Here is a 44,453-nt window from a genome sequence, read left to right on the forward strand (position 1 = left end):
ACAAGCAAACCAATCAATGGAAAACCACAAAAGCAACTACCAAAGCAGTATATGCGCTTTTGCTACAAGGTAGTGATTGGTTAAGTGTAACCGATGCTGTTGAAGTAGTTTTAGGTAGACAAAAAATGGAGCCTTCAAAATTAGACAATGTTAAAGTTGAAGCTGGAACAGGTTATTACAAAACGTCTTGGACTTCATCTGAAATTATACCAAAAATGGCAGAAGTTACTTTAACTAAAAAAGGAAATGGAATTGCTTGGGGAAGTTTATACTGGCAATATTTTGAAGATTTAGATAAAATATCTTCGGGAGAAACACCACTTAAATTGAAGAAAAAGTTATTCCTTAAAAAAAACACGGATACTGGTGAAGAAATTTCAGAAATCACGAATGAGTCGCATTTAAAAGTGGGAGATTTGGTTCGTGTTCGCATTGAATTACAAAGTGACCGCGCCATGGAGTTTATCCACATGAAAGATATGCGCGCTTCAGGATTAGAACCTGTAAATGTGCTTTCGCAATACAAATGGCAAGACGGTTTGGGATACTATGAAAGTACCAAAGATGCGTCAACCAATTTCTTTTTCGATTATTTACCAAAAGGCGTTTATGTGTTTGAATATGATTTACGCATAAATAATGCCGGTAATATGAGCAATGGCATTACCACCATTCAAAGTATGTATGCTCCAGAATTTGGCAGCCACAGCGAAGGAGTTCGTTTGTTAGTTAAGTAATACAATTACGACTTATACCATGAAAAATTGATTATCTTTCGTGGCATTAACAAAAACATATTTTAAATTATGAATAAAGCATTCACTGTTACTCGCATTATTTTCGGAGTTTTAATCACAATTTTTGGAGCCAACAAATTTTTTAATTTCATGCCTGCACCAGAAGAATTGCCCGAAGATGTTATGAATTATATGATGGCACTTATGACTACAAAAACTTTATATCTTGTAGGTGCTGTTGAAGTCATCGCAGGGTTATCATTTATATTTAATAAATATGGCGCATTAATGGCTATAATTTTAATGAGTGTTTCAATTAACGCTGTACTATTTCATATTTTTTTAGGACCAGCAGACATTATGGGAGCTTTAATATTATTAATTTTAAATATAGTGATGCTGTATGCATATAGAGACAAGTACAAAGACTTACTTGCTGAATAAACTTTTAAAGCGGCTATCTGAAAAATGTAATTCTGTGTCATATTGAGCCTGTCGGAATATTTTAACTAACTGATAATCAATATCAATTTTAACAAGATCAACCTGACAAAGTAAATATAATACACTTTTCAGATAGCCGCTTTTTTTATAATTAACTTTACCTCTAGAGAAAATCACACAAAATTGAAAACCAAATCATTAAATAATTACACCTATACCTTTTTGCTATTATTACTAGCTTTACACATTTCGTGTGCTTCAAAAAAAAATATAGTTATTGAAAATATAAATAAAGACAGCCTCCCAAAACTTGTTTTTTTAAATTACACTATTTCAAGAAATGATAGTGGTGAAAAAAACATTCAATTCATAAATAAAAAAATTACGGACGGAAAGCTGAAAAACAATAATTACATTAAAATAGGTGAAATTGAAGATTTAAAATGCCTTCAATTAGATAAAGATTCCACCGAAATAACATCAGTTACCATAAAAAACCCTTTATCGAAAATTATTGAATTTGTTAACGATTCTCTTATATTTGAAAAGAAAAAAACAGACTTACAGAACGCTCCATTTACTATAAGATTGCAATTGCATAGCCAAACCAAGTTTATAGCTATTAACGAGGTAACCGATTCGCTTCAAAATACAAAGACTTTAATTATTACAAAGTTAGATTAACAATGAAACAACTTTTTTACTTCTTTTTATTTGTTAGTTTCCAATGTGTTTCGGCTCAAGTTTTTGAGAAAGAAACCATTAAAAATTCTGGTGACAATGATAAAAGAATTAATTTAGTTATTTTAAGTGAAGGCTATCAAACAGGCGAATTAGCACAGTTTAAAACCGATGCTACAAACTTTGTAAATGCTATGTTTGGCCAGTCACCTTTTAAAGAATACACAAGTTATTTTAATGTACATATTATAAAAGTGCCTTCCACCCAAAGTGGTGCAGACCACCCTGGAACGGCCACTGATGTTACAGAACCTGCATCTCCAGTTAGGTTTGTTGACACCTATTTTAACGCTACTTTTGATTCATTTGGTTTTCATCGATTACTTTTTTACGAAATTGATGGTAATTATGCGAATAATACAGAAATAAAAATCAATAGTGTTTTAGCTGATAATTTCCCTACCTACGACCAAGCTCTTATTTTGGTAAACTCTACTATTTACGGTGGAAGCGGCGGCGAATTCCCCATGGCTTCAAAAGGCGTTAGCAATGGCGTTAGCTCTACTGAAATCGCTATTCATGAATTGGGACATTCTATGTTCAACTTAAAAGATGAGTACTTTCCGCTTGAAGAAGGTTATTTTGGTGAAGCCATTAATATGACCCAACAAAACAGCCCCAGTTTGGTAAAGTGGAAAAATTGGATGAACACAAATGGCATCAGTACTTACCAATATAACAATTCTGGTTTTGCTGCCAATTGGTACAGACCTCACCAAGGTTGCAAAATGCGCTATTTAAGTTATCCATTTTGCGCAGTTTGTAAAGAAGGTGTGATTGAAAAAATACATACTTTGGTTTCACCAATTGATTCTTACTCACCAATTTCAAATTCAATAACCAGCCCAACGTTTCCTATCCATTTTCATTTGAATTTAATAAAACCAATTCCTAATACCTTAAAAAGTATTTGGACTCTTAACGCTTCAAATTTCACAAATGATGTTGATGATATAAACGTTTTAGAAAGCGATTTAAATACAGGTATAAATACATTAACAGTTGCCGTAAATGATCCTTCTTCATTTTTAAAAGTCGACAATCACGACTCCTTTCATGTTTATACAGTTACTTGGACTATTGATAATTCTGCACTTGGCATTAAAGGCATTACCAGCTACATTGCCAATTATAATATTGCCATGTATCCAAATCCAACCAACACTATTGTAAATTTTAAATTTGAAAGTGATAACAATGCACAGCTAAAAGTTGTTATTTCCAGTTTAGATGGAAAAAAAATAAAAATACTGTCTATCGAAAATCATCACACCAACCAAGTAGATATTAGTAATTTAAGCACTGGTATGTACTTGACCCATTTTTATTCTGGAAACACGCTTATTGCAAGCAAAAAATTAGTTAAAAATTAACTTATTTCTTTGGTGGATATGCAGCTAATACTTTTTCAGTTAGAGCATTAAACAGTTGTTCGCGTTTTTCTGGGGTTGCGTTTGGGTTAAAACTTGATTCAGTCACAGCTTGCCAGAAGAGTTGTTTTTTGTTTTCATCAACAAAATCTATAGCTATTTGTCGGTTTACATTAGCTTGACCAATAGGCAACCCTATAGAAATACCACCACCCATATTACGTCCGCCACCACCTAAGCCAACGCCTACGGTATTACGTTGTACTTCTTGGTATTCGCTACTTTTAATATCTATAAAAAAATCTGGCGTATCTGATAAGACAAAACCTTTAGCTGTCATTTCAGTATCTAAAGCATCCAACAATCGCTTGGTATCTAATTCACTTAAACCAGTTTGCATATCACTATAATAATTATAGGTTTTGTATTTTGAAAAATTAGTTCCTTTTTCAAAATCGTAATTAACACGAATAGGTGCACACGATATTATTAAAAGAAGTAAGATGATGGTTTTAAGAAATTTCATAACTTAAATTTTTATTATAAAGTTAATCAAAAATTATTCCATGGTTTTTCCTTTAACAAAAAATCCAGACAGAAATATTAAACCCGCTTCACAAACCTAAAAACCATATCATTCTGTTTTACATGAAAAAATTTGCAGTTTGAATAATGTACAAACTCAAAAGTTTCGTGGTAATTAAAGTTTTCACTTTCAACCATAAAAATAGCTTCAACATCAACATTCCCAACAGGTGAAATTCTTCTAAAAAGATACTCTAATTTGTTTTCTGTTATGTGCAACTCAAACCACGCTCCTGCCGCAATACCCGGTAACCACTGTGCCTTTTCATGCAAACCATTAACTGGTTTCGGCTCTAAAGTACCCATAAAATTTGGTGTATGACTTTTAAGTTTATCTAAAAAACAACGCACATTTTCACTTTTTTGAGACCCTTCAAATTTTGAAATCACACCTGTTTCGCTCACTTCAAAAGCATGCGTTTCTGTATTTGCCAACAACACATTACCTACCGTACTAGGTGTAAACCATTTGGAGTTTTCGAGATTCTTTTTAATAGTAACATCTGTAACCGATGCAATAAGAGTATCTGTTACAAAACGTGCACAATTACACGCCTCTTTTATAAAAGCTGCATAACGAATAAAATGCTTTTCTTGCATGTTGGTAATATGAGTACGTGCCTTTTTATAGTCGACCTCATTACAAACCGATGCTAGCATTTTACCCTCACCATGTGTTAGTTTTGGGTGAGTTGCTAAAAACTCTAAAATAGTGTTTAAATTGATTATTTTATTGTTTTTTATTTCTGCTACTAAGGGGAAGTACAGCTCATTATCGGTATCACTTCCTCGAACACGCCCTGTGGGTTCGGGTGTGATGTAACGACCAAAATCGTGGTATTCTAAAATACCAGTTTCTTTGTTTACAAGCACCAGAGCCGCATGACCTGCACGTAAATAATTCTTTTTCCCGACACCTAAAAACCTTAAAAATGGCGAAAACCATTCTTTAGACACCATTACAATAGTTTCTGGATAAGCTAAGGTTAAAATTATACCCGTATTATTCATTTATAATTTCGGGAAAATGGAAAGTTTTACTTGTAATGGTTTTATTTTGAAGATTTTGATGATACATTTCAAGCGATTCACTAAATTTTTCAATTTGCGTAATACTGGTTGTTTTTACAAACCCACGATTCATTATAACACCATAATCCTTATTATTAGCACCTGCTGTTTTATGAAACTTCAGGATTGTTTGTGCGTTCAAATCATTTTCAGCCTTAAAATCGTCAAACCATTGTTGGCGTTCTTGCTTCATTTCAGAAGTATATAATGTAGAAGATGACCACATTTTTGGCTCTAAGGGCAGTTCTTTTAGGTGTTTTTCGATGCCATCCCAAACCAATTCGTAAAACTTCAAAACAGTATTCCAATCTACAAGTACCATGGTAAATGGTTCAATTTTATCAAAATCATAGGTTTCAATAGTTGCTAAAATGTTTTCAGAAGTTAAAAAATCTAAAGCAATCACTCCTCTACTTTTCTTGTAATCCTCCTTGCGTTCATGAATAGTAAATGCACCATTCAGCACACAAACCACTCTATTTTTTTCACTTAAACCAATCCATGTCCCACCTGAAAGTTCGTCCATTGGAAATAACAGTTTAGTTTCCTTGTTTATATAAAAATCTGGAGGAAGCGATTTTCTATTAGGAGCCTCGTCTCTATTCGAGGTTAACACAAAATCATGGTCTCCTTTTGGAATAATAGTTACTGTACACATAAAAACTGTAGTCTGAAAACACGTTAGCAACTTACAAAAAATAAATAAACTTTAACGTGCTTTTAATACCCAATCCACCCCATAAATCGTTTGAAAATTCGTAGATTTGTAGCCTATTTACTGATAATTCAACAACAAAAACAAACAAATCATGGGAAAAGGTTTTTTTAATGTGCCAATTGCGGTTAACGAACCTGTAAAAAGTTACGCACCAGGAACCCCTGAACGCGACGCTGTACTGAAGGCTTACAAGGAAATGTATAATAGCACCATTGACGTGCCTTTATATATTAATGGAGAGAATATAACAACCGGAAACACTAAAACCATGTCACCTCCACACGACCACAAACATGTGGTAGGAACCTATCATTTAGCAGAAAAAACACATATAGACAAAGCTATTGCAACCGCTTTAGAAGCGAGAAAAGCATGGTCGTTAATGCCTTGGGAACAACGTGCAGCCATATTTTTAAAAGCTGCTGAACTAGTTGCCGGTCCTTACCGTTACAAAATTAATGCTGCTACCATGATAGCGCAATCAAAAAACATTTTTCAAGCAGAAATTGATGCCGCATGTGAATTAGTAGACTTTTTGCGTTTTAATGTACAGTACATGACAGAAATCTACAGTGAGCAACCAAAAAGCACCAATGACGCTTGGAACAGAGTTGAATACAGACCTTTAGAAGGTTTCACTTATGCTGTAACGCCTTTTAATTTTACTGCCATTGCTGGAAATTTACCTGCATGTATGGCCCTAATGGGTAATGTTGTGGTTTGGAAACCAAGTGACAGCCAAGTGTATTCTGCTAAAGTAATTATGGATATTTTTGAAGAAGCGGGTGTACCGCCAGGTGTTATTAATGTTGTTTTTGGAGACCCCGTTATGATTTCTAAAACTGTATTGTCAAGTCCAGATTTCTCTGGTTTACACTTTACAGGTTCTACCTTCATTTTTAAGGAACTTTGGAAACAAATAGGCAACAACATACACAATTACAAAACCTACCCAAGAATTGTTGGGGAAACTGGTGGAAAAGATTTTATAATGGCTCATAAAAGTGCCGATGCAAAACAAGTAGCTACTGCTATTATAAGAGGTGCTTTTGAGTTTCAAGGTCAAAAATGTAGTGCAGCTTCTAGAGCTTACATCCCAAAAAGTTTATGGAGTAAAGTTAAGACGCTTATTATAGAGGATATAAAATCTTTTAAAATGGGATCGCCAGAAGATATGGGTAATTTTATTACTGCTGTTATTCATGAGGGCTCTTTTGATAAATTGGCTAAGTATATTGATGCTGCAAAAGCGGATAGCGATGTAGAAATTATTGCCGGTGGCAACTACGATAAGAGTAAAGGCTATTTTATAGAACCTACAGTTATTGTAACAACAAATCCAAATTACACCACCATGCATACAGAATTATTTGGTCCTGTAATTACTATTTACATCTACGAAGATGATGCCTATGCAGAAACTTTAAAACTAGTAGATAGTACGAGTGAATATGCGTTAACAGGAGCTATTTTATCAAAAGACAGATATGCTATTACTCAAGCAACAACAGCATTGCAAAATTGCGCTGGAAACTTCTACATTAACGACAAATGTACTGGTGCCGTTGTTGGCCAACAGCCTTTTGGTGGCGCACGTGCCTCTGGAACGAACGATAAAGCAGGAAGCCCTCAAAACTTATTACGTTGGGTATCGCCAAGGTTAATAAAAGAAACCTTTGTAACACCAACAGATTATCGTTACCCATTTTTGGGAGAATAATAGATTCTTTTATTTCATACTATAAAAAATGCTGTCAAATTTGACAGCATTTTTTATAGTATGTTTTAATATTATCAAAAGAGAATCTTTAGTTTATAATAACCTTTTTTGTTACAATTCCCTTTTCTGTATTTAACTTAACTACATAAAGCCCGGTGATAGCTGATACTGGTACAGATACATCTGATTTAGTATTTAATTTCAATGTTTTAATTTCGTTACCAAGAGCATCATATAATACCAAACTTTTTATTTTTATATTATCTGCATTTACAAAGTTCAATTCCGATGATTTTGAATCATAACCAATAAATATTGTATTCACTTCATTATTGGTGGTAGCAATAGCAGAATCTTTAATTTCTGCCTTCATAAATACAAGTTTAAATCTATCATTATAAACACCTGAATCTAAATTAATTTTGAATGGCTCTGCATTAATATTTTTAGTTTCACCAGTTAATTCATCTTTAATAAATAATGAAAGGTTCGACTCCATGTTTTCAATAGTATCAAGCCTAACTTTTACCACACCGCTCTTCTTAACAACTATTCCCAAAGGAAATTCTTGTGACTCATTAAAATCTTTAACTCCTTGAATTACAAACTTATTGTTATTATGAAACCAGTACATATCTTCTACATTCACATCAACCATTAAGGCATCATAACCTAAATCGAAACCATTTGAAGCTTTATTATTGGTCCCCAAAACTAATTGTCTGTGATAACCTAAAGGAGAATCATAAACCAAACGGATGGTTGGTGTGCCTTTTTTTGCTTCATTATTAGAAATTTTACTAGTAGTTTTTCCTTTTGAAGGTTTTAAAAACAATGAGGTAGAACCATTTTCGGTAGCGTAAACACGTTGGCTGTTTTTAAATATAATTGTACCTCCATCTACACTAGAAATCGTTCCGCTATTATCATTTGGGTTTGTTCCTAGTACTGTAGATACAAAAAAGCCTTGGTTTACAGGAATGTATTGCCCCGGTACTTTAGTTCCTATAGCAGCACTTCCCGCATTTGAGGTATTATTAACCCTAGCATCGTTTGAAATTGCTGCTGCACCACCAATTAAATTATAGGTAGCATAGCCTCCAACATACTCTTTTAAATCATGAGAGTTCTCTTCACCAAAATGATCCCAAAAATACAAAGCTCCATTAATAACAGTATTTGCATTGTAGCCTCCTTCGGCAACACTAATGTTATCTAGAATAAACTCATGTGCATCTATTGCTGATGGATATGGATTACCTATTAAACGCTCTACATCACCTGGAGATTTAATTAAATCTAGTGTAATATCTCCGTTATTTGGCAAGCCTTTAAATACATAATTTTGAAGTGTTGATATTGGAACTGCTGCATCACCCCCTGTTCCTTTCATTGTAAATCCCTCTCCTGCAAGTAAAAAAGAGGCTTCATTTATTTTTGTCCAAGCATCATAATTATTTGCAGGTCCGTAAAACTTATATAACCAGTTTGTACTAATAGTTCTTGCAAACCCTGGAGGCGGTATACTACCACTACCATTTGGCGATGTGCTGTATGAAAGATCTTGATATATTCCAGAATTTGTACCATCATTCAAAACACCTGCTATAGAATGATTTGAATTTGTACTTGAAACCCCAGTTCCCCTAGTTGCCGTATCACCTCCAATGGGGCCTACTGAAGACGACCAATAGTTATAATTAAACCCATTAGCTGTACCTTGCTGATCTCTTTCAATATACCCTCCACTATCGGCATCAACAATACTGCCTTCGGTTTGTATTAATTGTGATTCACCTACTAAATCTATAATACCGTCTAGTTCTAAATAATGGGTTATTATTAGTTCCTGACCTGTATTATTTTCTTCAGGCGTAGTAGCTATTGGATCTGCAATTGTTAACGTACCGTCCGTTTGTATTAATCCTAAAAGTGAAATATCCCTATCTCCCGAAGTGATATCGTGTGAAGTTTGAACGATATTCCAATCTACCATAGTAGTACCATCTAAACTTATTGAATTAGGAATTACTTGATCGGTATTATTACTCCAAGTAGTGCCTGTATCCCAATCACCATCAGCAGCTGAAATATACGGCAATGGCGAGGTTTGTGAATCAATTATAGATTTATCTTTATCTAAATATTTTAATCTTAAAAAATTTCTATCATCTGTTAAACCTTCAACTGTTGATCCATAAAAAGAATTAAAATCATAATAGGCCTTTAATTTACTCCAAGAAATTGTAGACACCGCATTACTAGCACTACCCGACGGAATAATTTTACCGCTTACAAGACCTCCTGTAACTTGTTCTATTTCTTGATTCATAAGGTAGTGTATCTGATTATCGGTTAAACCTCGATCCCATATATACACCTCATCTATTTCTCCTAAAAACGGGTTTGAAACAGTATTTTTATCAATATACAACGCTCCAAGAGCAAAATGATTGAAATTTGGAGAAGGTGCATCAACATTTTGTTCTGATTTATCTAAAACACCATCTACATATAAATATATGGTTCCGCTAATGTAAACAAAGGTTATTTGATGCCATTTGCCATCATTCAACAGCATTGTAGATGTGAATCTTGGTGTTACATCATCATCAACCATAACTTCAATTTGGTCACTTGTATTCAACCTAAGTTGCAACTTACTTCCTTTAGACATGATTGTTCTTGGATTTGCACTTGCAGTGTTATTTTTTACCCAAGCTGATATAGTAAAGTCGTTAATATTTAAATTAAGTAAAGACTCACCAACCAAATAGTCTCCCGAAGCTATACTTATTGAATGTTTTTCATAAAATCTAGGAGCTTTACCAAACGTAAAATACTTAGTCCCATCAAAATCATACCAAGTTTTAAGATTTCCGGCACCATCTGCCTTTAAAGGAATAACATCTATAATGTCTGTATTAGAAAAAGCAGAATTATCGGCAACTATTAAAACATATTCCTCATCCGCAGCCAATGTAAAACTACTAAAAGCTGTACTCGGTATTGAGACATATACATTTTCAACATCCCCTCCAGAACCCGATTCAATAGATTCCACAATTTTCCACTTACGATCAATACGTGTTACTGAAGTATTTATTCCTGTTGCAATAGTAATTGAGTTAGTACCAGAACCAGTATAATTTGCATTATTACATCCCCAAACTAAAAAATCACCATTTTCATTAAATTCATTGGGATTAGCACTGTTTGTGCTAAAAACACCATTTAGACCAATAGTAACTTCATTAGTAGTATTTACTGTTTTTGATTGTTTTTGATTTAAATCGGAATCATCATCTCTACCAATTCCCGCAATGTGGTAATTAAAACCTGCATTAGCAGTTATATCCCAGACTGAGGTATTAAATGAATTAATATAATCCTTTTGAGCCTCCGTTGAAGTTCCTAGTGTAATACCATATTTAATAGCTAAGTAAGATTCTATTTTTTGTCTTCCAGCAGCATTTACCCTAGTTCCAAAGGTGAAAATTTCAGCAATTCGCCCATTTAGGCTACCAACAAGATCATAATTTCTACCAATCCAATATTTGCTCCCACCTATATTCGCAAATGAATTAATAACAGGAGATGTTGCTAAAAGGTTAGAATTATATAAAATTTCCTGGCTTGTTGGTGATGTTACGGCATTATTCCTAATATTTATAATACCAACATTAGAATAGGTTGAGCTTATTTCAGCAACGCCATTAAAAGTTCCAGTTCCTGCAACATCTTGATTATAAGACAAGGTTTCATTTGTAAAACCTGATGAGTAATCTCCAAAACCCAATCCAGTAACATCTCCAGCGGTTTCGGAATCTACCCCCGCAAAAATGGTATTTCTAGTAGAAGCATTTGTCATGGTTGCATCTGGAATCATGACAATAAAAATATCTGCACTGTAGAATCCGCTTAAAGGGGTATCACTATTATACATATATTGTTCTGTAGCACCACCATCATTTACAAATTTAACCACCGGATTGAAATTTATATTATCTGTTGCAGTATCTAAATAGGATGGTTCTTTACCAGAAACCGTAGTAGCATTTTTTCCATTCGTACCCACATCAATCCAGTTGATGAGACTAGTGCCAGATGTTGTTATGCCTCTAGTAGATTTTAACCATAACCTAAAATCGGCTGTAATTCCACCAGGACCAGGAATACTATAGTTAAACATTTCGGCACTTACATTAAAAGTATAGGTTGTATTGGCAGAATTTGTAATACTAATGGTTGATGTTTGTGTTCCGGTACCAGCTACTGGCCCTGTAAAAGTAACGGGTAAAATAACATAAGAACCAGAGGCTACACTTGTAGTAAAACCCGAAGGTGTATAATTGGGCAATAACACGTATGGTGGTACAGAAAAATCACTTAACGAGCTAGAAACTGCAGAAATATTAAGTGGACAACCTCCTGTATTTGCTATAATATAATAACGTGTAATACTTGCTCCTTCTTCTACTATTCCAAAATAAGTTCCGTTTGCCGCAGTTGTATTTACCGATCCATTAACAATATCGGCCGAAGGGCTTCCTCCTAACACATTGATTGCTGGGGAACCACCTATTGAAAATGTAAAGGTAAAATTAGGGTCCTGTTTAACGCTTATTGTTATATCTGTATTGGCGCCACAATTACCACTAATATTGGTTATAGTAAAATCAACTTTCTTGGTTTTACCATTACAACTTTGGGTATCTACGTTTGTTGGAATCTTATCTGTAGAAAGTGAAAAATCTGTGGTATTTGTAATAGAAATATCTTCAATCTTTACTTTATCACAATCTGTTCTAGTATTTGTAATCCTAAAAGAAATGGTGTTACCTGATGAAATTGAGACGGTAGAACCACCCGAAACTGTTGAACCTCCTAAAATTTCAACTTGAATATCTTGTGCCCTAATTTGATTATTAAAAAGAAAAAATAAAAACACCAACAAAAGCGTTAGTAAATTTGAGAGAGAGTGAAATTTCATATTTACGAAAGTAAATTAACAATAGCAATGCAAATGGGATGTGATTTATTATTAAAAAACTGTATTTTTCACAAAACATTTAACACAAATTTAATATAAATTCGATGAAATACAACTTTTTATTCACAAAAAGGACACTTTTACACAAAACATATAACTTCACCTTCATTTTAAATATACATTTGAAAAAGCAGTATTCAATATCACATGGAAGGAGTTCTAGATGATACTTTAATTTAAAAATGTAAAAAATATTACTAAATTTAACCTTTAATACTCAAATCTATTACACAATTAAAATGAAAAGAACTGTTATCATCATAATCCTTATAATTTGCCAGAACCAAATTTATGGACAAGCCAATAAACTTTTCAGGAAAGCGACTAAGGCTACGGATTTGAATGAAAAAATAGAGCTTTACACTAAAGTCATAGAGCTTGAGCCAAAAAATCTGGATGCCTATTTTTACAGGGGCATTGCTAAAAACGATCTAGGAGACTATTCAGGGGCTATTGTAGATTATTCTAAAATAATTGTTTTGCAACCCGATGCCGACACTTACTATAATAGAGGAAATTCCCGTTATAGCTTGAAAAATTTTACTGGCGCACTAGATGATTACCAAAATGCCGTTAAACTTGACCCCAACTTTATTGACGCCCTTTACAGTTTAGCCTGTGTAAAATATGATTTAGGCAATTATGAAGACGCCATAAAAGATTTTACATCAGTAATAAAAGCGGTACCTACCCAACCAAAAACCTACTTTTTAAGAGCTGCCGCCTATGTAGCTTTAGAAAAATACCCTTTAGCTCTAAATGATTATTCGCTAGCTATTTTAGCTGATCCAAATAACTCCGACTCATACTACAACCGAGGCGTTTTTTATTTAGACATCAATTATTATGAAAAAGCAAACCTAGATCTTTCAATTGCTTTAAAACTCAATGAAAATAATAGCTATGCCTATTTTTACAGAGGCTCCTCTTTTTTACTTTTAGGAAAATACAATGAAGCTATTTTAGATTATACCACAGCACTTCGATTTGACTCTTTAGATTTTGATGCGCTTCTTGGTTTGGCATTGATTTACTATAAAATGAACGATTTGAACAATGCTAAACTATATTTTCAAAAAGCAAAAGCCATTATTTCTCCTAAAACAAATCCTGAAACCATTGAGCCATTTAAAAACACCTATTGGTTTCAAAACCAATATTACTTTTTTAACGAAAATTTCAACGAACTCTCAAAACTTTAACTATCACCCCCTGTACTTTAAAGGCAAATGCACTACTTTTTTAGTTTCGTAAAAATCTTCAGTGTAATAATCGCTTAAATTGTAAATAGTAGCTGTTTTATAATCTTGTAATTCCTCTGTTAAATCACCTCCTTTTAAATATAGAATTCCATTTTTAAGTTCATGTTTCTGTTCTTTAGCTATTTTGCCTTTAACCCAATGGGTAAAAGTTGGCATAATGGCTACGGCTCGACTTACAATAAAGTCGTAAGTATCGTTTATGTCTTCTACGCGACTATGGGTTGTTTTTACATTGGTTAAACCTAAACCATCAACAACCTCATCAACCACTTTTAACTTTTTAGCAATGCTATCAACCAAATGAAATGAACAGTTTGGAAACAAAATAGCCAAAGGAATACCAGGAAACCCACCACCTGTACCAACATCTAAAATCTTGCTACCATCTTTAAATTCAATTACTTTAGCAATACCTAATGAATGTAAAACGTGGCGCAAATAAAGTTCGTCAATATCCTTACGAGATACCACGTTTATTTTCAAATTCCAGTCTTGATAAAGCGCTTCTAATTGTTTGAATTTACTTATTTGGTCGTCCGTAAGATTTGTAAAGTATTTTAATATCAGATCCATTCATGTTAAATTTTCAACAAAAATATACTTTTTAAGTGCATATTTTTACAAAAAAACGTTATTACTTAAGTTGGTTTATACCTATCTTTGCACCGTATTTAATATAGCCAACTAATTATTTACAGCACATTAAATTAATAGCATGACAAAACAAACCCTTTCATTTTCAAGAACAGACTCTGCAAAGTTCTTTAGAACGCTTAACAAACGCGTTAATGATTACTTTAAAGATAACCACATAAAAAGAACAGGGAACTGGAAATTATGGGCAAAAACAATTGTTATGTTTTCCTTATTTTTAACCCCTTACTTCTTGATTTTATCGGTGGCTTCTATTCCTGGTTGGGCACAACTTTTATTAACCGTAGTAATGGGCATAGGTATGGCTGGTGTTGGTATGAACGTGATGCACGATGGCAACCATGGGTCGTTTTCCAACAAAGAATGGATTAACCGATTAATGGGAAGTAGCATCTATATTCTTGCAGGAAATGTATACAATTGGCAGGTACAACATAATGTATTGCATCATACCTATACTAATATTCATGGGCATGATGAAGACTTAGAAGCAGGACGTATTTTACGTTTTACTGAACATTCTGAATGGAAATGGTACCATAAATTCCAACAATATTATTCGGTTTTACTTTACGGGTTATTAACTATTAATTGGGCAATTACTACCGATTTTCAGCAAATGAGCCGCTACATGAAACGTAAATTATCTTATGGAAAATACCCAAATCCTATATGGAATTGGAGCAAGTTGGTAATTTCTAAAGTTATTTATATTGCCATTTGGATTGTACTACCAATGTTGATTTTAGATATCGCTTGGTGGAAAATTTTAATAGGATTTTTTCTGATGCATTACACCGCAGGTTTAATTTTAAGCGTAGTGTTTCAATTAGCACACGTTATGGAAGATGCTGAAATGCCTTTACCTGAAAAAGATGGCACTATGAAAAACACATGGGCAGTTCATCAACTTAAAACAACCATAAATTTCAGCACAAAAAACAGAATAGTAAATTGGTTTACCGGTGGATTAAACCACCAAGTGGAACACCATATTTTCCCACACATTAGCCATGTTCATTATACTAAAATTTCAAAAATAGTTAAGGAAACCGCTAAAGAATTCAACTTACCTTACAACGAATATAAAACTACCCGTAAAGCTATTATTGCCCATTTCAAACATTTAAAAGAAATGGGAATGAAACCAGCTTTACACGTCTAACAATTATTATTTTTTTAAATGCAATTACTATCCGATAGAATTTTAAACATGGCTCAGTCTGCTACCTTAGCTATGGCTGCAAAAGCAAGAGAGTTAAAAGAAGAAGGCAAAGACATTATTGGGTTAAGTTTGGGCGAACCAGATTTTAACACACCCGACTTTATTAAAGATGCCGCAATTCAAGCAATTAACGACAATTACAATTCGTACTCACCAGTTGATGGATATGGCGATTTAAAACAAGCCATCATCACTAAATTTAAACGTGACAACGGCTTAACTTATACACCAAACCAAATTGTAGTTTCTACAGGTGCAAAACAATCGTTGGCCAACATTGCTGCGGTTATGACCAACAAAGGTGATGAAGTTATTATGCCTTGCCCTTACTGGGTTAGTTATGCCGATTTAGTAAAATTAAACGATGGTATTCCTGTTGAGATCCCTACAACTATAGCTACCGATTTTAAAATGACACCCGCACAGTTAGAAGCTGCTATTACACCAAAAACAAAAATGATTTGGTTTAGTTCGCCTTGTAACCCAAGTGGTTCAATTTATAGTAAAGAAGAGCTAAGAGGGTTGGCAGATGTATTGGTAAAATACCCAAATGTTTATGTCGTTTCTGATGAAATTTACGAACACATCAACTATGTTGGTGGTCATGCTAGTATGGCTCAGTTTGAAGATATGTACGACCGCACGATTACTGTAAATGGCGTATCGAAAGCGTTTGCAATGACGGGATGGCGTATTGGATACATTGGTGCTCCTGAAAAAATTGCTCGTGCATGCAACAAAATGCAAGGGCAAATTACAAGTGGCGCTAACTGTATTGCACAACGTGCTACTATTACAGCGCTTAACGAATCGCCTAGTCGTGTTCAATATATGATTGACGAGTTTAAAGTGCGTCGTGATTTAATTTTAAGCTTATTAAACGAAATTGAAGGTTTTAAAACAAACGTTCCTGAAGGTGCTTTTTATGTGTTCCCGAACATTTCTTATTTCTTTGGAAAAACGCTACGCGGAACAACAATAAACAATGCTTCCGATTTTTCTATGTTTTTATTAGCAGAAGCTTTAGTTGCCACTGTTGATGGTGAAAGTTTTGGAAACCCTGATTGCATTAGAATTTCATACGCTGCTTCACAAGAACAAATTATTGAGGCTATTAAACGTATTAAAGAAGCTGTGAGTTAAAAAAACTTAGCTTCATAACATATAAAAAAAAGACTGCCGAAAAAGCAGTCTTTTTTTTTTTGCTGTACTTAATATATTATTAGTTTACAGCGTCTTCAACTTCATCGGCAACATCATCTACTGAATCTTCAATGCCATCCCCTACTTCTTCAACACCATCTTCAATTTTTTCCCCTGCTGTTTTTTTCTCTCTCTACAGCTGGCAAAAATAGTTCCTGCTGCGACTAATAATAAGAATGTATATGCTAACTTTTTCATCTTTTTCTTTTTAAAGTTAACAATGCTTTTTTAACTGATATTACTTAGCAATATCTTCAAGTCTTTTTACAGTACCCAAAGCTGTTTTGACACTGACTAATTGATTGTATATTATATTATTAACATCAGAATAATTACTGACTTTCTCAAGTTGCTTTTCATACTCGTTTACACTGGCTTCTTCACCTCTAATACATTCTTCTAAAATAGCTTCATCTGTATTAGAGCTTAACGTGGTTTTTACATCAATCCATGCTCTGTGCGCCGATCCTAAAAGCGAACCATCTGTTACAGGTGTTCCATTTAAGTTTCTTATTAAGCCATCTAATTCATTTGCAAACTGACTTCTTTGTTTTGCTTTAACTTTCAGCCAATCCTTTAAAATTTCATCATCGGCTATTTGCATTATTTGTTTGTAACCTGCTTCAGCATCATAATTTTTCTGAAGCAATTCTTGTAATATATTTACTATTTCTTTATTTGCTTTTGTAATTTCCATAATTTTTATTTTTATAATTTAGATTTAAAACTGATACCTAATACCCAAGGCAATATCAAAATCTAAGTCGTTGTTATCATAAACTTCGTCACCAAAACCTATTTCTGGTCTAAAGTCTAACGAAATCAATAAAGGAATATCAAAATTGTATTCTATCCCAATATCACCTGCTGCAAATGCAAACGTATCGTTATAATCATTACCGTTATTATTGTTAAAACTATATGAGCCTATACCGCCACCAACACCAGCGTACCAATTAAAACCGCCATCTATATTCCAAACCCATTGGTGCAACGCTGCCAGCTTAAAACCATCATAATTTTTACCATCTCTCCAACCTAAGTCTAATTCTAACCTACGGTCTGGAGCTAAACGTGCTTGATAGGATATTTCGGTCCCGAAACCATCACTATCACCTAATCGTAACCCTAATGCGTTTTTCGAAATATCTTGTGCATTCATTGATACACTTGCTACTAATACTAGAATACCTGTTATTAAATATGTTTTCATTTTTTTAATTTTTTAAGTTATTTATACACTAATGATTATTTTTTTGCTTCGGCGTTTTCATCCGATTTGGCGCCCATTCTATTAAAGGTATACATAGCTGAAAACTTTAATTTTAAAGCAGCAATTTTTCTATTATCGGCACTTGATAAGCCTTCGTTTTCAACCGTATTTTTTCTGGTATCGATAGCTTCATAAATCAATTTGATTTCATCCCAGTCTTCACGAGAATACGAATCTTTATTTTTATCAACGGTATCAACAAAATTTTGGTAAACATCTAGAATGTTATCTTTATTAATCCATTCGAATTTCATGTCATCACCTGTATAATGGCTTCCTAACAACGACTGGCGCATCATCTTTTTAGAATTTTCTGCTTCCTTTCTTTCATGTTCGGCAATCACTTCTGCTTTAAAGGTTTCGTATTTTAAAGTAGATTCGTCTATTTCCATTTGCAAATCGGCACTTTCTTTAACAGATGCGATTGCATTATTAGTTTCAGCCTTCATTTCTTGATAGTTAGCTTCAATAGCTTCCCAGTTTTCAGCAGCTTTATCAGCAGCTACCTGACTTACAGAATCTATATAAGCTTCATAACTATCTATTTTTTCTTGAGCCATTTCTTTTTGGCTATCGGTGCATGCTACTAGCATGACCGATGCAGCAACTATTCCTAATGTTATTTTTAATGTTTTCATTTTTTTTATTTTTTTAACTTATTCTTCTTTATTTGTATCTGTACTTACTTTTTTCGAAATAAAATTGGTTACAGCATACTGTAAAACATACCCTAAAATTTTCTTTACTAAAGAATTTGATTTACCAACTATTATCTTTTTTGAAAAATAACCTCCTGTAATACTTAGTATGGTTTCAAAAAGATTTGTTTTTACTTCTGGCACCTCTCTAAAATCTTTTACAGCTTGGTTGAATATATTTATAGGTCTAAAATTTTCAGAAGTTTCATAAAATTGAAGTTTTAATTCTTCATATTCCTTCTTTCTTCTTTTTTCAAGAAGCACTATAGCATCATTTAACAATTCTATTTGATTTTTAGGCTTCTTCATCATCGGCTTCTTTAAGGATGTTTGGAATGTTAAAATCTGAATTTTTAGATTTCAATAATTTTGCGATTATTAAGTTGGCTACAGGCATTTTAATGATTTTGTCTTTAAACTTATAAAGCACTAAAGCCAATACCAGATAAAACCCAGACACTATAAAAAACCCTAAATAGTATTCGTCTAACAGGTTGCCTATAAATAAGCTTAGACCTACATTAACAAACAATGTAAACATGGTAACAACTATAACAATAAGCACTATAGAAGTTAAAGACGAAAGCACATCGGCTGTTTTATCAACCGTATTTAAGGCAAATAATTCTGCACTTGTTTCTGTGTACTTTTTAGCCTTTTCATAAAGCATATCTATACTTTTTGCCATGTTTGTGGTGCTATTCATTTTATTATAAGTTTTAAAATTTACAGCTTAGAATTTACTGTATCCTTTACTTCCTTTTTTCCTTTTTCTAGAATTTCTTCCCCTTTATCCACTGCCGATTCATATTTTTTTGAAACGGTATCTAAAAAATTATCAAACTCTTCTTTTAAACTTTCTTTAGCTTTTACAGATTTGTCTTTAATTTTTTTTCTTGTTTTTGATCCTTTATCTGGTGCAAACAATATTCCTAATACGGCTCCTGTAGCAATTCCTGCTAATACGCTTAATACAGTTTTTTTCATAATTTTTAATTTTTTTTTTGATTTATAATTTGCCATCAACCATATGATGGTATTTTGTTATTTTAAGTTTGTATATAAACTACACGCCTTTACCTCCAATTAATCTTAGTAATATGGCTATTATAGCAATTACTAATAAAATATGGATTAATCCTCCAGCACTGTAAACAAAGAACCCTAAAGCCCAACCTATTACAAGTACTACCGCTACTAGATATAATAAACTTCTCATAATATTTAATTTTTAAATTGTTAGTAATTCTATTTAAGTGTTTTATGTGTTTGATATAAATTATAATTCAACTTCACTAATGCTTTAACTGTTAACACCCTAAAATCCAAATCGTTTGTTATGGTAGATAGATATTCTAATTCTGTTATTTCACTTTCCAATAACTCTTTAACCTTATTTAAATACACTTTAGAAAAACTAGTATCATCAATTTTAGACAACTCATTAATTTCTTTTTCATCCAACCTTATTGGTAGCAGTATTAATTTTTTTTCAGCTAATTCATTTAAGCTCCTTCTAATTTCCATGTTATCTTTTTTCAACTTATTTGAAATAGTTTTTATACCATACACACTGCTTTTTTCTAGTGATAAACTACTTAAAGCAATTATAGTTTCGTTTAACATTGATATGTCTGAGAGTACTTTTGCTTCCTCTATATTGGTTTTTACTCTAACGTATACAGCTTCATTATTGTATAGTTTATTTTGGCTTTCTTCTTTTTTAAAATCGCAAAAAGTAAAGCTGACACATACTGTTATAATTAGTGAGAGCACTAAATACTTTTTTATGGTTTTTTTAATTATCACTTGCTGTTCTTTTCTACATTACAAAGATGCAACCCAGACAGGGGTTTTTCGTTACAGCATTTTTAGTGTTTGTTATAGAATTTCAACACATGCCCAACAAAGCCATGTTTTTAGCATAAAAAAGCCCCAAAGTGTTTAACTTTAGAGCTTTTTTTTTGGTGAAACTATTTTGAATTATTAAATTACTTATTCAGGAAGATAAATGGTGAAAGTAGCACCTAATTGAGGTTCGCCATGCGCCATAATAAACCCATCGTGGTTATCTACAATCTTCTTACAAATTGAAAGCCCTACACCCGTTCCTGAATACTCTTGTTTGTTGTGAAGCCTATTGAATAATTCGAATATTTGATCTGCATATTGCTGTTCGAAACCAATACCATTATCTGAAAAGAGAATTTTATGATAATTTCTTTTGGGTACTTTCATCAAATTTTCATCGTCTTTAGAGTTAATTTTTGAATATGCTATTTTAATAATGGGAGCAACATCCTTTTTACTATACTTTAACGAATTGCTTAATAAGTTTAAAAACAATTGGTGTATTTGAAACGGTATTACAGACAGAATTGGCAGCTCATCATTTCTAATTAAAGCTTCCTTGTCTGTAATGGTTTCTGCTACATCTTGTTTTGCATTTTCTAGCAGTTCGTTCAAATTGGTTAAAACAAATTCTTTATCCGGTTTATTGGTTCTAGAAAACTGTAATAAATCATCTATTAACAAGCGCATTCTGGTGGCAGACACATTGATGCGTTCTAGGTATTGAAGTCCAGAACTTGAAAAGTTTTTTGCTTCTTTTTCTTCTAGTCTAGATATAAAGGTTTGTATTTTCCGCAAAGGCTCTTGAAGGTCATGACTGGCTACGTAATTGAACTCTGAAAGTTCTGCATTGTTTTTCTCGAGTTCTAAATTACGTTCTTCAAGTTGTAAATAGTTTTCAATTTCATCTGAAATATCAGTAATATTGCCAATAATTCGTTTATCTCCATCACCATTCACTAGCAGTTTACCATAGCCTTTTATATACCTTACCGTACCATCCCTTTTAATAATTCTGAAATAAATAAAAGGTAAATCTTCTACCTTCATCATTTTATCCATTTCGGTAGCAAACTTTTGTTTATCGTCTGGATGAACAAAAGCTATAAGATTTTCTAAAGTTGGATTAAACCCTCCCGGTTTTTCACCTAAAACCTGATATAAATTATCTGAAAAAACAAAAGTATTTGTATCTAAATGCCATACCCAATTACCGTGCTTCCCAATGGTCTCTAATTGAATAGTGGCTTCTTTAAATATGGACAATTGATTATTAAACAACTTGATGTTTTTAAAATCGTTGCTTATCCTATTATATGAAATTATGATTAGTACCAAGGTGAACAACAATAATAAATACAAGAATAATGGCGTAAATTGCAAATTGCTTTGATACTGTTTTTGGCGCTCTTTAAGTAACTTGTTTTCAAGGGCAATCATCTCATTGATTTTCTGCCTGATAGAATCCATGATAATCTTTTCTTCAAAAAAGTTAGATTTAAATTCCTCTGTTAATGTGAGCCCGTTTTCAACAAAAGCGTTGGTTTGTGTGAAATTTTTAAACAGAGCATCAATATATTTACTTAATGTTTTTAAATTTCCTTCTTGAGCCTCACTATGGCTTGCTATTTCTTTTAATTCGGCAAAAGACTCATTAACCTTTTCTCTAGCTGATAAATAGGGCTCTAAGTGAGACGTATCTTTAGTTAAAATATAATTTCTGTGTCCATTTTCGGCATCTTTTAAGTATGAAATAACCTGTTCTAACTCAACATTAACCTTATAAGTGCTAACAACCTGTTTGGTAGAGTTTGTTAAATTAGAAATATGCCGATATGTAAAACCGCCTATTACAAGAATAAGAAACACGCTAACCAAAAACACGATTCTTAAAAATAAAGCCGATCTTGAAAACACTTGTTTAATCATTACAGCCTCATTAAAAAATTATCTTTGTTTAAACCATTGGTATGGTATTGCCAATTCATAGAAACGACTTCTGATAGTACTTTTTTAAGTTGCTTGAAACTGCTTGGTTTTTTAATATAAATATTGGCACCTAATACAAAGGTTTCTTCAATATCTTCTTCGGATGCTGATGTTGAGTAAATGGCAATAGCAATATCTGCCATGTTACTGTTTGCCTTAATTTCGTTTAAACACTCTATTCCGGATTTTTTTGGCATATTTAAATCTAAAAAAAGCACATTTGGTAAAATAGATGCTTCACTGTTTAAGTAGTCCATAAGTTCTACACCATCGTTAAAGATATTTACTTTGGTGTTCATATTTAGTTCATCAAAAGCATCACTAAAAAACAGTCTGTCATCTTCATCATCGTCAGCAAGGATAATATGTATATAGTCGTTTGGCATAGGGATTTTTATAAATACAAGTTAGTTTTTTTGTTGGGCAATAGTTCTTCTTTTTGAAATAATACGCTGAAAAGCAGAAGGTGTTATACCCGTGTTATTTTTAAATTGCGTGCTTAAATGTGCCACACTGGAATAATTAAGTTTGAAGGCTATTTCGGTTAAACTTAAATCGGTAGTCAATAACAATTGTTTGGTATATTCTATTTTTTGAATGATGATAAAATTTTCAATGGAAGTATAAGTAACCTCTGAAAACAAATTGGAAAGATACCCGTAACTATGCCCTAATTTCTCCGATAAATACACCGAGCTTTTTACGTTTATGGGATCCTCTTCATTAAAAACCATATCTACAATAGCGTCTTTAATTTTCTGAACTAAAATACTTTTTTGGTTTTCTACTATTTCAATGCCATAATCGTTCAGGGCAGTATTTAAAGTTTCATAGGTTTCCGAAGGTACTTTTTCCAACAACTCAACTTCTCCAAAAGCAAGAATTCTGTACTTTATATTGAGTTCACCAAGTTTTGTTTCTAAAACTTTTTTGCAAATGGTATTAAAGTCGAACTTTATAAATAATTTCATAAGGATTTTTAATTATTGTAAAGTTAAGAAAGCATTTTGTTTTAACCTTAATTAATTTTAGACTATACTTATTTAGCTTTCCTTATGCGTTTCCATTTTTTTAAACGAATCCTTGCTTTACTTTGAAGATGCTTATCTATAGGTTCTCCTATAAGAAATCCATAAGCCTCATATCCGGGCGTATTATCGAATAATATTTTTAAGGTGGCCGTAATGGGTAGTGCTAAAACCATACCTGTTATGCCCCAAAGCATGGAAAACAATACCAATGATGTAATAACAACAAAGGCATTAACACTTACTTTAGAACCAGTAATTTTAGGCGTTATAAAATTACCTTCCAAAAATTGAATAAACCCAAAAACAGCAATAACGCCAACAGCATACCACGCAGAATCTTTAGTTGCCAAAGCAAGTATTGCCGGTAATAACGAGCCAATAATAACTCCTATATAAGGAATTAACAGTAAAAGCGCCGCTAAAAACCCAAAGAAAAACGGATTACCTATGCCCAAAAGCAACAAGCCCAAACTATTTAAACAACCAACAATTATAATGACCTTAATTAAGCCCAGTAAATAATTTTGTTGAATGGCATAAATCTTTTTCAAAATGCTATTTATGAACGATTTTGATTTTGACCTGAATACTTTATATAAAAATGTCCTAAAAAAAGAACGGTAATACAGGAAGAAAAATATGTAAATGGGTATTAAAACCAAATCGCCTAGAAAACTGCTAGACTCCGTTAAAATAACACCTATTTTATCTAGATTATCTTTAATAATGTTTTCGGCTTTAAATTCACTTTGTGAAAAAAACCTATTGTTTCCAATATTAAATGTGTGCTCTAATCTGTTAACAGATTTGTGGAACAATTCTCCTAATTTTTGCGAATACAACTCGCTATTATCCATAAAATAGATTAACCGCGAGCTAATTAAAAAAAAGAGTAATGCCGTTAAAAAAAACAAAGTTAGCATAGAAACGAGAGTTGCAAATAACCTATGGCATCTCCATTTTTTTTCAATAAACCTTTGAATAGGAAATATCATAACGCTAAGTATAATAGCGAAAAGGATAGGCACTATAAAAGGCTTTAACACATATAAAATAAAAACCACAGCAATAAGAGACAATAAACTTAATGCACTGTGATTGATGTGTTCTTTTGTGCTCATATATGTATTATAAATATTAAAAAACTGTCTAGAGATTACAAAGTACGATTTCACTAACCAACCAAACAACCATAGTTTGTAACTATTCTAGACAGTATATTTTCTACAAATCAGAAATAATATCATATATTTCATCCTTAGTTTTTCCTAGTTTTTCTTGCAATCTACCTATTAACTCGTCTTGTTTCCCTTCTACTAAAAGCAAATCATCATCTGTTAATGAAGCGTATTTTTGTTTTAATTTTCCTTTTAACTCGTTCCAGTTTCCTTTTATTTCAGTTACGTTCATAATTCAAATTCTATTGTTAAACCTTTTTACCGCCTACAAAACCAATAAGAAGCGCCACAAGTCCCAAACCTATAGTTATATACGCATTGGTGTTGTCTTGTGCTTCAACAAGGTCTAAATCTCCAATACTAATTTGTGTTTCTGGAATTATCATGGTATAAATACCATAACCTAGCAACACAATACCTACTATTACTAAAATTGATTTTACACCCTTGTTCATAGCTCTTTAATTAAATGGTTATAAGAGCACTTTACTCTTTGACACAAAGGTAGAATAGCAGTAAGGGTTGGCTGTTACACAATTTTTATAGATTATTATAGAATTTTAATAAGGTGAGGGGTTTGGTGTATAAAAGCCTATCAAAAAAAACACTGTTCACTGTCCGTTGGAGCTCAGTGAACCAAAACCAGCAACATTTCAACTGTGCTCCAGAGCGACACAGTTTCTAAACTTGTTTCAGAATAAAGGGAACGCCCAATTAATACAAAACTCAAAAAAATAATGAGATTCCTGCCTGCACAGAAATAACAAAAACTATCTATTCCGCCAAAAGAATGGCGTAAATAAAATAAGCACAGTAAAAAGTTCCAAACGACCAATAAGCATTAAAAACGACGACCACCATTGCGCCAACGGTGGCAATGCGGCATAGTTGTTTACAGGTCCGAAACTACCCAATGCAGGACCAATATTGCCCAAACTGGAAGCAGATAACCCTATGGCAGATTCAAAATCTATATGAAACATAGAAAACACCAAAGCGCCTATAATAAACGATAGCATATACAAGATAAAAAACGCCAACACGTTAAACACAATAAACCTATTTATGGCTTTATTGTTATACCTTACAGGTACAATTGCATTAGGGTGAAGTGTGCGTTTAAACTCTAAAAAGCCGTTTTTTATAAGTATTAAATGGCGTACTACTTTGACGCCACCCGAGGTACTACCTGCAGAACCACCAAGAAACATGAGTCCGAAAAAGAAAACCACCAAAAAGGGTGTCCATAAGGTATAATCGGCGCTTATAAAACCGGTTGTAGTAATAACGGTTAATACTTGAAATAAGGCGTGTCTAAAAACACTTTCACTTTTGCCCCAAACCATGGAGTGATTTATGGACGATTTTGATACATCTGCCTGAAAATAAATAACAAGTGCCGCTATAATGGTAAAAACAACCACAAACTTAAAGTAGAGTTTAAACTCTTCGTCCTTTATTATTTTTTGAACTTTGCCTTTAAATGCAAAATAACTTAACACAAAGTTTGAACCTGCCAAAAACATAAACAATATAATGATGTATTGAATAATAGGCTGATCATTCCAATAGGCAACACTAGCATTTTTTGTTGAAAACCCGCCTGTGGACAAGGTTGCCATAGAGTGGTTTATCGCATCGAAAAAAGACATACCTGCCAATTTAAGCAACAGTGTTTCGGCTGCAGTGTAGCCGAAATAAATAAGCCATAATCGTTTGGCTGTATCTGTAATTCTAGGGTGCAATTTATCGCCGCTAGGACCTGGTGCTTCGGCTGCAAAAAGCTGCATCCCACCTATTCCCAGTAATGGTAAAATAGCAATAGCAAGTACAATAATACCCATACCCCCTATCCAGTGTGTGGTACTGCGCCAAAATAATACGCCTTTTGGTATAATTTCAATATCGTTTAAAATTGAAGCTCCTGTAGTGGTATAACCAGACATGGTTTCAAAAAAAGCATTGGTGAAATTTGGGACACTACCTGTTAACACATACGGTAATGTACCAGACAAAGACATGATAATCCAACCAAAGGTTACTACAATGTAGCCTTCGCGCTTATTCATTTCTTTTTTATGGTTAGTAGTAAGAAGCATAGCCACTATACCAATTATAATGGTAAAAATACCAGCAAAAAATATTTGTAGAGCTACACCATCATTATAAAAATAACTTACAAGCGCTGATAACAGCATAAAACCCCCATTAAACAATAGCAGTAAGCCTAAAAAGTGAAAAATGATTTTATAGTTGAGTTTCAATGATATGTTTTTTATTTGCCACTATTGCTATTTAGAATAAAACCTTATTAAATTACCTTAAAATAATAAAACGTTTTTTTTAGTTTGAAAATCATAAAAAATATTCGTGTATTTGTGAATATTCATCCATTTTAAAGAAATAATTTCTCTACCCTTTTTATAGATTGAAGTAAACAGCATACTACAACCTTATCACCTTCTTGAATTTTGAAATTACCAAGAGCAATCATACCAACATCGTTTCTAATAACGCCCCCAATAATTGCAGATCTAGGAAAATCGATAGCTTTAATAGTTTTATTACAAACTGCCGATGTGCCTTTTACCTCAAACTCCAATAACTCTGCATTTAAATTATTAAGCTTCGTCATGGCAACAACTTCACCTCGGCGTATATATCTAAAAATATTATTAGCTGCTAATAACTTTTTATTTACCAATGTATCGATACCTATGGAGTGCGACAGTTCAAAATAATCCATATTTTCAACCAATGCAATGGTTTTTTTAATGCCTTTAGATTTAGCCACTAAACAAGACATGATGTTAGTCTCAGAATTTGCACCAACAGCAATAAAAGCATCCATTTCAGCAATATTTTCTTCTTCCAACAAGTCTACATTGCGCCCGTCACTATTAATAACCAATACCTTTGTTAGTACTTCTGCAATTTCGAATGCTCTATCTCTATTCCCTTCTAAAAGTTTTACATTAAAGCCCTTTTCGCTTAAATCTCTAGCGGTTTTAAAACCAATTTGACTTCCGCCTAAAATCATCACGTTTTTTAAGGCTCTATTTGTTTTCCCGGTAAGTCTGCAAAGCTCATCAGCACCACCCTCCGAGGTTATAAACACCACATTATCACCCCGTTTAAACTTAGTATCCCCACGAGGAATGATAGTATATTGCGTACCAAAACGTTGAATAGCAATAGGTACAAAATGTAATTCAGGAAAAATTTGAGCAGCTTCTTTTACGGTTTTGCCAACAAACGACGCCGACCTAGACAGTGTTAAGCCTGCCATGGTAAGTGCTCCATTTTCAAACTCGTAATTTTCGTTAAATGAAGATTGTTTTAAAGATAGTTCAATCTCAGATGCCGCTAAGGCTTCAGGAGAAATCAACTCATCAATACCAAACTTCGTAAATCCCACCTCTTCTTTGTGGTGTATAAACTCGGTATTAGAAATTCTGGCAATGGTTTTTTTAGCACCCAATTGCTTTGCTAACACACATACTGTAATGTTAGTAGTTTCGCTAGATGTTACGGCTATAAATAAATCGCAAGTATTAACACGCGCTTCCTTTAAAATAGAAATAGACGTGGCATCGCCCCTAATAACTCTAATATCTAAATGGGTATCTGCGTAAGCTAAACTTACTTTGTTTGGGTCTATTAAAGTAATTTCTTGAGATTCGTAAGATAATAATTTAGCCAAATGAAATCCTACTTCACCAGCTCCAGCAATAATTATTTTCATGTGTTTACTTCTATTGTTTTTTCAATGGTCACATGGTACAGCCATATAATAATTTCAATGTGTATCAAAATTTAGTTATGGATGCTTCATCTATATTTATTTTTTAAAACACCATTGAAAAGTACTGCAATATACTATAATTTACAATTTGTACATTAAAATAGCTTTATGTAACCAATAAATCGTGCCAGTTGTAAAAATTAAATGATTTAAAAAAGCTAAAATTATTCTTGCAATACTGCATTTAGGTTTTAATTGATATTTTAAAGTAGAAATAAATTATGTAGGTTTGCCAAAAAAAAACAGAGCATTGTCGAAAATTAAGCCATACAAGAACAGCGATTTAGGAAAAAAAGAACAGGTAACTAAAATGTTTGATACCATTTCTGGAGATTACGATGGGTTAAACCGCGTTATTTCGTTTGGAATAGATATTAAATGGCGAAAAAAAGTAGTTAAACTGGTTAAGGAAAGTAACCCAAACACCATTTTAGATATTGCCACTGGAACAGGCGATTTAGCAATAAATTTAGCCGAAACCAATGCTACTAAAATTATTGGTCTGGACATAAGTAGCGGCATGCTTGAAATTGGTAAAGCAAAAATAAAGAAGAAGGCATTGGAATCTAAAATCGAGATGGTTTTAGGTGATAGTGAAAACATGCCTTTTGACGACAATAGTTTTGATGCTATTACCGTAGCCTTTGGTGTACGTAACTTTGAAACTTTGGAAAATGGGCTAAAAGAAATTTACAGAGTGCTAAAACCCAATGGTACATTTGTTATTTTAGAAACCTCCATGCCTACTAAGTTTCCTTACTTACAAGGTTATAAATTTTACACCAAAAACATTTTACCATTAATTGGAAAATTATTTTCTAAAGATAGAAGTGCTTACAAATACTTATGCGAATCGGCATCTGTTTTTCCTTATGGTGAAGCTCTAAACAATATTTTACGTAAAATTGGGTTTATTAATGTTGAAGATTTTCCGCAAACTTTTGGTGTTGCGACCATTTATAAATCGTCAAAATAAAACTATGAAGTACTTTTTTGCATTAATATCGATTGTATTTATTTTTGAAACATCTAATGCGCAATTATTTAGAAAAGAAAAAGTAACCTATGATGCTAACCAAGGAAGAGGCTCTACCGATAACAACTTATTGCGTTGGGGTTACTTTTTAGGTATTAACAATTACGATTTTAACTTTGATTACAATGAAGATTTACGTGACATTTATGTAAAACGAAGTCCTGGTTTTAGTGTTGGTTTAATAGGGAATTTACGCATTAACGAGTTTCTGGATTTACGTTTAGAACCCGGTTTATTAATTACCACTCGCGAACTTTATTACAGCCAAAGTTATTTTCAGGGTACAACATTTACAGATTCCGATTTAATACGAGAAGTTAAATCTACATACATACATATACCGTTATTATTGAAAGTTTCCACCAAACGTATTAACAACTTCAAACCCTTTATTGTAGGTGGTTTTTCTACAGCTTTAAACTTATCAAGCAATGAAACAAACCCTAACGATAACAGTAACGGGCAGTTTAGGACTACCTCAAACAATCTATTTTACGAACTTGGTTTTGGTATCGATTTTTACTTATACAATTTTAAATTCACACCTTCTATTCGAGGGATTTTTGGAATTAACGACGAACTTGTTCATGATGAAGACCCAAATAGCCCTTGGACAAGCAACATAAACAGCATGAAAACCAGAGGTGTTTTTGTTAATTTTACGTTTCAATAGGTTTTAGGTTGTTAGTTGTTAGAAATATTAATTGTTAATTGTTAATTGTTAATTGTTAATTCTCCTTTTAAACTCACTTAACAAAATAGCTGTGGCGGTAGCTACATTTAAACTTTCGGTAGCTTGTAAATCGCCAAATCTTGGGATGGATATTTTATCTGTAATAATAGCTTCTACTTCTTTTGACACCCCATTGGCTTCATTCCCCATAACCAAAACACCCTTTTCTGGTAATTGTTTTGTGTAAACATTTTCACCTTCCATAAAAGCACCGTAAACCGGTAAATTGGTAGTTTTTAGAAATATAACCAAATCAACATAATTAATAGTTACTCTTGCAATAGAGCCCATAGTGGCTTGAACAACTTTAGGGTTAAAACAATCTACCGTTTCGTTACTACAAACCAAATTTTTCACCCCAAACCAGTCACAAAGTCTAATAATCGTTCCTAAATTTCCTGGGTCTCTAACAGCATCAAGCGCAACCATCAGTCCGTTTGCATCTATAGGTTTTGATGTTGGTATTTTAAAAATTGCCAGTGCCGTATTAGGTGTTGTTAAAAAGCTAATACGCTTTAAATCGGTTTCAGAAATTAAAACTTCATCCCGATAGTTATTGGGATTGGCATCACTATTGAATGTTTCTGTCGTATATAACGCATGAAGTTCTAATTGAGATTGTAACAGTTCCTTTATTGTTTTAACACCTTCAACAACAAAAAAACCGTGTTGCTGTCTGTGTTTTTTTTGTTTTAAACTCGTTATTAGTTTTATCTGGTTTTTAGAGAGCATGACGTTATATTAATTAATATGATTTTTTATAAAGAAATGAAAACACCATTGTTTCAAACACAAATTATTTAAATATTATTTTCACTGAAAATAATGTATTTTTGAGTCCGCAAAGGTCTTTATTTTTCTAAACAAATAGTATATAAACACCCTTAACCTGAATTAATTTTTATTTCATTTGAAATGAGTTATAAAATACTTCACAAAAAAATACGAATTGCAATATTACGAATTGCATCTGACCATTTAAAAAAATAGAAAATAGCAGATGAAACAACCATTTTCAAAAATAACACTTTTAATAGTATTTACAGCACTCATAATATCTTGTGATGCGGTAAAACGAGTTGCCGAAAATGAACATTTACTTACCAGTAACACCGTTTTTATAAACGGTAAAAAAGACAAAACCGAATTAATAAATAATTTGTTGTACCAAGAACCCAATAGCAAAATACCCGTTATTGGCACCCCCTTGCGTTTACATATATATAATTTAGCACGCAATAACAGAGATTCTTTATTTGAAGCTTGGTTAGATAAAAGTCCAAACCGTAGAGAACGTTTAACAAAGCGCTTATCTAAAAAACAGTTAGATAAATTAAAAGAATCTTCAATAGGGTTTAATAATTGGCTACGTAAAACAGGGGAAGCTCCGGCAATTGTTAGCGAAGAAAAGGTCACAAAATCTACAAAAAGGCTGGAAGCTTACTACATAAATAATGGATGGTTTGATGTTGAAACAACTTACAGAATTAACAAAAAAGAAAATAAACGTGCCGATGTAGAATATCATGTTGAAACAGGCACGCCCTTTGTTTTAGATACAATTTCAGAAAAAATAAAGTCAAGCATTATTGATTCTATCTATCAAAAAACAAAAAAGAATACAGTAATTAATCGCAACCAGCAATACAGATCTTCAAACTTTTCAATGGAACGTGAACGTATTTCTAACGAATTACGCAACTCTGGCGTCTATTATTTCAACCAAGATTATATTACTTTTGAAATGGACACCATTGGCACAAACAAAAAAGTGAATATTGAGCTTCAAATTCAAAACAGGGCCATAAGAACACAAGATTCGGTTAAACGTGTGCCATTTAACATTTACAAAATTAAGGATGTCAATATTATAACCGATTATACTTTTGAAAATAAAGATAAAGCTTTTCAAGATTCCATAATCTATAAAGACTACAAAATTTATGGTTACAACAAGATAAAATATCGCGCCAAGGCTTTAACCGATGCCGTTTTTATTACTCCAAATACTATTTTCAAAGACAGCGACCGAACATTGACCTACAGGCACATTAACGAATTACGCACTTTTAAATACCCGAATATTGAGTATATAGAAAACGCAAACCACACCTTAACGGATACCATTAGGCTAACCCCGTTAAAAAAATTCAGTTTAGGTTTTAGTGCCGATGTATCGCAAAGCAACATACAAACAGTAGGTTTTTCATTAAACCCAAGTTTAATGATTAGAAATGTTTTTAGAGGCGCCGAAACTTTAGAATTATCGGCCATTGGCGCTATTGGTGCTTCAAAAGACAAAAACAATATTAACGACCCGTTTTTTGACATTAATGAAATTGGTGCCGATTTAAAACTAACCATTCCACGATTCTTTTTTCCATTTAATACTGAAAAAATTATTCCAAAATATATGTCGCCAAGTACTAGAATAAGTTTGGCAACAACCAGTCAAACCAACATTGGGCTAGATAAGCAAACCTTTTCCGGTATTTTTAATTATAATTGGCAACCTTCAGCCAAAGTAACCGATAGGCTCGACGTTTTTAATATTCAATATGTTAGAAATTTAAATATTGAAAATTATTTTAGAATTTACGACAATTCATTTAGCGTGCTCAATCAAATTGCTAGAGACATTAATTATATTGATGATGATGCTAGTTTAAACATTCCAAATTCTGGAAACCCTGTAAACCAAGCAGATATTTTTATAAATGATGTATTAACTAATAACACCTCTTTAAACCCCAATGATTCTGGATTTAAGTCCGTTTCTGGTATTAATGAGCGCAAACAACGTTTAACAGAAAACAACTTAATAATATCTTCAAGTTTCAGTTTAACAAACGATGAACGCACCAATTTATTTGACGACGATTTCTCCATTTTCCGTTTTAAAGTAGAGCTGGCAGGAAACCTGCTTTCTAGTGTATCTAACCTTGTAGGTCTCAAAAAAAACAACAATAACCGTTATGAATTTTTTAATGTGGCGTATTCACAGTTTGTAAAAACAGAATTCGATTATGTTAAACATTGGAGTTTGGGCAAAAAAAACATACTAGCTGCAAGAAGTTATTTTGGCATTGCCATACCTTACGGAAACTCCAGTAACATTCCTTTTTCTAAAAGTTTTTTTGCTGGAGGCGCCAACGATAATCGTGCTTGGACCGCCTACCGCTTGGGTCCTGGAAGTTCAGAATCCAGCAACGAGTTTAACGAGGCCAACCTTAAGTTAGCCTTAAGCGTTGAACAGCGCTTTAATATTTTTGGAAATTTAAATGGTGCTGTTTTTGTGGATGCCGGTAACATTTGGAACGTACTGGACGATGTTAAAGATGAAAACGCCACATTTTCAAACCTCAGCTCTTTAAAAGATATCGCTGTTGGTTCAGGTTTTGGGTTACGTTATGATTTTAGCTTTTTCATATTCCGTTTTGATTTAGGCTTCAAAACCTACGACCCCTCATACCAAGAACAAAACCGTTGGTTTAACGACTATAATTTTTCTAATGCCGTGTATAACATTGGTATTAACTATCCCTTTTAACATTAAAACATCCCTCGTAAACTATAACGTTTTAGTGCTTATTTACTGGTTTCAAATCATAAAAACACTAAAAATGTTTTAAAAATTGATTACTTTTGAAACTTACAAACTAAAATAAAATTTCAAATAATTATGGGACATAACATAAAACCAGGCGTTGCTACAGGAAAAGAAGTACAAGCCATTTTTAAACTTGCTAAAGAAAAAGGATTTGCTTTACCAGCCGTTAATGTAATTGGTTCGGACACCATTAACGGTGTATTAGAAACTGCAGCAGCACTAAATGCGCCTGTAATTATTCAATTTTCAAACGGTGGCGCACAATTTAATGCTGGAAAAGGTTTAAATAACGACGGTCAAAAAGCCGCAATCGCTGGAGCAATTGCTGGAGCAAAACACGTACATACACTTGCCGAAGCATATGGTGTTCCTGTAATTTTGCATACAGACCACTGTGCAAAAAAACTGTTACCTTGGATAGATGGTTTATTAGATGCTAGTGAAAAGCATTTTGCCGAAACAGGAAAATCACTTTTTAGTTCACATATGATTGATCTTTCGGAAGAACCAATTGAAGAAAACATAGAAATATGTAAAACCTATTTAGAGCGTATGAGCAAAATGGGCATGACTTTAGAAATTGAACTTGGTATTACAGGCGGTGAAGAAGATGGTGTAGATAATAGCGATGTAGATGATTCTAAATTATACACACAACCAGAAGAAGTTGCTTATGCATACGAAGAATTAAGTAAAGTAAGTGATCAATTTACTATTGCTGCAGCTTTTGGAAACGTACACGGTGTTTACAAACCTGGAAACGTAAAATTAACACCAAAAATCTTAAAAAATTCTCAAGACTATATCTCTAAAAAATACGGAGTAGGCCATAACCACATCGATTTTGTATTCCATGGTGGTTCAGGTTCAACCGTTGAAGAAATTCGCGAAGGTATTAGCTACGGTGTCATCAAAATGAATATCGATACCGATTTACAATATGCATTTATGAGTGGTATCCGTGATTATATGGGTAGTAAAAAAGATTACTTAAAAGGACAAATAGGAAGCCCTGATGGTGACGATTCTCCAAACAAAAAACACTACGACCCACGTGTTTGGTTACGTGCGGGTGAAGTTACTTTTGTAGAGCGTTTAAAAAAGGCCTTTGAAGACCTTAACAATGTGAACACTCTATAAAATAGGTTTATTAGATATAAAAAATCCTGCTTCACGCAGGATTTTTTCATTTACATACATGCTTTAGTCCATAAAAACACTTAAAACATGTATAAAAAAAATTCAATTAATAAAAAAAAGAATGGCTATACTCCTAAATTAAAATAAAGCCTTAATTTTGTAGTCAGGCTTTTTGCTTTAACCATTTTAATTTTACACCTAATCGTGTTTATTAAAAAAAGATATTGCAGCAATCCTTAACGAAAACACCGATGTACAAGGTTTTTAAATCTAAAATCGTAAATCTAAAATCGTAAATCACTATGTCTTGGTTTAAAAGAAAAACAAAAGGAATAACTACTACTACAGAGGAAAAAAAAGACACCCCTAGAGGCCTTTGGTACAAATCTCCAACAGGAAAAATTGTCGATACAGAAGAGCTTGAAAAAAACTTTTATGTAAGTCCTGAAGATGGTTACCACGTTAGAATAGGAAGTAAAGAATATTTCGAAATTCTTTTTGATGATAATAAATTTAAAGAGTTAGATCCTAATTTAGAATCTAAAGACCCGTTAAAGTTTATAGATACCAAAAAATATCCAGACCGTTTAAAGTCTGCACAAGAAAAAACCAAATTAAAAGATGCTATTCGCGTTGGTGTTGGTAAATCTAAAGGAAAAGACTTAGTTGTAGCTTGTATGGATTTCGCATTTATTGGTGGCTCTATGGGAAGTGTTGTTGGTGAAAAAATTGCACGAGCAGCAGATTATTCATTAAAACACAATGTACCACTTATGGTAATTTCTAAGTCTGGTGGTGCCCGCATGATGGAAGCTGCACTATCGCTTATGCAACTCGCAAAAACCTCGGTAAAATTAGCACAACTTGCAGATGCTGGCATACCATATATATCATTATGTACCGACCCAACAACTGGTGGTACCACAGCATCGTTTGCTATGTTAGGCGATATTAATATTGCAGAACCAGGCGCTTTAATTGGGTTTGCAGGACCACGTGTAGTAAAAGACACAACTGGTAAAGATTTACCCGATGGTTTTCAAACCTCGGAGTTTTTATTGGAACACGGCTTTTTAGATTTTATTACACTAAGAAAAGATTTGAAAACAAAAGTAAATCAGTATTTAGATTTAATTTTAAATCAGCCTTTAAGAGCTTAGATTTTTAGTATATTATAAAAAGACCTCATAGATTTTAAAATCTATGAGGTCTTTTTATTTAAGAAATTGAAACAGCTAATTTTTAATTTTCTACTAACCTGCTTTTAAAAAAATTGAAAATGTCGTTCCAACATTAACTTCGCTTTTTACTTTTATATGCCCTCCCAATGACTCAACATGATTTTTAGTAATAAAGAGACCAACACCTAAAGCATCTTTATTTCGGTGGAAGGTTTTATACATTTGAAACAACTTATCACCAAATTTATCTAAATCTATCCCTAGGCCATTATCCTCTATGTGGAACACCGCATATTCATCTTGAATTTCACTGGACAGCTTAATAACGGGATCTCTTTTATCAGAACGGTATTTAACGGCATTTGTTAAAAAATTTAAAATAATACTATCCAAATACGCTGGAATAGCTTTAACATTATGATTTTCACTAACCTCATTCTCAATAGTACAATGAATGTTTTTCGCCAATGCACTTACATTATATATACATTGATTCACATAATCATACAAATTAAGTACCTCAATATTACTTTCATCAATTGCCTTTATTTTAGCTACTTCTGTTAAATGTGAAACTGTTTGGCTCAAATTAATTACAGAACCTTTTAAAAGATCAAAATTCTCATCCTCAGTTAGTTCATGCGATTCCTCTTCTAGAAATGCAACTAAAGTCATTAAATTTGAAGCATGGGTTCGTAAATTGTGGGTGATAATTTCTGCAAAACTAGACAATCTGCTATTTTGCTCTTTGGCTACGCCCAACATAAACTCTAAATGATTTTTATCTTTTTTATGTTTTGAAATATCATCAATTTGAGAAATAATGTACAACGGTTCACCTTCAGGGTTTCTAACTATGGAAGCAGATAATTTAGCCCAAACTATACTTCCATTCTTATGAAAATAACGCTTTTCCATTTGATAGTTATCTGCATCACCTTTAAGTAGTGATTTCATACAACTTAAGTTAACATCTAAATCATCTTTGTGGGTAATATCTTTAAACGACATGCTGTACAGTTCGTCTTCAGAATACCCTAAAAAAGCAGTAACACTTTTATTAACCTTTATCCATTGACCATTGATATTCAATATTGCTATGCCACCCATAGCATTATTGAAAATATTCTCAAATAATTTATCCTTTAAAAGACTTAGGTTTTTAGGCATCGTACAAGGGAATAAAGATAAACACCTTTAAATATACCTATTTTTTATGAAATTTTTTACTTTTTCACTCATCCAATTTACAGAAAAAAACACACAATCCAATAAATTAGATAATTTAGTTTGATGAATATATTTATGATAAGGCAAAAAAATCTGTTTTAAGCCGATTTTAAATAAACTGAGAATATTGTTCCCTCATTAACTTTGCTTTTAACCTCTACACGACCTCCTAAAGATTCAATATGGTTTTTTGTTAAAAAAAGACCTATACCTATAGCATCTTTATTTCTGTGAAATGTCTTATACATTTGAAAAAGTCTATCGCCATATTTCTCCAAATCAATTCCCAACCCATTATCTTCTATATGGAATACAACATAATCGTTTTTAATTTCACTGCTTAGCTTAATAACGGCATCTCTGTCATTAGATCTGTATTTCATGGCATTGGTTAAAAAATTTAAAATAATACTATCTAAAAAAGCCGGAATTGCACTAACTTGATGGAAAACATCCACCTGATTTTCTATTGTACAATTTGTGTTTTTCGCTAAAGCACTTACATTGTAAATAGCACTGGTAACATACTCACACAAATTAAGAGACACAACTTTGCCCTCTTCAACCGATTTTATCTTAGCTACTTCTGTAAGATGAGAAACGGTTTCATTTAAATTAGTTATTGATTCTTTTAAAAGCTCAAAATTTTCATCTTTCACCAAGGAATGGGACTCCTCTTCCAAGAACTCAAACAATGTCAATAAATTTGAAGCGTGGGTTCGTAAATTATGGGTTATTATATCGGCAAAACTTGACAGCCTATTATTTTGTTCTTTAGTAACATTAAGCAAAATTTCCAATTGTACCCTATCGCCCTTTTGTTTTGAAATATCAAGAATTTGTGATATAAAATAAAGAGGACCACCTTGCGAGTCTCTTACCAATGATACAGATAATAATGCCCAAACAATACTGCCATTTTTATGAAAATACCGCTTTTCAATCTGATAATTGTCTATTTTACCTAAAATTAGCAACCTCATATTATCCAAATCAATATCCAAGTCATCTTTATGTGTAATATCTTGAAATGAAATTTTATAAAGTTCCTCTTCGGAATAGCCTAAATGCTTAACAACACTATCATTAACTTTTATCCATTCTCCTTTAATTCCTACAATGGCAATACCTCCACAAGTATAATTAAAAATATTTTCAAACAGTTTGTCTTTATGTAAGTTTAGATTTTCTGGCATATATTAAAAGTATTCTATGTTCTCGTTTTAAATGTAGTATTTATTTTTCAAAAAACCACTTTATTTATAAGATAAATATTACCTTAAAAAAGAATTACCACTTGTTGTTATTGAAATTAATTTATTCACTATATTTGCCGCTCGAAAGAAAGGCTTTCGTGTACATAAAAATTATTTACAACAATATTAGCATGTATTTAGATCAAAAAGAAAAAGAAACCATCTTTACAAAACATGGTAAAGATGCGAAAGACACAGGTTCTGCTGAAGGGCAAATTGCTTTATTCACTTACAGAATTAACCATTTAACTGAACACTTAAAAAATAATCGTAAAGATTATAACACAGAGCGTTCGTTAGTAAAATTAGTAGGAAAGCGTCGTGCTTTGCTAGATTACTTAACTAAGAAAGATATCTTAAGATATCGTGCTATAGTAAAAGAATTAGGATTAAGAAAATAAAAAAAAAGAGGCTTTTTAGCCTCTTTTTTGTTTTTGCGTTAGGGATTGAAGCGGCATCCTTTTTAAAACGCCATTGCGAGGACAGAGGACGTGGCAATGACGTTTTAAAAAGATATAGCGCAAAGCCCGACTTTTTGCTCATACCTACAAGGTTTTAAAACCTTGTAGGTATGAGCAAAAAGTAACGCCCAAATAAATGTTACAGTGTCATTACGAGGAAAGTAACAACGTGGTAATCTTTCCAAAAGAAACAGATTGCCACAGCAAATTAAAAAATTTGCTTCGCAATGACGTAAAATAGAAGAAGCTTATTATAGTTTTTCATTGGTCACACAACAACTACACACAACAACACAACGACCATTGTTTAATTAGAATTAAAAAAAATTTATGATTCCAAAAGTTTTTAGAGAGGTCATAGACCTTGGTGATGGTAGAGAAATCTCCATTGAAACCGGAAAATTAGCAAAACAGGCACACGGTTCTGTTGTTGTGCAATCTGGAAAATGTATGCTTTTGTGTACTATTGTTTCCAACTACAAACAAAGTGATGTAGACTTTTTACCGTTAACGGTAGATTACCGCGAAAAATTTGCAGCGTCTGGACGTTACCCAGGCGGTTTCTTTAAAAGAGAAGCAAGACCAAGTGACGGCGAAGTATTAACCATGCGTTTGGTAGACCGCGTGTTACGTCCGTTATTCCCAAAAGATTACCACGCTGAAACACAAGTAATGATTCAGTTAATGTCTCATGATGAAGATGTGATGCCAGAAGCTATGGCTGGATTAGCAGCTTCGGCAGCGATTCAATTAAGTGATGTTCCTTTTGAAACGCCTATTTCTGAAGCTAGAGTAGGCCGTATTAATGGTGAATTCATCATCAATCCTACAAGAGCACAACTATTAGAATCTGACATCGACATGATGATTGGAGCTTCTGCCGATTCTGTGATGATGGTGGAAGGTGAAATGAATGAGATTTCTGAAGAGGAAATGGTAGAAGCTATTAAGTTTGCGCACGATGCTATTAAAGTACAGTGTGCTGCTCAAATTAAATTAGCGGAGGCTTTTGGCAAAAAAGAAACTCGTGAGTATGAAGCAGAACGTGAAGACGAAGCATTAGCTAAAAAAGTTAGTGATTTAGTTTACGATAAAGTGTATGCCGTAGCAAGAGCTGCATCGGCAAAACACGAACGCAGTGCTGCTTTTGATGCGATTAAAGAAGAAGTAAAAGCAACATTTTCTGAAGAAGAGTTAGAAGATTTTGGAGACTTAGTTTCTAAATATTTCTATAAAGCTGAGAAAAAAGCGGTTAGAGATTTAACCTTAAATGAAGGTTTGCGTTTAGATGGACGTAAAACCGATGAGATTAGACCTATTTGGTGTGAGGTAGATTATTTACCATCTACACACGGTTCTTCCATCTTTACGCGTGGGGAAACTCAAGCATTAGCTACCGTTACTTTAGGAACTTCTAGAGAAGCAAACCAAATAGACATGCCATCTTTTGAAGGTGAAGAGCGTTTCTATTTACATTATAACTTCCCTCCTTTTTCAACTGGTGAAGCGCGCCCATTAAGAGGCACGTCGCGTCGTGAGGTAGGACACGGAAATTTAGCACAACGTGCATTAAAAGGTATGGTACCTGCAGATTGCCCGTATACGGTAAGAGTCGTGTCGGAAGTATTAGAATCAAACGGTTCATCTTCTATGGCAACGGTTTGTGCTGGCACTATGGCATTGATGGATGCTGGTGTTCAAATTAAAAAACCAGTTTCCGGTATTGCCATGGGATTAATATCGGATGCTGAAACAGGAAAATACGCTGTGTTATCTGATATTTTAGGTGATGAAGACCACTTAGGTGATATGGACTTTAAAGTAACCGGTACTGCCGATGGTATTACCGCTTGCCAAATGGACATAAAAGTAAAAGGGCTTTCTTATGAAATTTTAGTAAATGCATTAAAACAAGCACAAGCTGGACGTTTACATATTTTAGGCAAACTAACTGAAACTATTGCGCAACCAAATGCTGATGTGAAAGCACATGCACCTAAAATGATAACAAGAGTCATTCCTAATGCTTTCATTGGTGCGTTGATTGGTCCTGGCGGTAAAGTGATTCAAGAATTACAAAAAGCGACTAAAACAACTATTGTTATTAACGAAGACCCAATTACCGAAGAAGGTATTGTTGAAATTTTAGGAACAAACCAAGACGGTATTGATGCTGTATTGGCTAAAATTGACTCGTTAATGTTTAAGCCAGAAGTTGGCGGTACCTACGAAGTGAAAGTAATTAAAATGTTAGATTTTGGTGCGGTTGTAGAATATACTGAAGCTCCTGGAAACGAAGTTTTATTACATGTAAGCGAACTGGCTTGGGAACGTACTGAAAACGTAACCGATGTGGTTAATATGGGCGATGTTTTTAACGTGAAGTATTTTGGCTTAGACCCAAAAACACGTAAAGAAAAAGTATCTCGTAAAGCGTTATTAGATAAACCAGAAGGTTATGTTGCTAGACCACCAAGAGACAATAACGATCGTGGTGGACGTGACAACAGAGGTAGGGATAATCGTGGACGTGATAATCGTCGTGACGACAGAAAACCAAGAGAAGACAGAAAAGAAAATTAATTTTTTTAAGAGTCCATAATTTTATTAAAGCCTGTTTCAAAATTAGAAACAGGCTTTTTTCATATATTATAATTAATACTTTTTTTACAAAGCCAATAATTTTTTTATTAGATTAGCAATTAAATATTCTATTTATGGTTACCATAACTCTTACCCCGTTGTTTCATAAAAACAACCAATTCATAGCCATATATTTTAAATTTGATCTAGCCATTAAAGACTACATCAAGACTATTGAAGGTGTAAAGTGGAGCAAAACACATAAAACATTTTATATAGAGAACAGTGCTATAAGCAAGCATAAACTTTTCCAAGCATTAAGGCTTAAAAATTGGTATATAGATTATAGTGCGCTATCATCTGTAAAAGCAAAAACACCAAAAGTTGAAGCAAAATTTCCAGCCATTAAACTTCCTTCGTTACAAGAATTGGAACAGAACAATTTAGAAAAGTTTAAAAAATGGATGCAGCAAAAGCGATTAAGCAGCAATACGGTAAACACCTATTTTGAAGTAACGTCATTTTTTTTGAGGTACGCACAACTTAAACAACAGCCTATAACCGCAAGATTGGTTGAACAGTTTAATTATGATTTTATAGTAAAACCCAATAAATCTATTTCTTACCAAAACCAATGCATTAACGGCATTAAAAAATATCTGGACTACATAAACACCCCGCTTTCAAATTTTAACATTGAACGCCCAAAAAAGCCAAAAAAACTACCCGAAGTTTTAAGCAGTGACGATGTAAAAAATATTTTAGAAAACATTATAAATTTAAAGCACAAAACACTGCTTTCGCTTATTTACTCGGCAGGTTTACGTATTGGTGAAGCATTACAAATACGTATAGCAGACATTGACAGTAAGCGTATGGTAATACATATAAAAGCTGCAAAAGGCAAAAAAGACAGATACACGCTACTATCGGTAAATTTTCTAGAATTATTGCGTGCATATTACAAAACCTATAAGCCAAAAGATTATTTATTTGAGGGGCAAGATGGCGCTTTATACAGCACATCGAGCGCACAGATTATATTAAAAAAAGCTGCAAAAAAGGCGAACATAAACAAACCAATTACCTTACATACTTTACGCCATAGTTTTGCTACGCATTTGCTTGAAAACGGCACAGATATTAGATACATACAAACCTTATTAGGGCACAGTAGCCCTAAAACCACAATGATTTACACGCATGTAAGCGAAACTAGCATTAGAAATATAAAAAATCCTTTTGATAATTTATAAATAAATACTACATTTCAATGGTGTATGAAAATATCCACATTTACCAAGCAAATAAACTGAATTAAAACGAATGAAACTTCCGCATAGCCATCTAAAATAGAACAAAATGCAGAACAAATATGGGTATATAAATAAGTTACCTACAATATTGAAAAAACTACTTCAAATATTAATTCTGACTTTAATCACAGCCTGTGGTACTACTAAAAATACGACTGACCTAATTGCGGACGAAAAGTTTGAATTATGCTCTGAAATCATATATAATCGACTCGTAACGGAAGTTGGACCGATTGAGGGAAAACTGATTTACAAACAGAATATTCATAGTTTATTAGAAAATTCACTACTTCAAGAAAAATATCTGAATGAAATAAGCAAAAGCGGATATTCGGAATTATTAAAAAAAGCAAATCGGAAAGAAATAAAACCTGAATTTTTTGAGAAATTTAAATCGGATTTAGGGTTTGACCCTTATTTGTTATTTCCGATTAATTCTCATTTATCCTGTTATGGTTATTTATTTGAACAATTAAAAATTTTAGATAAATCAAGCTGGCAATTTGAATTTGGATTAGCATACAACAAATTTGAGGCTTACGGAAGTTTAGAAACTGAAAGTGAATATTTAATTGACGCGCTGAATAAAATTCCAGAAGATAAATTTGAATTGATAATGTATCGGAAAATATTCTTGGATTTAATATACACGAATCTGAATTAAAAATACTGTAGGTAACACCGTATATAAAAAATTGCTATTTTTAGCTAAATCAAAAGGTCGTTGCACGTTTGGTACGTCTGATTTTCCTTCGGAAAATCCTCGCACACAAACACGCAACTTTCCATATACATAAACGTTACCTACAATTTAAAAAATGAACAATCTTGAGCCAACTTGGAAATTATCAAAAAAACTGATTTTAGAAAATTTTGCATTTCTTCAATCTGAATTTGACTTTCCAAAGTTTGAGGAAAAATTGATTAAAGACGAATATTATATCATGACTAGAAAAAACGACATTGAATTTAATTGTCTGATTTTTCAATATTCATTCAACTCTCCTTTTATTGCAATAACTAATCACTCTGAACCGATTGAATTTACTGCTGATATTACTCCTACGAATTATTATCGGATTGACAGATTGGACGAAAGCAACGAACTGAAAAACATTGCGGAAAAAGGACGAAATTATATTAAAATGTACGTAGAAAAATGTTCTGAATTATTAAAATCCAAACCAAATATATTAAACGGAATCACAACTGATTTCAAAAATAAATAAAAAAAAACTGTAGGTAACAAAGAACTGAGCTAAAAAACAAATCTTTTTAAGCCATTTTTGAAACAAAATT

The 44,453-nt window shown here is 32.9% G+C and carries 42 protein-coding genes (1 of these 42 cut by a window edge); 18 read left to right on the forward strand and 24 right to left on the reverse strand.

The window, feature by feature from the left end:
* From VP395_RS03800 to VP395_RS03815, 4 genes are all read left to right on the forward strand, one after another.
* Positions 1–737, forward strand: partial view of an alpha-2-macroglobulin family protein gene (locus tag VP395_RS03800; protein ID WP_346240377.1) — the end only. Its footprint begins 5,335 nt before the window's first position; the window shows 737 of its 6,072 coding nt (coding positions 5,336–6,072); its start codon lies beyond the left edge, outside the window; its stop codon occupies positions 735–737.
* Between the two features lie 69 nt (positions 738–806).
* The gene (locus tag VP395_RS03805; RefSeq protein WP_346240378.1) at positions 807–1,181 is read left to right on the forward strand and encodes a DoxX family membrane protein; all 375 of its coding nucleotides are present in this window, start codon (positions 807–809) and stop codon (positions 1,179–1,181) included.
* A gap of 183 nt (positions 1,182–1,364) precedes the next feature.
* Positions 1,365–1,865 (forward strand): hypothetical protein, encoded by a 501-nt coding sequence (locus VP395_RS03810; RefSeq protein WP_346240379.1) that lies wholly within the window; start codon positions 1,365–1,367, stop codon positions 1,863–1,865.
* A 2-nt stretch (positions 1,866–1,867) separates the two neighbouring features.
* On the forward strand, positions 1,868–3,295 hold the full coding sequence (locus VP395_RS03815) for a T9SS type A sorting domain-containing protein (RefSeq protein WP_346240380.1): 1,428 nt from the start codon (positions 1,868–1,870) through the stop codon (positions 3,293–3,295).
* A gap of 1 nt (position 3,296) precedes the next feature.
* Here the strand turns inward: VP395_RS03815 and VP395_RS03820 are convergent, their stop codons facing one another.
* The 3 genes from VP395_RS03820 to VP395_RS03830 all read right to left on the reverse strand — a co-directional run bounded on the left by VP395_RS03820 (position 3,297) and on the right by VP395_RS03830 (position 5,606).
* Positions 3,297–3,818 carry a DUF4136 domain-containing protein gene (locus VP395_RS03820; protein WP_346240381.1) on the reverse strand — a complete coding sequence of 174 codons (522 nt, stop codon included), beginning with the start codon at positions 3,816–3,818 and terminating at the stop codon, positions 3,297–3,299.
* Positions 3,819–3,895: 77 nt separating this feature from the next.
* Positions 3,896–4,888, reverse strand: coding sequence for a DUF6695 family protein (locus VP395_RS03825; RefSeq protein ID WP_346240382.1), 993 nt, complete (start codon positions 4,886–4,888; stop codon positions 3,896–3,898).
* Complete coding sequence (locus VP395_RS03830; protein ID WP_346240383.1) at positions 4,881–5,606, reverse strand: NRDE family protein; 726 nt, start codon at positions 5,604–5,606, stop codon at positions 4,881–4,883. The genes VP395_RS03825 and VP395_RS03830 overlap by 8 nt, the downstream gene beginning before the upstream one ends.
* Before the next feature lie 151 nt (positions 5,607–5,757).
* Between VP395_RS03830 and pruA the strand changes: the two genes are divergently transcribed.
* Entirely contained in the window at positions 5,758–7,386 is a 1,629-nt protein-coding gene (gene pruA, locus VP395_RS03835) for an L-glutamate gamma-semialdehyde dehydrogenase (protein WP_346240384.1), read from the forward strand.
* Between the two features lie 88 nt (positions 7,387–7,474).
* Here the strand turns inward: pruA and VP395_RS03840 are convergent, their stop codons facing one another.
* Positions 7,475–12,379, reverse strand: a complete 4,905-nt coding sequence (locus VP395_RS03840) for a DUF8202 domain-containing protein (protein WP_346240385.1) — start codon at positions 12,377–12,379, stop codon at positions 7,475–7,477.
* 299 nt (positions 12,380–12,678) lie between these two features.
* Here VP395_RS03840 and VP395_RS03845 point away from each other — a divergent pair, with 299 nt between their 5' ends.
* Positions 12,679–13,641 carry a tetratricopeptide repeat protein gene (locus tag VP395_RS03845; protein WP_346240386.1) on the forward strand — a complete coding sequence of 321 codons (963 nt, stop codon included), beginning with the start codon at positions 12,679–12,681 and terminating at the stop codon, positions 13,639–13,641.
* 3 nt (positions 13,642–13,644) lie between these two features.
* Here VP395_RS03845 and rsmG read toward each other — a convergent pair whose 3' ends face one another.
* Positions 13,645–14,274: a 16S rRNA (guanine(527)-N(7))-methyltransferase RsmG gene (rsmG, locus tag VP395_RS03850; protein ID WP_346240387.1), complete on the reverse strand. Its 630-nt coding sequence runs from the start codon at positions 14,272–14,274 to the stop codon at positions 13,645–13,647.
* A 142-nt stretch (positions 14,275–14,416) separates the two neighbouring features.
* Between rsmG and VP395_RS03855 the strand changes: the two genes are divergently transcribed.
* Both VP395_RS03855 and VP395_RS03860 read left to right on the forward strand, forming a co-directional pair.
* Complete coding sequence (locus tag VP395_RS03855) at positions 14,417–15,520, forward strand: fatty acid desaturase family protein (protein WP_346240388.1); 1,104 nt, start codon at positions 14,417–14,419, stop codon at positions 15,518–15,520.
* An 18-nt stretch (positions 15,521–15,538) separates the two neighbouring features.
* Positions 15,539–16,723, forward strand: a complete 1,185-nt coding sequence (locus VP395_RS03860; RefSeq protein WP_346240389.1) for a pyridoxal phosphate-dependent aminotransferase — start codon at positions 15,539–15,541, stop codon at positions 16,721–16,723.
* Between the two features lie 298 nt (positions 16,724–17,021).
* On the opposite strand, the gene VP395_RS03865 is transcribed toward VP395_RS03860, so the two are convergent.
* From VP395_RS03865 to trkA, 16 genes are all read right to left on the reverse strand, one after another.
* The gene (locus tag VP395_RS03865) at positions 17,022–17,480 is read right to left on the reverse strand and encodes a ferritin-like domain-containing protein (RefSeq protein ID WP_346240390.1); all 459 of its coding nucleotides are present in this window, start codon (positions 17,478–17,480) and stop codon (positions 17,022–17,024) included.
* Between the two features lie 24 nt (positions 17,481–17,504).
* Positions 17,505–17,996 (reverse strand): hypothetical protein, encoded by a 492-nt coding sequence (locus VP395_RS03870; protein ID WP_346240391.1) that lies wholly within the window; start codon positions 17,994–17,996, stop codon positions 17,505–17,507.
* 35 nt (positions 17,997–18,031) lie between these two features.
* Entirely contained in the window at positions 18,032–18,694 is a 663-nt protein-coding gene (locus VP395_RS03875; RefSeq protein ID WP_346240392.1) for a hypothetical protein, read from the reverse strand.
* An 18-nt stretch (positions 18,695–18,712) separates the two neighbouring features.
* Positions 18,713–19,066 (reverse strand): hypothetical protein, encoded by a 354-nt coding sequence (locus VP395_RS03880; RefSeq protein WP_346240393.1) that lies wholly within the window; start codon positions 19,064–19,066, stop codon positions 18,713–18,715.
* Positions 19,050–19,460: a hypothetical protein gene (locus VP395_RS03885; protein WP_346240394.1), complete on the reverse strand. Its 411-nt coding sequence runs from the start codon at positions 19,458–19,460 to the stop codon at positions 19,050–19,052. The genes VP395_RS03880 and VP395_RS03885 overlap by 17 nt, the downstream gene beginning before the upstream one ends.
* Positions 19,461–19,480: 20 nt before the next feature.
* Positions 19,481–19,741 carry a YtxH domain-containing protein gene (locus tag VP395_RS03890; RefSeq protein ID WP_346240395.1) on the reverse strand — a complete coding sequence of 87 codons (261 nt, stop codon included), beginning with the start codon at positions 19,739–19,741 and terminating at the stop codon, positions 19,481–19,483.
* A gap of 79 nt (positions 19,742–19,820) precedes the next feature.
* Complete coding sequence (locus VP395_RS03895) at positions 19,821–19,973, reverse strand: lmo0937 family membrane protein (protein WP_346240396.1); 153 nt, start codon at positions 19,971–19,973, stop codon at positions 19,821–19,823.
* 29 nt (positions 19,974–20,002) lie between these two features.
* Positions 20,003–20,530 carry a DUF4142 domain-containing protein gene (locus VP395_RS03900; protein ID WP_346240397.1) on the reverse strand — a complete coding sequence of 176 codons (528 nt, stop codon included), beginning with the start codon at positions 20,528–20,530 and terminating at the stop codon, positions 20,003–20,005.
* A gap of 219 nt (positions 20,531–20,749) precedes the next feature.
* On the reverse strand, positions 20,750–22,534 hold the full coding sequence (locus tag VP395_RS03905; RefSeq protein WP_346240398.1) for a CHASE3 domain-containing protein: 1,785 nt from the start codon (positions 22,532–22,534) through the stop codon (positions 20,750–20,752).
* Positions 22,534–22,980 (reverse strand): response regulator, encoded by a 447-nt coding sequence (locus VP395_RS03910; protein WP_346240399.1) that lies wholly within the window; start codon positions 22,978–22,980, stop codon positions 22,534–22,536. Before VP395_RS03910 ends, VP395_RS03905 begins: the two co-directional genes overlap by 1 nt.
* 21 nt (positions 22,981–23,001) lie before the next feature.
* Positions 23,002–23,565 carry a helix-turn-helix domain-containing protein gene (locus tag VP395_RS03915; RefSeq protein ID WP_346240400.1) on the reverse strand — a complete coding sequence of 188 codons (564 nt, stop codon included), beginning with the start codon at positions 23,563–23,565 and terminating at the stop codon, positions 23,002–23,004.
* 68 nt (positions 23,566–23,633) lie between these two features.
* Positions 23,634–24,746: an AI-2E family transporter gene (locus tag VP395_RS03920; RefSeq protein WP_346240401.1), complete on the reverse strand. Its 1,113-nt coding sequence runs from the start codon at positions 24,744–24,746 to the stop codon at positions 23,634–23,636.
* A 103-nt stretch (positions 24,747–24,849) separates the two neighbouring features.
* Positions 24,850–25,035: a CsbD family protein gene (locus VP395_RS03925; RefSeq protein WP_346240402.1), complete on the reverse strand. Its 186-nt coding sequence runs from the start codon at positions 25,033–25,035 to the stop codon at positions 24,850–24,852.
* A gap of 16 nt (positions 25,036–25,051) precedes the next feature.
* Positions 25,052–25,258: a hypothetical protein gene (locus VP395_RS03930; protein ID WP_346240403.1), complete on the reverse strand. Its 207-nt coding sequence runs from the start codon at positions 25,256–25,258 to the stop codon at positions 25,052–25,054.
* Positions 25,259–25,573: 315 nt separating this feature from the next.
* Positions 25,574–27,067 (reverse strand): TrkH family potassium uptake protein, encoded by a 1,494-nt coding sequence (locus VP395_RS03935; protein WP_346240404.1) that lies wholly within the window; start codon positions 27,065–27,067, stop codon positions 25,574–25,576.
* A gap of 131 nt (positions 27,068–27,198) precedes the next feature.
* Positions 27,199–28,548 carry a Trk system potassium transporter TrkA gene (gene trkA, locus VP395_RS03940; RefSeq protein ID WP_346240405.1) on the reverse strand — a complete coding sequence of 450 codons (1,350 nt, stop codon included), beginning with the start codon at positions 28,546–28,548 and terminating at the stop codon, positions 27,199–27,201.
* A 310-nt stretch (positions 28,549–28,858) separates the two neighbouring features.
* Here trkA and ubiE point away from each other — a divergent pair, with 310 nt between their 5' ends.
* Both ubiE and porT read left to right on the forward strand, forming a co-directional pair.
* Entirely contained in the window at positions 28,859–29,584 is a 726-nt protein-coding gene (gene ubiE / locus VP395_RS03945) for a bifunctional demethylmenaquinone methyltransferase/2-methoxy-6-polyprenyl-1,4-benzoquinol methylase UbiE (protein ID WP_346240406.1), read from the forward strand.
* A gap of 4 nt (positions 29,585–29,588) precedes the next feature.
* On the forward strand, positions 29,589–30,317 hold the full coding sequence (porT, locus tag VP395_RS03950; RefSeq protein WP_346240407.1) for a type IX secretion/gliding motility protein PorT/SprT: 729 nt from the start codon (positions 29,589–29,591) through the stop codon (positions 30,315–30,317).
* A gap of 48 nt (positions 30,318–30,365) precedes the next feature.
* On the opposite strand, the gene VP395_RS03955 is transcribed toward porT, so the two are convergent.
* Positions 30,366–31,109, reverse strand: a complete 744-nt coding sequence (locus VP395_RS03955) for a TrmH family RNA methyltransferase (RefSeq protein ID WP_346240408.1) — start codon at positions 31,107–31,109, stop codon at positions 30,366–30,368.
* A 268-nt stretch (positions 31,110–31,377) separates the two neighbouring features.
* Here VP395_RS03955 and tamL point away from each other — a divergent pair, with 268 nt between their 5' ends.
* The 3 genes from tamL (at position 31,378) to accD (ending at position 36,287) form a co-directional block, all read left to right on the forward strand.
* Positions 31,378–33,927 (forward strand): translocation and assembly module lipoprotein TamL, encoded by a 2,550-nt coding sequence (gene tamL / locus VP395_RS03960; RefSeq protein ID WP_346240409.1) that lies wholly within the window; start codon positions 31,378–31,380, stop codon positions 33,925–33,927.
* A gap of 132 nt (positions 33,928–34,059) precedes the next feature.
* On the forward strand, positions 34,060–35,127 hold the full coding sequence (gene fbaA / locus VP395_RS03965; RefSeq protein WP_346240410.1) for a class II fructose-bisphosphate aldolase: 1,068 nt from the start codon (positions 34,060–34,062) through the stop codon (positions 35,125–35,127).
* A gap of 302 nt (positions 35,128–35,429) precedes the next feature.
* Entirely contained in the window at positions 35,430–36,287 is an 858-nt protein-coding gene (gene accD, locus VP395_RS03970; RefSeq protein ID WP_346240411.1) for an acetyl-CoA carboxylase, carboxyltransferase subunit beta, read from the forward strand.
* A gap of 93 nt (positions 36,288–36,380) precedes the next feature.
* Here the strand turns inward: accD and VP395_RS03975 are convergent, their stop codons facing one another.
* Together VP395_RS03975 and VP395_RS03980 are read right to left on the reverse strand one after the other, a co-directional pair.
* Positions 36,381–37,478 carry a sensor histidine kinase gene (locus VP395_RS03975; RefSeq protein WP_346240412.1) on the reverse strand — a complete coding sequence of 366 codons (1,098 nt, stop codon included), beginning with the start codon at positions 37,476–37,478 and terminating at the stop codon, positions 36,381–36,383.
* A 158-nt stretch (positions 37,479–37,636) separates the two neighbouring features.
* Positions 37,637–38,734 (reverse strand): sensor histidine kinase, encoded by a 1,098-nt coding sequence (locus tag VP395_RS03980; RefSeq protein WP_346240413.1) that lies wholly within the window; start codon positions 38,732–38,734, stop codon positions 37,637–37,639.
* Positions 38,735–38,925: 191 nt separating this feature from the next.
* On the opposite strand from VP395_RS03980, the gene rpsO reads away from it, so the two are divergent.
* From rpsO to VP395_RS04005, 5 genes are all read left to right on the forward strand, one after another.
* Positions 38,926–39,195: a 30S ribosomal protein S15 gene (gene rpsO / locus VP395_RS03985; RefSeq protein ID WP_346240433.1), complete on the forward strand. Its 270-nt coding sequence runs from the start codon at positions 38,926–38,928 to the stop codon at positions 39,193–39,195.
* A gap of 390 nt (positions 39,196–39,585) precedes the next feature.
* Positions 39,586–41,838: a polyribonucleotide nucleotidyltransferase gene (locus VP395_RS03990; protein ID WP_346240414.1), complete on the forward strand. Its 2,253-nt coding sequence runs from the start codon at positions 39,586–39,588 to the stop codon at positions 41,836–41,838.
* Between the two features lie 134 nt (positions 41,839–41,972).
* Positions 41,973–43,094: a tyrosine-type recombinase/integrase gene (locus VP395_RS03995; RefSeq protein WP_346240415.1), complete on the forward strand. Its 1,122-nt coding sequence runs from the start codon at positions 41,973–41,975 to the stop codon at positions 43,092–43,094.
* Between the two features lie 106 nt (positions 43,095–43,200).
* Positions 43,201–43,818 carry a hypothetical protein gene (locus VP395_RS04000; protein WP_346240417.1) on the forward strand — a complete coding sequence of 206 codons (618 nt, stop codon included), beginning with the start codon at positions 43,201–43,203 and terminating at the stop codon, positions 43,816–43,818.
* 154 nt (positions 43,819–43,972) lie between these two features.
* On the forward strand, positions 43,973–44,383 hold the full coding sequence (locus tag VP395_RS04005; RefSeq protein WP_346240418.1) for a hypothetical protein: 411 nt from the start codon (positions 43,973–43,975) through the stop codon (positions 44,381–44,383).
* Positions 44,384–44,453 lie beyond the last annotated feature (70 nt).

The organism is Mariniflexile soesokkakense (assembly GCF_039650365.1).
GTDB classification, from domain to species: domain Bacteria; phylum Bacteroidota; class Bacteroidia; order Flavobacteriales; family Flavobacteriaceae; genus Mariniflexile; species Mariniflexile soesokkakense.

What these genes read in the sequence shown, in the direction of transcription:
- VP395_RS03805 (WP_346240378.1), top strand. Translation starts at nt 807, where the DNA reads ATGAATAAAGCATTCACTGTTACTCGCATTATTTTCGGAGTTTTAATC.
- VP395_RS03815 (WP_346240380.1), top strand. Translation starts at nt 1,868, where the DNA reads ATGAAACAACTTTTTTACTTCTTTTTATTTGTTAGTTTCCAATGTGTT.
- VP395_RS03820 (WP_346240381.1), bottom strand. Translation starts at nt 3,818, where the DNA reads ATGAAATTTCTTAAAACCATCATCTTACTTCTTTTAATAATATCGTGT.
- VP395_RS03825 (WP_346240382.1), bottom strand. Translation starts at nt 4,888, where the DNA reads ATGAATAATACGGGTATAATTTTAACCTTAGCTTATCCAGAAACTATT.
- VP395_RS03830 (WP_346240383.1), bottom strand. Translation starts at nt 5,606, where the DNA reads ATGTGTACAGTAACTATTATTCCAAAAGGAGACCATGATTTTGTGTTA.
- pruA (WP_346240384.1), top strand. Translation starts at nt 5,758, where the DNA reads ATGGGAAAAGGTTTTTTTAATGTGCCAATTGCGGTTAACGAACCTGTA.
- VP395_RS03840 (WP_346240385.1), bottom strand. Translation starts at nt 12,379, where the DNA reads ATGAAATTTCACTCTCTCTCAAATTTACTAACGCTTTTGTTGGTGTTT.
- VP395_RS03845 (WP_346240386.1), top strand. Translation starts at nt 12,679, where the DNA reads ATGAAAAGAACTGTTATCATCATAATCCTTATAATTTGCCAGAACCAA.
- rsmG (WP_346240387.1), bottom strand. Translation starts at nt 14,274, where the DNA reads ATGGATCTGATATTAAAATACTTTACAAATCTTACGGACGACCAAATA.
- VP395_RS03855 (WP_346240388.1), top strand. Translation starts at nt 14,417, where the DNA reads ATGACAAAACAAACCCTTTCATTTTCAAGAACAGACTCTGCAAAGTTC.
- VP395_RS03860 (WP_346240389.1), top strand. Translation starts at nt 15,539, where the DNA reads ATGCAATTACTATCCGATAGAATTTTAAACATGGCTCAGTCTGCTACC.
- VP395_RS03865 (WP_346240390.1), bottom strand. Translation starts at nt 17,480, where the DNA reads ATGGAAATTACAAAAGCAAATAAAGAAATAGTAAATATATTACAAGAA.
- VP395_RS03870 (WP_346240391.1), bottom strand. Translation starts at nt 17,996, where the DNA reads ATGAAAACATATTTAATAACAGGTATTCTAGTATTAGTAGCAAGTGTA.
- VP395_RS03875 (WP_346240392.1), bottom strand. Translation starts at nt 18,694, where the DNA reads ATGAAAACATTAAAAATAACATTAGGAATAGTTGCTGCATCGGTCATG.
- VP395_RS03880 (WP_346240393.1), bottom strand. Translation starts at nt 19,066, where the DNA reads ATGATGAAGAAGCCTAAAAATCAAATAGAATTGTTAAATGATGCTATA.
- VP395_RS03885 (WP_346240394.1), bottom strand. Translation starts at nt 19,460, where the DNA reads ATGAATAGCACCACAAACATGGCAAAAAGTATAGATATGCTTTATGAA.
- VP395_RS03890 (WP_346240395.1), bottom strand. Translation starts at nt 19,741, where the DNA reads ATGAAAAAAACTGTATTAAGCGTATTAGCAGGAATTGCTACAGGAGCC.
- VP395_RS03895 (WP_346240396.1), bottom strand. Translation starts at nt 19,973, where the DNA reads ATGAGAAGTTTATTATATCTAGTAGCGGTAGTACTTGTAATAGGTTGG.
- VP395_RS03905 (WP_346240398.1), bottom strand. Translation starts at nt 22,534, where the DNA reads ATGATTAAACAAGTGTTTTCAAGATCGGCTTTATTTTTAAGAATCGTG.
- VP395_RS03910 (WP_346240399.1), bottom strand. Translation starts at nt 22,980, where the DNA reads ATGCCAAACGACTATATACATATTATCCTTGCTGACGATGATGAAGAT.
- VP395_RS03915 (WP_346240400.1), bottom strand. Translation starts at nt 23,565, where the DNA reads ATGAAATTATTTATAAAGTTCGACTTTAATACCATTTGCAAAAAAGTT.
- VP395_RS03920 (WP_346240401.1), bottom strand. Translation starts at nt 24,746, where the DNA reads ATGAGCACAAAAGAACACATCAATCACAGTGCATTAAGTTTATTGTCT.
- VP395_RS03925 (WP_346240402.1), bottom strand. Translation starts at nt 25,035, where the DNA reads ATGAACGTAACTGAAATAAAAGGAAACTGGAACGAGTTAAAAGGAAAA.
- VP395_RS03930 (WP_346240403.1), bottom strand. Translation starts at nt 25,258, where the DNA reads ATGAACAAGGGTGTAAAATCAATTTTAGTAATAGTAGGTATTGTGTTG.
- trkA (WP_346240405.1), bottom strand. Translation starts at nt 28,548, where the DNA reads ATGAAAATAATTATTGCTGGAGCTGGTGAAGTAGGATTTCATTTGGCT.
- porT (WP_346240407.1), top strand. Translation starts at nt 29,589, where the DNA reads ATGAAGTACTTTTTTGCATTAATATCGATTGTATTTATTTTTGAAACA.
- VP395_RS03955 (WP_346240408.1), bottom strand. Translation starts at nt 31,109, where the DNA reads ATGCTCTCTAAAAACCAGATAAAACTAATAACGAGTTTAAAACAAAAA.
- tamL (WP_346240409.1), top strand. Translation starts at nt 31,378, where the DNA reads ATGAAACAACCATTTTCAAAAATAACACTTTTAATAGTATTTACAGCA.
- fbaA (WP_346240410.1), top strand. Translation starts at nt 34,060, where the DNA reads ATGGGACATAACATAAAACCAGGCGTTGCTACAGGAAAAGAAGTACAA.
- accD (WP_346240411.1), top strand. Translation starts at nt 35,430, where the DNA reads ATGTCTTGGTTTAAAAGAAAAACAAAAGGAATAACTACTACTACAGAG.
- VP395_RS03975 (WP_346240412.1), bottom strand. Translation starts at nt 37,478, where the DNA reads ATGCCTAAAAACCTAAGTCTTTTAAAGGATAAATTATTTGAGAATATT.
- VP395_RS03980 (WP_346240413.1), bottom strand. Translation starts at nt 38,734, where the DNA reads ATGCCAGAAAATCTAAACTTACATAAAGACAAACTGTTTGAAAATATT.
- rpsO (WP_346240433.1), top strand. Translation starts at nt 38,926, where the DNA reads ATGTATTTAGATCAAAAAGAAAAAGAAACCATCTTTACAAAACATGGT.
- VP395_RS03990 (WP_346240414.1), top strand. Translation starts at nt 39,586, where the DNA reads ATGATTCCAAAAGTTTTTAGAGAGGTCATAGACCTTGGTGATGGTAGA.
- VP395_RS03995 (WP_346240415.1), top strand. Translation starts at nt 41,973, where the DNA reads ATGGTTACCATAACTCTTACCCCGTTGTTTCATAAAAACAACCAATTC.
- VP395_RS04000 (WP_346240417.1), top strand. Translation starts at nt 43,201, where the DNA reads ATGCAGAACAAATATGGGTATATAAATAAGTTACCTACAATATTGAAA.
- VP395_RS04005 (WP_346240418.1), top strand. Translation starts at nt 43,973, where the DNA reads ATGAACAATCTTGAGCCAACTTGGAAATTATCAAAAAAACTGATTTTA.